The organism is Rhodococcus sp. EPR-147 (assembly GCF_001647185.1).
Classification (GTDB): domain Bacteria; phylum Actinomycetota; class Actinomycetes; order Mycobacteriales; family Mycobacteriaceae; genus Rhodococcoides.
The window spans coordinates 56813-112397 of record NZ_LVCU01000069.1 but is presented as its reverse complement, the minus strand read 5'-3'; the positions used below and the strand labels follow the sequence as shown (position 1 = coordinate 112397).

At 64.1% G+C, this 55585-nt stretch carries 61 protein-coding genes (1 of these 61 only partly in view); 34 read left to right on the top strand and 27 right to left on the bottom strand.

The genetic code is table 11. The annotated features are described in order from the left end of the window. Nucleotides 1–159 precede the first annotated feature (159 nt). Nucleotides 160–1302, bottom strand: a complete 1143-nt coding sequence (locus A2J02_RS03670; protein ID WP_068046915.1) for an acyl-CoA dehydrogenase family protein — start codon at nucleotides 1300–1302, stop codon at nucleotides 160–162. Nucleotides 1303–1397: 95 nt separating this feature from the next. Between A2J02_RS03670 and A2J02_RS03665 the strand changes: the two genes are divergently transcribed. From A2J02_RS03665 to A2J02_RS03640, 6 genes are all read left to right on the top strand, one after another. Continuing rightward, nucleotides 1398–1979, top strand: coding sequence for a TetR/AcrR family transcriptional regulator (locus tag A2J02_RS03665; RefSeq protein ID WP_230074079.1), 582 nt, complete (start codon nucleotides 1398–1400; stop codon nucleotides 1977–1979). A 79-nt stretch (nucleotides 1980–2058) separates the two neighbouring features. Continuing rightward, nucleotides 2059–3078: an LLM class flavin-dependent oxidoreductase gene (locus A2J02_RS03660; protein ID WP_068046912.1), complete on the top strand. Its 1020-nt coding sequence runs from the start codon at nucleotides 2059–2061 to the stop codon at nucleotides 3076–3078. 83 nt (nucleotides 3079–3161) lie between these two features. After that, the gene (locus A2J02_RS03655) at nucleotides 3162–3968 is read left to right on the top strand and encodes a transglutaminase-like domain-containing protein (protein WP_068046908.1); all 807 of its coding nucleotides are present in this window, start codon (nucleotides 3162–3164) and stop codon (nucleotides 3966–3968) included. Between the two features lie 117 nt (nucleotides 3969–4085). Further along, a complete protein-coding gene (locus tag A2J02_RS03650) occupies nucleotides 4086–4256 on the top strand; it encodes a CsbD family protein (protein WP_008718579.1) in 171 nt (56 codons plus the stop codon). A 96-nt stretch (nucleotides 4257–4352) separates the two neighbouring features. Continuing rightward, the gene (locus A2J02_RS03645; protein ID WP_068046905.1) at nucleotides 4353–4613 is read left to right on the top strand and encodes a lipopolysaccharide assembly protein LapA domain-containing protein; all 261 of its coding nucleotides are present in this window, start codon (nucleotides 4353–4355) and stop codon (nucleotides 4611–4613) included. Between the two features lie 28 nt (nucleotides 4614–4641). Beyond that, nucleotides 4642–4869 (top strand): hypothetical protein, encoded by a 228-nt coding sequence (locus A2J02_RS03640; RefSeq protein WP_068046903.1) that lies wholly within the window; start codon nucleotides 4642–4644, stop codon nucleotides 4867–4869. Between the two features lie 50 nt (nucleotides 4870–4919). On the opposite strand, the gene A2J02_RS03635 is transcribed toward A2J02_RS03640, so the two are convergent. Both A2J02_RS03635 and thiD read right to left on the bottom strand, forming a co-directional pair. Next, complete coding sequence (locus tag A2J02_RS03635) at nucleotides 4920–5225, bottom strand: hypothetical protein (protein ID WP_068046900.1); 306 nt, start codon at nucleotides 5223–5225, stop codon at nucleotides 4920–4922. A 103-nt stretch (nucleotides 5226–5328) separates the two neighbouring features. Next, entirely contained in the window at nucleotides 5329–6120 is a 792-nt protein-coding gene (thiD, locus tag A2J02_RS03630; protein WP_068046897.1) for a bifunctional hydroxymethylpyrimidine kinase/phosphomethylpyrimidine kinase, read from the bottom strand. Nucleotides 6121–6330: 210 nt separating this feature from the next. On the opposite strand from thiD, the gene A2J02_RS03625 reads away from it, so the two are divergent. The 8 genes from A2J02_RS03625 (at nucleotide 6331) to A2J02_RS03590 (ending at nucleotide 12891) form a co-directional block, all read left to right on the top strand. After that, nucleotides 6331–6768, top strand: coding sequence for an SRPBCC family protein (locus A2J02_RS03625; RefSeq protein WP_068046895.1), 438 nt, complete (start codon nucleotides 6331–6333; stop codon nucleotides 6766–6768). Continuing rightward, nucleotides 6765–8099 carry an APC family permease gene (locus A2J02_RS03620; RefSeq protein WP_231893888.1) on the top strand — a complete coding sequence of 445 codons (1335 nt, stop codon included), beginning with the start codon at nucleotides 6765–6767 and terminating at the stop codon, nucleotides 8097–8099. Before A2J02_RS03625 ends, A2J02_RS03620 begins: the two co-directional genes overlap by 4 nt. Further along, the gene (locus tag A2J02_RS03615; RefSeq protein WP_068046892.1) at nucleotides 8081–9673 is read left to right on the top strand and encodes a phytoene desaturase family protein; all 1593 of its coding nucleotides are present in this window, start codon (nucleotides 8081–8083) and stop codon (nucleotides 9671–9673) included. Before A2J02_RS03620 ends, A2J02_RS03615 begins: the two co-directional genes overlap by 19 nt. A 156-nt stretch (nucleotides 9674–9829) precedes the next feature. Further along, on the top strand, nucleotides 9830–10186 hold the full coding sequence (locus A2J02_RS03610) for an STAS domain-containing protein (RefSeq protein ID WP_094639773.1): 357 nt from the start codon (nucleotides 9830–9832) through the stop codon (nucleotides 10184–10186). 31 nt (nucleotides 10187–10217) lie between these two features. Then, entirely contained in the window at nucleotides 10218–10607 is a 390-nt protein-coding gene (locus A2J02_RS03605) for an STAS domain-containing protein (protein WP_068046886.1), read from the top strand. A 28-nt stretch (nucleotides 10608–10635) separates the two neighbouring features. Beyond that, nucleotides 10636–11079 carry an ATP-binding protein gene (locus A2J02_RS03600; RefSeq protein ID WP_068046883.1) on the top strand — a complete coding sequence of 148 codons (444 nt, stop codon included), beginning with the start codon at nucleotides 10636–10638 and terminating at the stop codon, nucleotides 11077–11079. A 15-nt stretch (nucleotides 11080–11094) separates the two neighbouring features. Continuing rightward, the gene (locus A2J02_RS03595) at nucleotides 11095–12354 is read left to right on the top strand and encodes a PP2C family protein-serine/threonine phosphatase (protein ID WP_082898875.1); all 1260 of its coding nucleotides are present in this window, start codon (nucleotides 11095–11097) and stop codon (nucleotides 12352–12354) included. A gap of 135 nt (nucleotides 12355–12489) precedes the next feature. Then, nucleotides 12490–12891 carry a LuxR C-terminal-related transcriptional regulator gene (locus A2J02_RS03590; protein ID WP_068046879.1) on the top strand — a complete coding sequence of 134 codons (402 nt, stop codon included), beginning with the start codon at nucleotides 12490–12492 and terminating at the stop codon, nucleotides 12889–12891. Between the two features lie 26 nt (nucleotides 12892–12917). Here the strand turns inward: A2J02_RS03590 and A2J02_RS03585 are convergent, their stop codons facing one another. Together A2J02_RS03585 and A2J02_RS03580 are read right to left on the bottom strand one after the other, a co-directional pair. Next, on the bottom strand, nucleotides 12918–13853 hold the full coding sequence (locus A2J02_RS03585) for an MBL fold metallo-hydrolase (protein WP_068046876.1): 936 nt from the start codon (nucleotides 13851–13853) through the stop codon (nucleotides 12918–12920). Between the two features lie 2 nt (nucleotides 13854–13855). Beyond that, a complete protein-coding gene (locus A2J02_RS03580) occupies nucleotides 13856–15520 on the bottom strand; it encodes an FAD-binding dehydrogenase (protein ID WP_068046873.1) in 1665 nt (554 codons plus the stop codon). Nucleotides 15521–15618: 98 nt separating this feature from the next. Between A2J02_RS03580 and A2J02_RS03575 the strand changes: the two genes are divergently transcribed. Continuing rightward, entirely contained in the window at nucleotides 15619–16821 is a 1203-nt protein-coding gene (locus A2J02_RS03575) for a helix-turn-helix domain-containing protein (RefSeq protein WP_068046870.1), read from the top strand. Nucleotides 16822–16919: 98 nt separating this feature from the next. Here the strand turns inward: A2J02_RS03575 and A2J02_RS03570 are convergent, their stop codons facing one another. After that, entirely contained in the window at nucleotides 16920–17819 is a 900-nt protein-coding gene (locus A2J02_RS03570; RefSeq protein WP_082898876.1) for a 3-hydroxyacyl-CoA dehydrogenase, read from the bottom strand. A 159-nt stretch (nucleotides 17820–17978) separates the two neighbouring features. Between A2J02_RS03570 and A2J02_RS03565 the strand changes: the two genes are divergently transcribed. After that, on the top strand, nucleotides 17979–18344 hold the full coding sequence (locus A2J02_RS03565) for a DUF1330 domain-containing protein (RefSeq protein WP_068046864.1): 366 nt from the start codon (nucleotides 17979–17981) through the stop codon (nucleotides 18342–18344). Nucleotides 18345–18386: 42 nt separating this feature from the next. On the opposite strand, the gene A2J02_RS03560 is transcribed toward A2J02_RS03565, so the two are convergent. Then, nucleotides 18387–19211, bottom strand: a complete 825-nt coding sequence (locus A2J02_RS03560; RefSeq protein WP_068046862.1) for a dienelactone hydrolase family protein — start codon at nucleotides 19209–19211, stop codon at nucleotides 18387–18389. Nucleotides 19212–19322: 111 nt separating this feature from the next. Then, nucleotides 19323–19700, bottom strand: a complete 378-nt coding sequence (locus A2J02_RS03555; RefSeq protein WP_094639766.1) for a hypothetical protein — start codon at nucleotides 19698–19700, stop codon at nucleotides 19323–19325. Nucleotides 19701–19769: 69 nt separating this feature from the next. On the opposite strand from A2J02_RS03555, the gene A2J02_RS03550 reads away from it, so the two are divergent. Then, complete coding sequence (locus A2J02_RS03550) at nucleotides 19770–20336, top strand: TetR/AcrR family transcriptional regulator (protein WP_068046856.1); 567 nt, start codon at nucleotides 19770–19772, stop codon at nucleotides 20334–20336. Here the strand turns inward: A2J02_RS03550 and A2J02_RS03545 are convergent. The 3 genes from A2J02_RS03545 to A2J02_RS03535 are packed head-to-tail and all read right to left on the bottom strand — an operon-like array spanning nucleotide 20331 to nucleotide 24106. After that, a complete protein-coding gene (locus A2J02_RS03545; RefSeq protein WP_068046853.1) occupies nucleotides 20331–21125 on the bottom strand; it encodes a MerR family transcriptional regulator in 795 nt (264 codons plus the stop codon). The two genes, A2J02_RS03550 and A2J02_RS03545, sit on opposite strands and share 6 nt — an antisense overlap. A gap of 54 nt (nucleotides 21126–21179) precedes the next feature. Then, nucleotides 21180–22472, bottom strand: a complete 1293-nt coding sequence (locus A2J02_RS03540) for an MFS transporter (RefSeq protein ID WP_068046850.1) — start codon at nucleotides 22470–22472, stop codon at nucleotides 21180–21182. Then, on the bottom strand, nucleotides 22469–24106 hold the full coding sequence (locus A2J02_RS03535; protein WP_068046847.1) for a class I adenylate-forming enzyme family protein: 1638 nt from the start codon (nucleotides 24104–24106) through the stop codon (nucleotides 22469–22471). The genes A2J02_RS03540 and A2J02_RS03535 overlap by 4 nt, the downstream gene beginning before the upstream one ends. Before the next feature lie 153 nt (nucleotides 24107–24259). On the opposite strand from A2J02_RS03535, the gene A2J02_RS03530 reads away from it, so the two are divergent. The 3 genes from A2J02_RS03530 (at nucleotide 24260) to A2J02_RS03520 (ending at nucleotide 27202) form a co-directional block, all read left to right on the top strand. Continuing rightward, entirely contained in the window at nucleotides 24260–24877 is a 618-nt protein-coding gene (locus A2J02_RS03530; RefSeq protein ID WP_068046844.1) for a TetR/AcrR family transcriptional regulator, read from the top strand. Nucleotides 24878–24968: 91 nt separating this feature from the next. Next, a complete protein-coding gene (locus A2J02_RS03525) occupies nucleotides 24969–26180 on the top strand; it encodes an acyl-CoA dehydrogenase family protein (protein WP_068046842.1) in 1212 nt (403 codons plus the stop codon). Next, nucleotides 26177–27202, top strand: a complete 1026-nt coding sequence (locus A2J02_RS03520) for a phosphotransferase family protein (protein WP_068046839.1) — start codon at nucleotides 26177–26179, stop codon at nucleotides 27200–27202. Before A2J02_RS03525 ends, A2J02_RS03520 begins: the two co-directional genes overlap by 4 nt. 14 nt (nucleotides 27203–27216) lie before the next feature. On the opposite strand, the gene A2J02_RS03515 is transcribed toward A2J02_RS03520, so the two are convergent. Continuing rightward, nucleotides 27217–28149: an arabinofuranosidase gene (locus A2J02_RS03515; RefSeq protein ID WP_068046945.1), complete on the bottom strand. Its 933-nt coding sequence runs from the start codon at nucleotides 28147–28149 to the stop codon at nucleotides 27217–27219. Nucleotides 28150–28262: 113 nt separating this feature from the next. Next, nucleotides 28263–29870 (bottom strand): sensor domain-containing protein, encoded by a 1608-nt coding sequence (locus A2J02_RS03510; RefSeq protein WP_068046836.1) that lies wholly within the window; start codon nucleotides 29868–29870, stop codon nucleotides 28263–28265. A gap of 191 nt (nucleotides 29871–30061) precedes the next feature. Here A2J02_RS03510 and A2J02_RS03505 point away from each other — a divergent pair, with 191 nt between their 5' ends. After that, nucleotides 30062–31219: a beta-ketoacyl synthase N-terminal-like domain-containing protein gene (locus A2J02_RS03505; RefSeq protein WP_068046833.1), complete on the top strand. Its 1158-nt coding sequence runs from the start codon at nucleotides 30062–30064 to the stop codon at nucleotides 31217–31219. A gap of 60 nt (nucleotides 31220–31279) precedes the next feature. Here the strand turns inward: A2J02_RS03505 and A2J02_RS03500 are convergent, their stop codons facing one another. Then, nucleotides 31280–31483: a zinc-ribbon domain-containing protein gene (locus A2J02_RS03500; protein ID WP_068046830.1), complete on the bottom strand. Its 204-nt coding sequence runs from the start codon at nucleotides 31481–31483 to the stop codon at nucleotides 31280–31282. Between the two features lie 26 nt (nucleotides 31484–31509). After that, nucleotides 31510–32727, bottom strand: a complete 1218-nt coding sequence (gene fdhA / locus A2J02_RS03495; protein ID WP_068046827.1) for a formaldehyde dehydrogenase, glutathione-independent — start codon at nucleotides 32725–32727, stop codon at nucleotides 31510–31512. A 255-nt stretch (nucleotides 32728–32982) separates the two neighbouring features. Between fdhA and araB the strand changes: the two genes are divergently transcribed. From araB to araA, 3 genes are read left to right on the top strand one after another with little or no spacing between them, the layout of a single operon-like run. Next, nucleotides 32983–34656 (top strand): ribulokinase, encoded by a 1674-nt coding sequence (araB, locus tag A2J02_RS03490; protein WP_068046824.1) that lies wholly within the window; start codon nucleotides 32983–32985, stop codon nucleotides 34654–34656. Continuing rightward, complete coding sequence (locus tag A2J02_RS03485; protein WP_068046821.1) at nucleotides 34653–35330, top strand: L-ribulose-5-phosphate 4-epimerase; 678 nt, start codon at nucleotides 34653–34655, stop codon at nucleotides 35328–35330. Before araB ends, A2J02_RS03485 begins: the two co-directional genes overlap by 4 nt. Nucleotides 35331–35367: 37 nt before the next feature. Next, nucleotides 35368–36852 carry an L-arabinose isomerase gene (gene araA, locus A2J02_RS03480; RefSeq protein WP_068046816.1) on the top strand — a complete coding sequence of 495 codons (1485 nt, stop codon included), beginning with the start codon at nucleotides 35368–35370 and terminating at the stop codon, nucleotides 36850–36852. 22 nt (nucleotides 36853–36874) lie between these two features. Here the strand turns inward: araA and A2J02_RS03475 are convergent, their stop codons facing one another. From A2J02_RS03475 to A2J02_RS03460, 4 genes are all read right to left on the bottom strand, one after another. After that, complete coding sequence (locus tag A2J02_RS03475) at nucleotides 36875–37813, bottom strand: TAXI family TRAP transporter solute-binding subunit (RefSeq protein ID WP_068046813.1); 939 nt, start codon at nucleotides 37811–37813, stop codon at nucleotides 36875–36877. A gap of 25 nt (nucleotides 37814–37838) precedes the next feature. Continuing rightward, nucleotides 37839–39203 (bottom strand): MFS transporter, encoded by a 1365-nt coding sequence (locus A2J02_RS03470; RefSeq protein ID WP_068046942.1) that lies wholly within the window; start codon nucleotides 39201–39203, stop codon nucleotides 37839–37841. A gap of 124 nt (nucleotides 39204–39327) precedes the next feature. Continuing rightward, a complete protein-coding gene (locus A2J02_RS03465) occupies nucleotides 39328–40728 on the bottom strand; it encodes a sensor histidine kinase (protein ID WP_231893896.1) in 1401 nt (466 codons plus the stop codon). 1 nt (nucleotide 40729) lies between these two features. After that, nucleotides 40730–41389, bottom strand: coding sequence for a response regulator transcription factor (locus A2J02_RS03460; protein ID WP_068046810.1), 660 nt, complete (start codon nucleotides 41387–41389; stop codon nucleotides 40730–40732). A gap of 284 nt (nucleotides 41390–41673) precedes the next feature. On the opposite strand from A2J02_RS03460, the gene A2J02_RS28040 reads away from it, so the two are divergent. After that, a complete protein-coding gene (locus tag A2J02_RS28040; RefSeq protein WP_176460575.1) occupies nucleotides 41674–41829 on the top strand; it encodes a hypothetical protein in 156 nt (51 codons plus the stop codon). A gap of 27 nt (nucleotides 41830–41856) precedes the next feature. Further along, a complete protein-coding gene (locus A2J02_RS03455) occupies nucleotides 41857–42600 on the top strand; it encodes a hypothetical protein (protein ID WP_068046808.1) in 744 nt (247 codons plus the stop codon). A 55-nt stretch (nucleotides 42601–42655) separates the two neighbouring features. Here A2J02_RS03455 and A2J02_RS03450 read toward each other — a convergent pair whose 3' ends face one another. Continuing rightward, on the bottom strand, nucleotides 42656–43870 hold the full coding sequence (locus tag A2J02_RS03450) for a hypothetical protein (protein WP_068046805.1): 1215 nt from the start codon (nucleotides 43868–43870) through the stop codon (nucleotides 42656–42658). 256 nt (nucleotides 43871–44126) lie between these two features. Between A2J02_RS03450 and A2J02_RS03445 the strand changes: the two genes are divergently transcribed. Next, nucleotides 44127–44651: a hypothetical protein gene (locus tag A2J02_RS03445; RefSeq protein WP_156516062.1), complete on the top strand. Its 525-nt coding sequence runs from the start codon at nucleotides 44127–44129 to the stop codon at nucleotides 44649–44651. Nucleotides 44652–44850: 199 nt separating this feature from the next. Here the strand turns inward: A2J02_RS03445 and A2J02_RS03440 are convergent, their stop codons facing one another. Then, nucleotides 44851–45258 (bottom strand): DoxX family protein, encoded by a 408-nt coding sequence (locus A2J02_RS03440; RefSeq protein WP_082898889.1) that lies wholly within the window; start codon nucleotides 45256–45258, stop codon nucleotides 44851–44853. Between the two features lie 91 nt (nucleotides 45259–45349). On the opposite strand from A2J02_RS03440, the gene A2J02_RS03435 reads away from it, so the two are divergent. The 6 genes from A2J02_RS03435 (at nucleotide 45350) to A2J02_RS03410 (ending at nucleotide 49893) form a co-directional block, all read left to right on the top strand. After that, entirely contained in the window at nucleotides 45350–46636 is a 1287-nt protein-coding gene (locus A2J02_RS03435; protein ID WP_068046797.1) for a competence/damage-inducible protein A, read from the top strand. Further along, a complete protein-coding gene (locus A2J02_RS03430) occupies nucleotides 46633–47193 on the top strand; it encodes a TetR/AcrR family transcriptional regulator (protein ID WP_068046794.1) in 561 nt (186 codons plus the stop codon). Before A2J02_RS03435 ends, A2J02_RS03430 begins: the two co-directional genes overlap by 4 nt. A gap of 147 nt (nucleotides 47194–47340) precedes the next feature. Further along, on the top strand, nucleotides 47341–47778 hold the full coding sequence (locus A2J02_RS03425; protein ID WP_068046791.1) for a hypothetical protein: 438 nt from the start codon (nucleotides 47341–47343) through the stop codon (nucleotides 47776–47778). Nucleotides 47779–47804: 26 nt separating this feature from the next. Further along, complete coding sequence (locus A2J02_RS03420; RefSeq protein WP_068046788.1) at nucleotides 47805–48476, top strand: DUF4232 domain-containing protein; 672 nt, start codon at nucleotides 47805–47807, stop codon at nucleotides 48474–48476. A gap of 63 nt (nucleotides 48477–48539) precedes the next feature. Next, complete coding sequence (locus A2J02_RS03415) at nucleotides 48540–49139, top strand: sulfite oxidase-like oxidoreductase (RefSeq protein ID WP_068046784.1); 600 nt, start codon at nucleotides 48540–48542, stop codon at nucleotides 49137–49139. Nucleotide 49140: 1 nt separating this feature from the next. Beyond that, nucleotides 49141–49893 carry a ferredoxin reductase gene (locus tag A2J02_RS03410; protein WP_068046781.1) on the top strand — a complete coding sequence of 251 codons (753 nt, stop codon included), beginning with the start codon at nucleotides 49141–49143 and terminating at the stop codon, nucleotides 49891–49893. Between the two features lie 11 nt (nucleotides 49894–49904). Here the strand turns inward: A2J02_RS03410 and A2J02_RS03405 are convergent, their stop codons facing one another. After that, nucleotides 49905–51239: an alpha/beta hydrolase gene (locus tag A2J02_RS03405; RefSeq protein ID WP_068046778.1), complete on the bottom strand. Its 1335-nt coding sequence runs from the start codon at nucleotides 51237–51239 to the stop codon at nucleotides 49905–49907. 58 nt (nucleotides 51240–51297) lie between these two features. Further along, the gene (locus tag A2J02_RS03400) at nucleotides 51298–51786 is read right to left on the bottom strand and encodes a nucleoside deaminase (RefSeq protein WP_068046775.1); all 489 of its coding nucleotides are present in this window, start codon (nucleotides 51784–51786) and stop codon (nucleotides 51298–51300) included. Between the two features lie 107 nt (nucleotides 51787–51893). On the opposite strand from A2J02_RS03400, the gene A2J02_RS03395 reads away from it, so the two are divergent. Next, the gene (locus A2J02_RS03395) at nucleotides 51894–52469 is read left to right on the top strand and encodes a GNAT family N-acetyltransferase (protein ID WP_068046772.1); all 576 of its coding nucleotides are present in this window, start codon (nucleotides 51894–51896) and stop codon (nucleotides 52467–52469) included. Between the two features lie 73 nt (nucleotides 52470–52542). Here the strand turns inward: A2J02_RS03395 and A2J02_RS03390 are convergent, their stop codons facing one another. The 4 genes from A2J02_RS03390 to A2J02_RS03375 form a co-directional block, all read right to left on the bottom strand. After that, nucleotides 52543–53466, bottom strand: a complete 924-nt coding sequence (locus A2J02_RS03390; RefSeq protein WP_068046771.1) for a vWA domain-containing protein — start codon at nucleotides 53464–53466, stop codon at nucleotides 52543–52545. A 69-nt stretch (nucleotides 53467–53535) separates the two neighbouring features. After that, entirely contained in the window at nucleotides 53536–54471 is a 936-nt protein-coding gene (locus A2J02_RS03385) for an AAA family ATPase (protein ID WP_068046766.1), read from the bottom strand. Then, entirely contained in the window at nucleotides 54468–55301 is an 834-nt protein-coding gene (locus tag A2J02_RS03380) for a mycofactocin-coupled SDR family oxidoreductase (RefSeq protein ID WP_068046763.1), read from the bottom strand. The genes A2J02_RS03385 and A2J02_RS03380 overlap by 4 nt, the downstream gene beginning before the upstream one ends. A 9-nt stretch (nucleotides 55302–55310) precedes the next feature. After that, nucleotides 55311–55585: the 3' end of a mycofactocin-coupled SDR family oxidoreductase gene (locus A2J02_RS03375; RefSeq protein WP_068046760.1), read on the bottom strand. 547 nt of this gene lie beyond the right edge of the window; only the last 275 of its 822 coding nucleotides appear in the window; its start codon lies off the right edge, out of view — the gene reads right to left on this strand; it ends in the stop codon at nucleotides 55311–55313.

Genomic DNA, 55585 nt, shown 5'->3' with positions numbered 1-55585 from the left:
CTTGTCCACCGCTGCCTCACCGGACGGAATCTCCGCAACCGCGAGACGTTTACGAAGATCGGCCAATTTACCCGCAGTGGTATGGATATCGGGTTCGGTCGTGGTCATGAAGGTGTCCCCTACGGTTGCTTGTTCGGGCGTGTCGAGTGGGTTCTGATGTCAGCTGGTTGCGAGCGATCGGGCGATCACCAGACGCTGAATCTGGTTGGTGCCCTCGAAGATCTGGGTGATCTTGGCGTCGCGCATGTATCGCTCGACGCGGAAGTCGCGGGTGTAGCCGTAGCCGCCGAAGACCTGCACCGCGTCGGTGGTCACCTTCATGGCCGCATCGGTGGCGATCAGCTTTGCCACGGAAGCGTTGCGCGAGTAAGGAAGTCCGGCGTCACGCCGACGGGCGGCGTCGAGGTAGGTGGCGCGAGCGGAGTCCACTGCGGCCGCCATGTCCGCCAATACGAAACCGAGGCCCTGGTGGTCGATGATCTTCTTGCCGAACGCCGTACGCTCCTGGGCGTACTTCACCGCGTCGTCGAGTGCCGCCTGGGCGATTCCCACTGCTACAGCGGCGATTCCGAGCCGTCCGGCGTCGAGCGCGCTGAAGGCGATCTGCAGCCCCTGCCCCTCCGCACCGATTCGCCACTCGGTGGGGACGTGCACGTTGTCGTAGTGCGCCGAGGTCGTCGGGACGGCGTGCAGCCCCATCTTCTCCTCGGGCCTACCGAAGCTCAGGCCGTCGGTTCCGTCCGGAACGAGGAAGCACGAGATTCCCTTGGATCCTTCACCTGTTCGGGCGAACAGGTTGTAGAAGTCCGCCACTCCACCGTGCGTGATCCACGCCTTCGAACCGTTCACCGTGTAGCCGCCCTCGGTCGGGGTGGCCTTGCAACTGAGTGCGGCAGCGTCCGAACCGGCCTGCGCCTCGGACAACGAGTAGGCACCGATCTGAGCCCCGCCGAGCATGTCGGGAAGCTTGTCGGCTTTCTGTCGGTCGGTACCGAAGGCCATCACGGGATAGCAGGCCAGACCGTGCACGCTCACTGCAACGGCCACTGCCGCCCAGCGCGACGCCAGTTCTTCGAGGACCTGGAGGTAGACCTCGTACGGTTGGCCACCACCGCCCCATTCCTCCGCGTACGGCAGGCTCAGCAGTCCTGCCTCCCCCAGGGTGGCGAACACATGGTCCGGGTACGCCTCACGCCGCTCGTGATCGTCGACGATCGGGTCGAGCACCTTGTCTGCCACGTCGCGGGTCAGCGCGATGAGGTCGCGCGCTTCGGCAGTGGGCAACAGACGATCGACGGGCACGTGAAAAACCTCCGGGAAGTTCGGATCAGTACTGCCGGATGATCCGCAGTACTGATGCACAGTACTGCACAAGGCGATGCAGTACCATCCCTGATGTGAACGCACCCGTGACCTCGCATGCCACGGCACGCCGTTCCGAGCTCTTCGACCAGCTCGTGAGCCTGTTTCTGGCAGAGGGCTTCGCCCACCTGACGCTCGACACCATCGCTGCCCGCCTCCGATGCTCCAAGTCCACGCTGTACACACTGGCGTCGAGCAAGGATCAACTCGTCGGCGGCGCCACAGTGCACTACTTCAAGTCCATGACCACCCAGGTCGAGAACGCGGTCGCCGAGGTGGACGGCACCCGCAATCGCATCACCACATATCTCACCGCCGTCGGCGCAGCCCTGGAATCGGCGTCCGAGCAGTTCATGACCGATTTGGCATCTCTCGAATCCGCTCGTTCGGTGTACGAGCGCAATACCGCGATCGCCGCTCGACGTGTTCAGGAGTTGATCAGCGAGGGCGTGGCCAGCGGTGAAGTACGAGACGTGCACGCCGCATTCGTCGGCGATGTCGCCTCCTCGGTCATGGTGCGCATCCAGACGCGTGAGGTGTTTCGCCTGACGGGGTTGAGCGACGGCGACGCCTATCTCGAATTGGCGAAGCTCTTGACCGCCGGAATCGGTGCCTAGCCGGAGCCGGGAATGAATCCACCTCGACACACGCTGCAGTACAGTGAACTTAGTTGATCCTTCAACGAAAGAGCGCGTGATGAAGAAGATCGGATTCTTGTCCTTCGGACATTGGTCGGCATCCCCACAGTCGCAGACGAGGTCCGCGTCGGACGTGCTGCTGCAGTCCATCGACCTCGCGGTCGCAGCCGAAGAACTCGGTGCCGACGGCGCGTACTACCGCGTCCATCACTTCGCCAACCAACTAGCGTCGCCGTTCCCTCTGCTCGCTGCCGTCGGTGCCAAGACGAGCACCATCGAGATCGGCACCGGCGTCATCGACATGCGCTACGAGAACCCGTTCTACATGGCCGAGGACTCGGGCTCTGCCGACCTCATCTCCGGCGGACGGCTGCAACTCGGCATCAGTCGAGGATCGCCCGAGCAGGTCATCGAGGGTTACCGCTACTTCGGCTACGCACCCACCGATGGCTCGGATCATGCCGATATGGCGCGTGAGCACACCCGCGTCTACCTCGATCTTCTCGAGGGCAGGGGCTTCGCGGAGCCGAATCCACGGCCGATGTTCCCCAACCCACCCGGCCTGCTGCGCCTCGAACCGCACTCTCCCGGTTTGCGTCAGCGCATCTGGTGGGGTGCCGGAACTCGCGAGACCGCCGAGTGGACCGCGCGCCAGGGTATGAACCTGATGAGCTCGACACTGCTGAGCGAAGACACCGGCGTGCCGTTCCATCAACTGCAGGCCGAGCAGATCGAACGTTTCCACAAGACGTGGAGCGATGCCGGCCACGATTTCGCGCCGCGAACGTCCGTGAGCCGCAGCATCTTTCCGATCGTCAGCGATCTCGATCGGGCCTACTTCGGCCGAGAGGGCACCGGCGACGACCAAGTCGGCTACCTCGACGGCGGCAAAGCACGGTTCGGCAAGACCTACGCGGGCGAGCCCGACCGGCTGATCGAGGAACTGGCCACCGACGAAGCGATCGCTGCCGCAGACACTCTGCTGCTCACCGTCCCCAACCAACTGGGCGTCGATTACTGCGCTCACGTGCTCGAGACACTGCTGCGCGACGTCGCTCCCGCCCTTGGGTGGCGTTGATCACCTGCTGAGCAGCGGCGTTTGGCTTCGGTGAACGTGGGTACTGGCAGCAGGTTCACCCACCCCACCTGCCAGGAGTTCCCATGCTCAAACGCGACGTATCCGCGCGCCTCGATGTAGACATCACCGCAGCCACCACGCTCGAATTCCAGATCGCAGTCGCACCGCACCCAGGTACGACGGTCACCGAGTCACTGTCCTTCGTCCTCGACGGTAACCCCATCGAGGCCAAGGAAGTGAGCGGACCGCACGGCAACCGGATCCACGTCATGCCTGCCGACGTCGGCAATCTGCAGGTCTCGTACGACGCCACCATTCTGGGCAACACCACCCCGGCTCCGGTCACCGACTACGACATGTCGCTCTACCTCCGGCCGAGCCGATACGCCGAAGCAGACAAGTTCTACGGGTTCGCCGCGACCGAATTCGGCGACTACGCGGACTCCGAGGAACTGCTGGCGAAGATCTCCGCATGGGTGGGCGCACGTCTGCATTACGTTCCGGGAAGCAGCGATCCGATCGACGGAGCCGTCGACACACTGCTCGCCGGACAGGGTGTCTGCCGGGACTACTCGCACCTCGTGGTCGCCATGCTGCGTGCGGTCAACGTTCCGGCTCGGCTGGTGGCGGTGTACGCACCCGGCTGCGATCCGATGGACTTCCATGCCGTCGCCGAGGCGTTCGTGGGCGGCCAGTGGCGTGTTGTCGATGCCACCTGCCTCGCCCCGCGCTCGACGCTGGTACGAATCTCGGTCGGCCGCGATGCTGCCGACACCGCATTCCTGGACAACCACAAGGGTGCGATCACCCTGAACAGTTCGGTCGTGACCGCCGTGGTCGACGGCGAGCTGCCTCAGGACGACATCACCGAGCTGGTCTCCCTCACCTGATGTTCCGAGCGAACACCGCAGTGATATGAGCTACATCACAGCGGCGTTTGTTTTCGGAGGCGGAAACCGACTAAGTATCCGTTACCAACAATCACAGCCACCTGAGAGGGCAACACCATGAGCTTCATCGACAAGGCCAAGAACGCTGCCGAAGACGCCATCGGCAAGGCCAAGGAGGTTGTGGGCGACGCCACCGACAACAAGGACCTCGAGGCCGAGGGCAAGAAGGACCAGGGTTCGGCAGGCGTGAAGAAGGTCGGCGAGAACATCAAGGACACCTTCAAGTAACCACCCTCCATCACATCGAGTGCCGCCGATCTCGATGATCGGCGGCACTTGCTTTTCACTCCCACTTTTCCTCACACCAGAGAACGGATTCCCCTCATGACCACATCGACAGACACGACCAAGGCCCCCAAGCGACGCGGCGGATTCGCCTCGAAGTTCGCCCTCCTGATCACGCTCGTCCTGGTCGCAGCGCTGGTGATCTTCGTGCTCCAGAACACCGTGCACACCACGATCAACTTCCTGGGTTGGAACTTCGACCTCGGCCAGGGTGTCTCTCTGCTCGGTGCAGCCGTCGTCGGTGCCGTCATCACGCTGACCGCGACCGCAGCGCTCAAGGTTCGACGCGCAGTCCGCTGACCGACTTCGACTCCAGAAGGAATGTCCGATGCTTCCCCTGCTTGCCCGTAAGTACCTGTACCGCTACTTGATCGTCGCGATCGGGCTACCCATCCTCGCCCGACTGTTGGTCTTCGCCGGTCAGAGCCTCGAAAAGCGAACAGGGAAAGACAATTTCGTGTCCAGGGGCCTGAAATCGGCCGGCAGGTTCGCGCAGAGGCGAGCCGACAAGTCGCAGGGCAAGAAGGCCAGGAACTCCGAGCACGCCCTCCGTTAGGCCGGTCGACGGGTGCGTCGACCAGCTGCGCCGGCCGGCATGGCAAACGATCAGTGTCCTGCCGGGTCGGTGAGGGATTTGCCTTCCTTGGCCTTGACGCGCTTGCGCTCGAGGAGGACCAGGGTGATCCCGAGGACGAGTAGAACCGGCGCGGCAACGGCCCCGATCCACACCCACCCGGTGAATCCGTAACCCGCCGCGGTGAGGGTGAGACCGAGACTCACCAACGCCACTCCGATACAGATGTACCCGGGCCAGTTGCGCGTGTCGACGATTGCCTCACCCGCGTGCCCGCGCGTCGTCCGGTCGTCGTCGGTTGCCCCGGCGTCGGCTTCGCTCGTGTTCTCGTCTGCCATGTGGATCCTCTCCGGATACGAACCGTTCGTCCCGTTCGAGACGAGCCGTCCGCGTCGGCTGCCCGCTTGTGACCGGCGGTAAACCTGAGATCGGATCGGATGGTCAGTCGTGCCAACTCACTGCCGCGAACGGGGCGCGGCTCGCGAGTCGTCCGACGATGCCGACGTGCGCGAAATCCTTGGCCGTCGCGACGGCGTCGAGCACGTCTGCGCCTTTCGCGAGCTCCGCGGTGATGGCTGCGGCGAACACGCAGCCGGCACCCGACACGCGCTCTTCGCCCACCTTGGGGGCGCGCAGCACGGTCAGTTCGGACCCGTCGTAGACGACGTCGACGGCCTCGTCGCCGGGCAGACCTGTGCCACCCTTGACCACCACGAAACGAGGCCCGAGGTCGGCGATTCTCTTGGCGGCTTCACCCAGATCGTCGACGGTGTCGATGGCGTCCATTCCGGACAAGGTCTGCGCCTCGAACAGATTGGGGGTGATCACGGTGGCCAACGGAAGGATCTCGCGCCGCAGGGCATTGTCGGTGTCGAGTGCGGCACCCGGCTCCTGGCCCTTGCAGATCAGGACCGGATCAACGACCACGTGCCGCCACGGCTGCAGGCGCAGCGACGCCGCTACCGTGTCCACGGTGACGGGGGTGCCGAGCATGCCGATCTTGACGACATCGAGATCGTGTGCGGCAGTGGCCACTTCGATCTGATCGGCGATGACCGTGCTGTCGATGGGCACGAATCGGTGCCCCCAGCCCGCCTTCGGATCGAACGAGACGATGCACGTGATCGTGCCGACTCCGTAGACCCCGAGCCGCTCGAATGTCTTGAGATCTGCTTGCAGACCGGCTCCGCCGGTGGCTTCCGAACCAGCGATGACATAGGCGATTGTCGACATGGCCTCAGTATGACAATCGCAGATCGGCACCGACGCGAGTGGTCGCCACGGGATTGGGTCCGGAGGTTTCGGGGCATACGTCGAAGTCGGTGCGTCTCATTGAGCAACCGACGACACCGCGCAGTACATCGACTTCGAGCCCAGGAGTAGCGGAGCACGATCGGAGATCGTGCAATCACGCACAATGACGAGAGTTTCGGAGGCCGAATCGTGCCCACCAGCAGAAATACGTCAGCCACCTGCGAGGACGTCTGGGACGTCCTGGCGAACGGATGGAGCTATGCGACCTGGGTCGTCGGCGCGTCCCGCATCCGCGCTGTCGACGGCAACTGGCCCGCAGTCGGCAGCTCCATTCATCACTCGGTGGGTGCGTGGCCTGCGGTACTCAGTGACGTCACGCGGTCGGTGGGACTCCATGCCGGTCGAGAACTTGTGCTCGAAGCCCGTGCACTGCCGTTCGGAAAGGCCTCGATAACAGTGCGACTGCATCCTCTCGCCTCGGGCTGCCGCATCGAAATCATCGAGCACGCAATCACGGCTCCCTTCGATCAGGTTCCCGACCGGGTCCAACATCTTCTGGCGCATCCACGCAACGCCGAGGCGCTGCGCAGGCTTGCACTCTTGGCCGAGCGGTCCACTGCACCGTGAGCAATACCCCACTGCGACAAGCAGTTTCGGGAAAGATGCTGTTCGTTTTCATTCTCGGCGATGTGCTCGGTGCCGGAATCTATGCTCTCGTCGGTGAGATCGCAGGTGAGGTCGGCGGAGCGATCTGGCTCCCCATGCTCGTCGCGCTGCTGATGGCGCTGCTGACCGCGGCGTCGTACGCGGAGTTGGTCACCAAATATCCGAGAGCGGGCGGCGCAGCGGTCTTCGCGCAACAGGCGTACGGCAAACCGATGGTGTCGTTCCTCGTCGGATTCTCCATGCTCGCCGCGGGTGTCACCAGTGCGGCCGGGCTGGCACTCGCCTTTTCGGGCGACTATCTGGGCGTGTTCCTGGACGTGCCTGCCGTACCCGCTGCAGTGGTCTTCCTGCTGTTGATCGGGTTGCTCAACGCGCGCGGCATCACCGAGTCACTCCGCGCCAATCTCGTGATGACGGTGGTCGAGGTGTCCGGGCTGGTCGTCGTCATCGCCCTTGCCGGACTGGTGTTGAGCCGCGGCGACGGTGTGCCCTCTCGCGTCCTCGAATTCACCGACGAGACGACACCGACCTTGGCGGTTCTCGGCGCGGCTCTGCTGGCCTTCTATTCGTTCGTGGGTTTCGAGACGTCCGCGAACATCGCCGAGGAGGTCGAGGACGTGCGCCGGGTCTACCCACGAGCTCTCCTCGGTGCCGTCACCGTGGCCGGTGTGGTGTACGTGCTCGTCGGGCTTGCGGTCTCGACAGTCGTGCCTGCCGACACACTGTCGCAGTCCACCGGTCCACTGCTCGAGGTCGTCGCTGCCGCCGATTCAGGCATTCCGCCGTGGGTCTTCGGTCTGATCGCACTCGTCGCTGTCGCCAACGGCGCGTTGCTGACGATGATCATGGCATCGCGGCTGACGTTCGGGATGGCGCGCGACGGTCTGCTCCCCGGAGTGCTCGCCGAGGTTCTGCCGGGTCGCAAGACACCGTGGACTGCCATCGTCGCCACCACAGCTGTCGCGATGGTCCTGGCCACCACCGGTTCTGTTGCGGCACTGGCCGAAACCGTGGTGCTCCTGCTGCTGTTCGTCTTCGTCAGCACCAACGTCGCCGTGCTCGTACTGCGCCGAGATCGGGCAGAGACCGACCATTTCCGAACGCCCACAGCACTTCCCGTCCTGGCGCTGATCACCTGTGCCGTACTGCTGACCCAGCAGTCGGGAGCAACGTGGCTCCGCGCCGGACTGCTTCTTGCGGTAGGCGTAGCGCTGTACTTCGTCGGTACCGTGCTGACCGGCAGGACCAAGACCGAGCAGAGGAGTACCTCCCGATGGCCACGACCGAAGTAGACGCGATCGTGATCGGCAGTGGCCACAACGGCTTGGTCGCGGCGGCAGCGATGGCAGACGCCGGCTGGGACGTCGTGGTCCTCGAGGCCGCCGAACATCCCGGCGGCGCTGTGCGCAGCGCCGAGCTCGTTCCCGGTTTCACCAGCGACCTCTTCAGCGCGTTCTACCCGCTGGCGCTCGCCTCGCCTGCCATGAAGGCACTCGAGTTGGAAAGCCACGGGCTGCAGTGGTCGCACTCCCCCGCGGTGTACGGCCATGCGCGGTCGCCGCACGACACCGACGCTCCGGTCGTCCACCACGATGTCGAGACCACCGCCGCGCGGCTGTCGGAACACGACGCGCGGGACGGCCACACCTGGTTGCGACTCTTCGAGCAGTGGGAGCGCATTCGCGAGCCCTTCATGAACTCGCTGTTCGGACCGTTTCCACCCGTCGTCCCCGCGGCCCGCCTCGTCCACGCCTTGGGCGTACCCGAGACGCTGCGCTTCGCACGATTCGCCGCCCTTCCCGCCCGCGTGATGGCTCACGAACTCTTCCACAGCGAGGCCGCTCGCTGCCTCCTGCTGGGCAACGCCATGCACGGTGACGTCCCGACCGACGCCCCCGTGAGCGGGATGATGGGCTGGCTGCTCACGATGCTGGCCCAGGACGTCGGGTTTCCTACCCCCGTCGGCGGATCCTCTGCGCTGACGTCCGCGTTGATTCGGCGTGGCGCCGCATCGGGTGCGGCGCTCGAGTGCGGTCAGGCGGTCGAGCACATCGAGGTGCGCGGCGGTCGAGCTCGGGCGGTGCACACCGCCGCCGGAGACACGTTTCGGGCGCGCCGAGCGATCGTGGCCGACGTGTCCGCACCGGCGCTCTACGGTTCACTGCTTCCGTACGACGCCGTGCCGCGCCGTGTGCACGACGACCTGCGCACCTTCGAGTGGGACACCCCTGTGGTCAAGGTCAACTACGCGCTCGATCGTAGAATCCCTTGGAATTCACCGTCTCTGGCCGATGCCGGCACCGTTCATCTCGGTGCGGACGACAACGGTCTCGTGCATTGGGCAGCCGATCTCACGACCGGAGTCCTTCCCGCGAGTCCGTTCATGCTGTTCGGTCAGATGACCACTGCCGATCGGAGCAGATCACCGGAGGGCACCGAAAGCGCTTGGGCCTACACGCATCTGCCGAGAGGCGTCGTCGACGACGCGGCCGCCGACACCGTGGCTGATCGGGTGGACGAAGTCCTCGACGCCCACGCACCGGGGTTCCTCGATTCGGTCGTCGGGCGGGTCGTACAGCGACCGAGCGATCTGTACGGTGCCGACGCGAATCTGCACGGCGGTGCGGTGAACGGCGGAACCGCACAGCTGCAGCAGCAGTTGATATTTCGACCGACACCGGGTCTGGGTCGATCGGAGACGCCGGTGGAGGGTCTGTTCCTGGGCTCGGCATCGGCGCACCCCGGTGGCGGAGTGCACGGAGCAGCCGGGCTCAATGCCGCCCGGGCAGCGCTCGGCCAGCGAGGTGTCACCGGCTGGGTGAAGAAGAAAGTCACCGGTTCACTCATCGACATGTTGACCCGGTGAACGCCGTTATCGAAGAGAGATCTTTCGTTACCGGTTCGAGACCTTCGCAGGAGTCTTCCGAAATCGGACGCTGACATTGTTGAACCCACAACAACTCAGCGTTTCGTGACCGGAGGGGCACCCGCCGGGAACAATCGCTTCGGGGAAGAGGTAAGCATGTTGACAAGCACCGCAACCATGGAACGCTCCATTCGCGATGACGAGGGCGTATTCCGACTCGAAACTGTCATGGGCTCGAACGGCCACAACACTCTGCGCGCCTTCGGCGAACTGGACATGTCGACTCGAGCCGAATTCGTCCACAGTCTCGACCGGTTGGCCTACGCGTCCGATCAGGTCTCGGTCGATCTGTCGGAGGTGTCGTTCATGTACTCCGGCGTGGCCAACGCGATCATCGACGCCACCTACGTTCATCCCGGCAAGATCGACGTACTCGCACCCGCACGGTCGGTGCGCATGGTCCTGGAGGTACTGGGTGCAGGCGGCCTGTTCGCCGACACGTTTCGATCGTGAATCGGACCGGATAACAGGTAACGTCGAGAACATGCCAGACGAGCCGACCGGAGCAGCCTTCGAGATCGCGGCGGCAGCACACGACGCGACGACCGTCCTCACCGTTCGAGGCGAACTCGATCTCGACACCATCCCGGAACTGTCGGCCGTCGCATTCCCCGCGGCCGACACCGCACGAGGTGGTCTCGTGGTGGACCTCACGGACGTCAGCTTCCTCTCTTCCAGCGCAATCACAGTGCTGGTACGAGTGTGCGATCGACTACCCGATGCCTCGCGCATGGCGCTGGTAGCGGTCGACGGAGTCGTGGTTCGGCCGGTCCAGCTCAGTGGAATCGATCGGGTGATGGCGACCTTCACGACCGTGCCCGACGCGGTTGCCCACGTTCGGTCGGCTGCGCTCGATGCAGAGGTCGACCGATGACCGGCCGACACCGAGTCGGGCTTCCGCGATGACCGAAAGCAGTCTCGCTCCCAGTCGTTGGACCCACACCGCGTCGGCCGAACCGGCCGTGGCGACAGCCCTCCGGCGTCGGTTGCACCAGTGGGTCGTCGAACTCGGAGTGAGGAACGATCTGGTGGACGACATCGTCCTCGGGGTCTACGAAGCACTCGCAAACGTGGTCGAACACGCGTACCACTCGGCGCCCGAGGCCGGAACGATGACGGTCACCGCCGCCTACGAACACCGGACACTGACGGTGACGATCTCCGATACCGGGACGTGGCGTCCACCGAATCCGACGACCAATCGCAGTCACGGTCTACAACTCGCAGCCGCGGTGGCCGACGATCTCCTGGTCGCCCACCGACCCGGTTTCGGCACAATGGTCACCGCTGTATGGACCGACCCGATGACAACCGACCGATCGAGATCCGCCACCCGCTCGTCATGACCGAAGGGAGTCCCCATGTCCGCCACGGCTGCTGATCTACTCGACACTGCACCGTGCGGCGTGTTCTCGGTCGACGTCGCCACCTCGCAAATCCTCTACGCCAACGCGGCCGCCGCGCGGATCACCGCGCGCAGCCGCGAGACGCTCGTCGGAATGTCGGTCACCGACCTGTTCACGGTCGAGTTCGAGCCGATCCTGGCGGCTCTGATGGATGTCGTGTCGACGTCGGAATCGGACTCGCCGGTCGGAGCGGACGCGAAATTGACCGTCGCATCCGATCGACGCGCCGCAATAGCCGTGTCGATCCTGGCCAACAGTCTGCGCACGCCCGAGGGGGCCGTGACGGTGACGATGACGCTGCACAACGAAACCGAACGCCATGTGCGCGAGAAGGATCTGGTCGACGCCCGCCACAACGCGGAGGCCGCCCAGGACGATGCCGAGGCCGCTCTGGACAGATCGCAGGACGCACTGGGGGCCTCGGAAGAAGCACGCAAGCAGGCCGAGGCGGAGAAAACCCAGGTACAGATTCTGGCGTCGACGCTGCAACGCACCCTGCTGCCGCCGATCCTGTCGGCTCCGACGGGCATGAACGTGGCAGCGCACTATCACCCCGCATCCATCGACGAGGTCGGCGGCGACTTCTACGACGTGTTTCCGCTCGACAAACAGACGTGGGGTTTCTTCCTCGGTGACGTGAGCGGTAAGGGCGCGGGCGCCGCCGCCGTGACCTCACTGACCCGTTACACCCTCCGCGCCGCCGCAGTGTTCGACCGCAACCCGATCGCGGTGCTCGACAACCTCAATACCGTTCTGCACCACGAGTTCCACGGAGACGACCCACGTTTCTGCACGGTGGTTTTCGGCACCATCACTCCGGGACCGGACGGCGCAGTGGTGGACCTCGCCAGCGGCGGACATCCGCCGGCACTGCGTATCACGCACGACGCCGTCGTCGACTTCGTCGACACCACAGGTGGCCAGTTGGTCGGAGCGTTGGCCGAGCCGCACTTCGCATCGGCATCGGTGACCCTGCGCCCCGGCGACGTCATGGCGTTCTACACCGACGGATTGACCGAAGCGATCGTCGGACCCGGGCGGACGCGCTTCGACGACGACGGTGGCCTCGAATCCTTCGCTGCGAGAAAGGGTGCGACCACTGCACCGAAGATCGTCGACGATCTCACGTCACTGTTGGCGTCCTTCGGGGACGGCCTGCAGGACGACGTCGCACTGCTCGCCTTCGAGGTACCCCGGCCCGAGGCCGACTCGTAGCAGTTTTACAAGCAAGTAAAGCTTTGTCGACAGCACTCTCCAATACGGTCTTCCACCTCGAACCGCTTGGTGTTGTTTCATGTTTTTCCGCGTGGTCGGATACTCGAAACACCCAAGTCGGACAGTGGGGGATGCATGCGAGAGACGAGTACAGGTCCGTCGACCACGACGAATCAGGCAGCGACCGGTACTGCGATCCACCCGGCGCAGCGATTCGCGCCGCGCCGCACTGCATCGGCCGTACGAGCCAGGACCGCTGCGAACTCGGGCACCGATACGCCTCGGCCACTGCAGGAAGCGCCGAGGTTTGCTGATTCCGGGCTCACCGCGCGTGAAATCGCAGTCCTCGGTGCATGGTTGCGCTGCGACTCCAAACAGGAAGTGTGCGCGGTTCTGCACATCGCGCTCGGCACGGTCAACACCCACCTGTCTCGAATTCGGGCGAAGTATGCCACCGTCGGTCGGGCGGCACCCACCAAGGCCTCACTCGTGGCCCGGGCGCTGCAGGACGGTCTGATCACCCTCGAGGATCTCTGACCGATCTGCACTGAGACGGTCCCGAATCACACTCGGCCTCGGTCGGACCATGGGTCCGCGCGTCGCCACAGGGTCGGCAGTTCGAGGACGATCCCGTCTCGTCGCGCGCAGGCGTCCAGCACATCGATGGAGGCAGACATGTTGTCGAAGGCGTACGCGAGCGCCTGCAGTGGTTCGTCCAGAGACCGAAAGAAGTTGTCCCAGTGCGTCAGTACCACGCGTCGGGCACCGACCGCTGCGACCGTCTCCTGCCAGTACTGCTCGACGAACGCGCGCGGTCGGCGGCCGAGTTGTCCTATCGAGAGGTAGACCACCTCGGCATGGCGACCGTCGAGCATGCCGGACCGGAAACCGGCGCTGCTGTGCACGAGTGCGGTGCGGCCACTCGGAACGTGTTCGACGTGCATCGACCATGCCTCCCCGCACCGGTACTCACGCACCCGAGCCGGTTGGGTCAGTGGCCGGTCTATCGTTCCGTGCGCTCGATCCGGATACGAGTGAACCGATTCGACGAACGTGACGGCAAAGCTGCCGTGCGACGTTGTCCCACCGTTCTCGACGACGACGATCCGGTCGTTCGGGAGATCCGAACCCTGCCCGATGAAACCGGTCGAGGAACCGCCGACCAGAACGGCACCGGTGCGCAGCGCTACCGCCGCCGAGTCGAGTGCGTGATCGTAGTGCGAGTGTGCGCACAGCACAGCGTCGAGCATGGTGATCCCTGCTCTGCGCAGGGCCGCGTCGATGCGCCGCATGTCCGACCGCAGCGGTAGGGCGAGGGTTTTCGGAAGCGACGGTCGCGAGAAGAAGCCGTCGGTGAGGATCGCCGATTCGCCGTCGTCGAAGAGCACCGTGCTCACACCGAGGAACGACACCGTCACCGGCGACCGCGGACTCGCCGACGCAGTGGTGGCGATCTCCGTCGGACCCGGCAGCGCGGGACGACCGATTCTCCGGGCCACTCTCACGCTTGCGCAGCGAGCGCTCGTCCGGCCTGCCGACCGCCGAAGATGCACCCACCCAGAAACGTTCCCTCCAACGAGCGGTACCCGTGCACACCGCCGCCACCGAAACCGGCGATCTCACCTGCCGCCCACAAGCCGTCTATCGCCTGTCCGTCGCCGTCGAGGACACGGCCCTGCAGGTCGGTTTGAATGCCGCCCAATGTTTTTCGCGTGATGATGTTCAACCGCACGGCGATCAACGGACCCGATTTGGGATCGAGAATCTTGTGCGGTGAGGCGGTACGCGCGATGCGCTCTCCGCGCGATCGACGCGAATTGTGGATCGCGGAGATCTGCAGGTCCTTGGTGAACGGGTTGTCGACCTCGCGGTCGCGGGCCTCGATCTGCCGCTTCAGATCGGCGAGGTCGATCAGATCTTCGCCGGAGACCCTGTTCATTCCCTGGACGAGTTCGGCGAGTGTGTCGGCGACGACGAAATCCTCTCCGTTCTTCTTGAACGCCTCCACCGGTTCACTGGCACCGGGCAACACCCGGCCGAGAACGAGCTTGAGGTTCTTTCCGGTGATGTCCGGGTTCTGCTCCGATCCCGAGAGTGCGAACTCCTTCTCGATGATCTTCTGCGTCAGGACGAACCAGGAGTACTCGAATCCACTGTCCTGGATGGCTTTCAACGTTCCGAGGGTATCGAATCCCGGAAAGTTCGGAACCGGGAACCGTTGCCCACGCGCGTCGAACCACATGGACGACGGGCCGGGAATGATTCTGATTCCGTGGTTCTTCCAGATCGGATTCCAGTTCTTGATGCCCTCGGTGTAATGCCACATGCGGTCTTTGTTGACCAGACGGCCACCGACTTTCTCGGTGATGCCGAGCATGCGGCCGTCGACGTGTTCGGGGACTCCCGAGATCAGGGACTGCGGAGCTGTTCCCAACCGCGCCGGCCAGTTCTCCCGCACCAGGTCGTGGTTGGCTCCGATGCCGCCCGCCGTGACGAGCACGGCTCCGGCACGCAACTCGAACTCGCCGACCTCGACGCGGCTACTGCCCGAACCTCGCTCCGCGGCACTGGGTTCGAGAAGTGCGCCGCGGACTCCCTCGACTGTGCCGGCACTGACGATGAACTCGTCGACGCGGTGACGAAAACCGAAGCGCACCAACCCTTTGTCGGCGGCCTCACGTACGCGTTGCTCGAACGGCGCAACGACCCCTGGACCGGTACCCCAGGTCAGGTGGAACCGCGGAACCGAATTCCCGTGTCCCTCGGCGAGGTAGCCACCACGTTCGGCCCACCCGACGATGGGTACCCAGCGCACACCCTGCGCGTGCAGCCAGGACCGTTTTTCCCCCGCCGCGAAATCGAGGTACGCGCGCGCCCACTGGTGCCCCCAGTAATCCTCGCCCGCGGGATCGTCGATGCCGCGGTCGAAGGTCGCGGTTCCGAGCCAGTCCTGCCACGCAAGCTCTGCGGAATCCTTGATGCCCATGCGTCGCTGCTCCGGGGTGTCCACCATGAACAGACCGCCCAACGACCAGAACGCTTGACCGCCCAAGTTCTGCTCGGGCTCCTGGTCGAGGAGCAGCACCCGCTTTCCGGCGTCGGCCAGTTCGGCGGTCGCCACCAGTCCGGCCAAGCCTGCACCCACCACGATCACGTCTGCGTCCATTGCCCCACTGTGCTGTCGTCGGTGCCGGATCTCAAGGAAACTGCCTCAAATGACTATAGGATTTGTCAGATACTGACAAAGAGTGGGGAGGTAGGTCGATGTACCCAGCGCGGGCCGCCGTAGTCGCGAAGATCGAATCTGAGCTGGGCCCCGTCGTCGCATCCGCAGTACACGCGATTCGCGACGCGATCCCGGTCTACCGATCACTGCAGGGTGCGCAGTTGGCCGATGTCGAGGCCATCGCATATTGGTCGCTGAGGCGGTTGATGGCCCTGTGGGCGCATGGCGATCGGACGATCGACGACCGTGACCACAGTAGATTCCGCGCGATAGGTGCCGCGCGCGCAGCGGACGGGCGCCCGCTGGCCGATGTGCTGCGTGCGTATCGAGTCGCGTCGAGCGTGTTCGTTCGGCACGTGACAACCGAGTATCTCGATGTACTCGAACCACCGGACATTGCCGAACTCGGCCTCGGCGTACTCGACGCCATCGACGCAATCTCCGAGGAAATCATCGGCGCGTACGTCATTGCGCGCGAACAGCTCACATCCAACCGTGCGCAGGCGCATGCCGCGCTGCTCGACGACCTGCTTGCTGCCAGACACAACTCACCCGGGACGGTGTCGGATCGTTCGCGCGAACTCGACCTGAAGCTGCCCACGCACCCGAATCTGCTTGTGGTGCAATCGACAGATCCGGGCCGACCCTTGTCCGACGACACCGTCGAATCGCTGGTCCTCGCAGTAGGACTCGTTCCGCCGGACCGCACCGCGCCGTCGGGTCAGCGGAGCCACTTGTGCACTCGGCGCGAGCAACGTGCGATCGTGTTGTTGCCACCATCGATCCACCGCGCCGAGGCGGACCTCGCGTGTCGAGATCTGATGCTGCGCGGATGCCTCGTGGAGAGATCCACCATTGCCGGTATCAGCAGTTCGTGGCGACTCGCATCGGAAGCGCTGGACACCGCACCGGATCACGCGTTCGACGACCGGGCACTGCTCGATCAGGGTGACGGTCAGCTGCTGGCACTGCTGACCGCGCGCCCCACCGCGGACACGAGCGAGGTGGTACGTGGCGTGCTCGGTCCGCTGACCGAGGCGGCGAACGAACATATTCTGCAAGGCCTTTCGGCCTTCATCGCCACCGGTACGGCAACGGCTGCCGCCACCCGACTACAGGTACACCCGCAGACTCTGCGCTACCGACTGCGCCGAGCCCAGGAACTGACCGGCCGAGATCCCCGATCTGCGTGGCATCGACTCGCGTTGGACACTGCGATTCAACTCCGGCAACTCGGTTGATCCGGCCTTCGGCAATGCCGGGCACATCGAGAACCCGGACACCCATGCATGGATCCAAACGAGGACTCGTCACCTTCTTGGGACGGTGATCGAGCGATTCAGTTGATGTTCCACGACTCGACAGCATCGAGTCGCCGGCCGTCGGAGTCGTACGTGTAGAAGCCTTCACCGTCCCCGAGACCGGTCTTTCCCGCGTCGATACCCTTTTGCAGTATGTCGGCAAATTTGACCTGATCCTCGCCACCGTGTGCGCGCGCGATGTGTGCAGCGACGTTGAAGCCGACAGTGTCGTATATCTGGAACGGACCGGCGGGTGCCCCGGTGGCTATGCGCCACACGTTGTCGATGTCCGCCGGATTGGCAACCCCGCCGACGTAAAGGTTGGCTCCTGCTTGCAGCAGCGGGATCAGAAGGCTGTTCAGCACGTATCCCGGAATTTCCTTACGGACCGGAACGGGAACGAGACCGATCTCCGACGCAAAGCTCAGTACGATATCGAAGTAGACAGGATCTGTTGCAGCAGTTGCCATCACCTCACCGGTGTTGTACCGCCACACGAGATTGGCGAAGTGCAATGCAAGAAACTTTTCCGGCCGCCCGGTGGCCTCGGCGAAACTGCTGGGCAGTAGTGACGACGAGTTGGTCACGAAGATAGTTTTCGGCGGAGCGGACGCGCCGATATCCGACCAGACCTTCTTCTTCAGGTCGAGATCCTCCGGAACTGCTTCGATCACCAGGTCGGCGTCCGAAACGGCCTCGGCGACGCTGGTGGTGGTCGTGATGGATTCGATGGCCTCGTCGAATCGCTCCTCGTCGAAAGTCTTCAGGTCACGCTTGTAATATCCGCGCATCCATTCCCAGCGGTCCGGCAGCTTGGCAAGTAATTCGTCGGAAATGTCGTATCCCACAACGGTTTTTCCGTGGTAAGCAGCCTGCATCATGATCTGCGAACCGAGCACTCCGGTTCCGAGTACGGTCACGTTATCGACATCGGTCATGGACGACACACTTCCCTTTATGTAGTCACTGGTTTCCCGCTCTCCAAGTTCTACCGCTGAGCGCGAAGCCATCGTCTCGTGGGGTCCAACAGCGGACCGACTCGACCGACGACGGCGCTTTACACTCCACAGGATCGACGGTTCACGCATACTCGAACGATGGCTGTCGATCCCCGCGGAAGAGACCTGAAGCGCTACCTCGAAGAAGACCCCGGTGGGCCGGTGGTGATGCTCAACCTGCTTCGGTTCGCCGAAGGTGGCCGCGATTCCTACGCGGAATATGCGAAAGCACTGGACGAGACGTTTCTCCCGCGCTACGGCGCGACGGTGCTGTACGCGGGCGACGGTTCGACCGCACTTGCCGCCGAGGACGGACAGGCCTGGGATGCAGTGCTCCTGGTCCAGTACCCGTCACGTAAGGCGTTCAGCGAGATGGTGGCCGATCCCGAGTATCAGACGGTGACGGCGTTACGGACCGCCGCGTTGACAGAGGCGGTCCTGCAGGCCACCATTCCGTGGTCGTGAATTCGCCCCTAGGCTTCGCATCCGCGTTCGCAAAGAGGGACTTCACGGCGTTGCGAGCAACTTACTGCGGAACAGGTCGAGTACCTGGTCCAAAGCCTGCCGTGTCGGCTGCCCTGGTTCGTCGATGAGTCCCTCCGTGACAACGGAATGCGGCGGTCCGAAGGCTTCCGGGTTGAACGAGGAGTCGGGTAGTTCCACCGAGACGAATGCGTCGCCGAGCTGCTCTCGCAGCCATTGGAATCGCACAGGCGGGCACATCTTGTCGCCCTCGAAGCGCATCCCCAGGACCGTGAGTTCCCCTGCTGCACAACGACTTTTGACCTTGTCGAGATCGCCCGGGGTGATATCGATGGATCGAGCGCGAGACTTCGATGCCGCGAACGGGAGCGACGGCTGCGAGAGCACCGGTGCGATCAGTCGATCGTCCGCCGCCATGGCGAGAGCGAATCCGCCGGTGAAGCACATTCCGATGGCACCGACGCCCGGTCCGCCGCAGCGCTCGTGCTCCTGCGCCGCCAGAGCCCGCAACCACACCACGATGCGCGACGATTTACCGGTAGCGAGGATGGTGAATTCGCGACTGACGCACGCCGGCACCATGGCGCGGGACATGGTGGCAACGGTGCCGAGCGCTCCCAGCGGCGCGGTCAGCGGATCCTTGCCGTCGACTCCGAACAGGTGCGGAACGACGGCCGTACAACCGATTTCGGCGACGGTTCTCGCGAAGTCCGCCACCCTGGGAGTGATGCCCGGCATCTCCGACATCACGATCACAGCAGGTCCGGTTCCGATGCGATAGACGGGCGCTGTCCGCCCGTCCGCGGTGAACTCGGTCCGCTCGAAGTCGGCCAGAGTGTCATCGGTCATTGGAGTGCGTCCTTCTGCCAGAGGGTTCACCGCGCCGAGCCGACGCTTGCGATCAAAGCTAGATCATCGTGGGTCGACACGACGTCGATAGAACACGTGTCGCTTAAGCACTCACCACGAGTTCGTGTCGGCCAGAACGGTCACACCCAGCGCGACGAAAAGCGTGGCACCGGCCGCAACTCCGAACAGACTCGCGGCGGGCGCTCCCGCGCGTCGGCCGAGCACGCTCGCCGCGACATCGAGGGCATCGATCCCGACCCCGGCCGCCACCGCCGCCTTTCGAACGTCCGAGGACGGGTGATGCAAGGCCATTCCGAGTGCCAGATCGCGTACTCCGAAGAGGCGAGTCGCCACCCCGGCGCTTCCGGGTTCACGCATGGGTCCGAGACCGAAGGCGCGCCACGAGTGCGCAGGACTGACCCACGACACCAAACCGGCAGTCGATCGCAGAACCGACAGTGCGAGCAACGGGGTCGACTGTGAACGCATAGCGTCTCCTTCAGATTTTGTAGTGGTTACTACAGAAACGCTACCTGTAGTGCCCACTACAATCAAGGCGTGGCCACCAAACATTCGCGCGAAGAGATGCTGTCCGGCGCGTTGGACGCTGCCCTGGAAGGCGGCCTGAGCCGCTTGACTTTCGGCCGACTCGCGTCGCGTCTGCAGATCAGCGATCGCATGGTCGTCTACTACTTCCCCACGAAGGACGACCTTCTGACGTCCGTTCTGTCGGTGGTGGGAGACCGATTGCAGCACGTGCTGTCCGCGGCGTTCCCGACGCCGATGAACGACCACCGCTCCCTCGTCGCGGCGGCGTGGCCGGTCGTGGCAAAACCTGAATACGATCCGTTGTTCGGTCTGTATTTCGAGGCGATAGGACAAGCCACTGCAGGACTGGAGCCCTACCGGTCGGTGGCCTCACTCTTGGTGGAGGGCTGGATCGAGTGGCTCAGCGGCTTTGTCGTCGGTAGTCCGGACCATCGACGGATGGAGGCCACAGCTGCAGTGGCACTGCTCGACGGCCTACTGCTCATGCGTCTGTTGGGAGGCAGCGATCTCGCCGCCACCGCATCGACGTCACTGCTGAACACCGGTGGATCCCAGAGGGAACGACCGAGTTCATGACGACGCCGGTTCTTCGATCGGCGTCTGGAACGACCACAGATGTCCCTCGGGATCGCGCACGCTGTATTCACGGACGCCGTAGGGCATGTCGGTGGGCAGGTAGTCGATCGATGCCCCGGTTGCCGCCACGCGAGCGTGGTGGGCATCGACGTCGTCGACGAGGATCGCAAGCGATGCGGTGACCGATCCGGTTGTCAGCGGCGACACCATCCGATGTTCGGAGGCCTCGCGGTGAAGCCACACCACACCGTCACCCGCATGCACTTCCCCGTGCACTGCTCTGTCGCCGTCGTATTCGATGGGCCCGGGAGCCAGTCCGAACACGTCGACGAGGTAGGAATGCGCTGCTGCGATGTCGCGATACACCAGCAACGTGGTGCGTCTGGTGACTGCCGGCTCCTCGGCCGACAGGCCCGAGAGTAGGTCCAACAGCGCGTCGTCGCCGAGGAGAGCACCATGCAGTAGCCGGTCCTCGACCGCCCGAACCCGCTCTCGCACACGAGCGAGCTCGGCCATCTGCCGGTCCAGGTCGGCCAGATGCTGCCGACTCAGGTGCAGGAGATCCGCTGCGTCCGGCTCCACATCGCCCAGCGGGGTGCCCAGTTCTCGGAGCAGTCGAATCCGGTACAGCCGGTCGAGGTCACCCCCGTCGTAGCGACGCCTGCCCCCTCCGTCTCGGACGGGAGCGAGCAGACCGAGTTCTTCGTAGTAGCGCAACGTACGCTCGGTGACGCCGGTTCTACGGGCCACATCACCGATGCCCCATGTGCTGGAATCGCTGCTGTTCATGCAGGCAACGGTAGAACCTCACGCCACGTCAGGAGCAAACTCGGCCGGTTCGGATCACACGTCTTCGAGTCGAATTCCCTTGGTTTCCTTCATGAAGAAGCAGGCGACACCGGTCAGAGCGGCCAGGAACATGATGTACACACCGAACACCCAGCCCAAGTCGAGGCCGAGGAAGAGCTGGTTGAGATACGGCGCAGTTCCGCCGAACACCGCTACCGAGAACGAATAGGCGAATCCGATTGCCTGCGTGCGGAGTCGGGTGGGAAAGCTTTCCGAGAGAGTCGAGGAAAGGATGGATGCCGGGACGGCGATGACGAGCAACGCCACCGTCGACGGGAGCAGCAGTGACCACCATTGCGTCGAGATCATCATCGTCAGCGGGATCTGCAGCACGAACATCAGCACGGCGAACGCGGCCAGCATCGGCCGTCGACCGATCGAATCCGAGAGACGACCGAAGAACGGCAGGGACACCAGCGCTATCAACTGAGCGACGACGAGCATCCAGTACGCGGTGTCCGGGTTCATCCCCCGCTGCGTGATGGCGAACGTCGAGACGTAGGAGGTCCAGGTGTAGTGCGCCGCAGTGATTCCCGACGTCATTCCGATCATCAACACGATCGCCTTGACGACGGTCTTGCGTGCGATCGGTGCCTGTTCCACCTTGTTCTGCTCCGAATCGAAGACCTCGCTCTCGTCCATGTTCTTGCGCAGGTAGAGCGCGAACAACGCCAGGAGTGCTCCCAGCAGGAACGGGATACGCCAACCCCACTGGCCGACAGCCGATTCCGACAGCGTCGAGGTGATGACGCCACCGACCGTGTACGCCAGAGCCGACCCGCCGAAGATCGCGACGAACGCGACGCTTCCCCACATGCCCCGACGGTTCGGCGGTGCGATCTCGCCGACGTAGGAGTACGCCGTCGCCGACTCACCGCCGTGCGCGAATCCCTGCATGACGCGTGCGAGCAACAGCAGTACCGAGGCCCAGGCACCGATCGCACCGTAGGTGGGCATGATGCCGATCAGCAGGCTGCCGGTCGCCATCATGAGCATCGTGGTGACGAGAACGAACTTGCGGCCCTTCTTGTCCGCGATCCGGCCGAACACGATGCCGCCGAGGGGCCGCATCAGGAATCCGACGGCGAACACTGCCAACGTCGACAGCAGTGCCGAGACCGGATCTGCCTGACTGAACATCGCCGCCGCGATGAACGGTGCGAACACCGCGTAGGCGCTCCACTCGTACCATTCGAGAACGTTGCCGACGGTGCTGGCGAAAAGCGATTTCTTCCGCGAGGAGATATCGGGTGCCGAGCGGGTATCGCGTGATGATCCGACGGTCATGGAGTGTCGCTTTCGGTCGAATGGTTCTGCACTGGAACAGGTTTGAGTGCTGCACGCCGAATCTTCCCGGTCTGGGTCTTGGGAAGTTCGTCGATGATGTGAATGGCCTTCGGGCGTTTGTAGGCCGCCAGTCGGTCGCGTGCGAAATCCACCAGCGCATCCGGCGTCACCGTCTTGCCGTTGCGCAGGGATACGTAGGCCACCACCGATTCGCCCTGGTAGTCGTCGGGCCTGCCCACCACAGCGGCCTCGAACACCGCGGGATGTTCGTAGAGGGTGTCCTCGACCTCTCGGGGCCAGACCTTGTACCCCGACACGTTGATCTGATCCTTGAGCCGGTCGACGAGATACACCCATCCGCCTTCGTCGATGATCGCCACGTCTCCAGTACGAAGACGACCTCCGGGCATCGTCGACGCGGTCGCATCGGGATTGCGCCAGTAGCCCGAGACCACCTGCGGACCCGAGATCTCCAGTTCCCCCGCGATTCCCGCGGCCGTCGGCTCCCCGGAGGAGTCCAACGTACGCAACGTCACTCGCGGCAACGGCAGCCCGACGGACAGCGACCCACTTGCGGAGTCCACCGGCGCTCGGGTGCCGGGCGGCACCGCGATGACGCCCGCTGTCGTTTCGGTCATGCCGTACGCGTTGTGGATGTAGCACCCGAATGCGGACTCGAAAGCGGTGACCGTTGCGGGCGGAATGGGTGCGCCGCCGGAGTACAAGGCCTTCACCGACTCGAAGTGGGCACGCGTCGCACCTGCAGTCTCGGAGATCGCGTTGAACACCGTGATCGACCCGATGGTGTACGTGACGCGGTGCTCGACGAAGGCGTCGAGAGTGACTGACGCATGGAAACGGTGAGCGAAGACGAGCACACAGTCGCGTATCAGAGCAACCGCCGCGTCGAGCATCGCGCCGGTGATGTGAAACAACGGCGCGACGGCGAACACGACGTCCCCGTCGGCGAGACCGGCCCGTTCCCCGAAATCCAGGGCCGTCGCGAATGCGTTCGCATGCGAGATCTGCGCACCCTTCGGCGGTCCCGTGGTTCCGGACGTGTAGGCCAGGAGTGCGAGATCGTCCGGGTGCGGGGCGAATTCGGGAACGGACCGGCCACGGTACAGATCGATCAGGCCCATGAGATCGTCGTCGGGGCGGGGGGTCACGCGAGACGTCGAAGTGAAGACGCGCGGGTCGTTGCGGGTCTGCAGGTCCAGTCCACTGGTGCTCACGAGCAGCCGAACCGTACTACCACGCAGTGTCGAACCGAGGGCTTCGAGATCGTGTTCGTCGCAGACGAGCGCGATCGGTTCTGCGTCGTCGATCAGCGTCCGCAGTTCGCGATTGCGGTACATCGGGTTGAGGATCAACGCGACCGCCCCGATCTTCCACAGCGCGAGAAAGGTCAGGGGGTACTGCGGAATGTTCTGCAGATAGATGCCGACACGGTCGCCGCGCGTCACTCCGCGGTCGATCATGGCGGCCGCAAGGGCGTCGGATGCCTCGTCCGCCTCGCGGGCGGTGAGCACGGAGTCGAAGTACGCCAGCGCCGGCCGGTCCGGGGCGTCGGACACTCTCCTGCGCCATCCGTCGAGGACGGTCGCAGGCCCGATCGCTCTGTCGAGGGTCATGGACGGCCCTTTCGGTTGACCGGAATCTCGGCCCAGGAGGACCGACCGAACACTCGCTCGGCGATAGTGTTCACAGTGTTACGGATCACAACTTCGGTGTCAACCCGGTGCGTAGCGGCCGGTGACAACCCGGTCGACCTCTACGGTAAGCGCATGACCGCGACCCACATCTGGCGCACGTACGAGGGATCGAACCTCTCCCCAGCATTGGCGTCGGCGTTGAACACGTTCGTCGAGCAGGGGTACCACGGCACATCGGTGCGGCAGATCGCTGCAGGTGCCGGCCTGTCCGTTCCCGGCCTGTACCACCACTTTCCATCGAAGCAGGCGCTGCTGGTCGGCATCATGGACGCGTCGATGGACGAACTGCTGGATCGGACTCGATCGGCCGAGAACGAAGCAGGTCCGTTGCCGAGCGATCGGTTCGACGCGGTCGTGGAGTCCCTGCTGCTGTTCCACATTCACCGACGCGACGCCGCCTTCGTGTGTTCGACGGAGATCCGCAGCCTCGAATCCGCGAATCGCGCCGCGTACATCGCGAAGCGGGACGAGGAACAACGACTGCTCGACGCCATCGTCGTCGACGGCGTCGAGTCCGGCGTCTTCGACACTCCGCACCCGGCGGATGCCAGCCGAGCCGTCACGACGATGTGCGTCGGTGTCGCAACGTGGTATCGACCCGACGGGCCGCTGTCTCCGAGCGAGCTGGTGGCGGTGTATCTCGACATTGCCCGTCGTACGGTCGGAGCCGCGACCGGCGGGCGGGAGTAGCTGCCCCGGAATCCTTGACCCGATCGAGTGATTGTGCCAACCTTCCAGTGACCGAGCGAGTGTTCGGTCGGCACCGGAATGGGAGCGCATCGTGGCCATCGATCTGACATTCGACCCCGACATCGAGAAGTTGATCGAGAGGACGCGCACGTTCACTCGCGAACACGTGCTTCCCATCGAGGACCGATTTCTGGGGAACGTCGCCGATGCCGGCGGCGACCGACTTCGCGTCGAAATGCAGGCAGCCGCCAAGGATGCCGGCGTGTTCGCCCCACATGCCCCCGTCGAATACGGCGGCCACGGTCTGTCCATGAGCGACCGCGCTCCGGTGTTCGAGGAAGCCGGTTACTCACTGTTCGGACCGATCGCTCTCAACCTCGGCGCACCCGACGAGGGCAACGTGCACATGCTCGCCCACATCGCATCGACGACGCAGAAGGAGCAGTTTCTCGCTCCCCTGGCGCGCGGTGACATGCGCTCGGCGTTCGCCATGACCGAACCTGCCCCGGGTGCCGGGTCCGATCCCTCGGCCCTGACCACTGCGGCCGAGCGGGTCGACGGTGGCTGGAAGATCAACGGACACAAGTGGTTCATCACCGGTGCCGATGGTGCAGGTTTCTTCATCATCATGGCCCGTACCTCCGGTAAGCCAGGAGATCGCGGCGGCGCGACGATGTTCCTGGCCCCTGCGGACACCGCGGGGATCACAGTCGGCCGTCACATCGGCACCCTGGACAAAGCCATGATCGGCGGGCACTGCGAGGTGTTCTTCGAGAACGTGTTCGTGCCCGACGACAACGTTCTCGGGGCCGTCGACGAGGGATTCGCCTACGCCCAGGTGCGTTTGGGGCCCGCCCGCATGACTCACGTGATGCGGTGGCTCGGAGCTTCCAGGCGGGCCCACGACATCGCCGTGGCGCAGGTCGCTCAGCGCGAAGGGTTCGGCGGCAAGCTCGGCGATCTGGGCATGGTGCAGAAGATGGTCGCGGACAACGAGATCGACATCGCGGCCACCCGCGCACTGCTGATCAAGGCCTGCTTCGAGCTGGATCGGGGTGGGCACGCGAGCAACGAGACCTCCATTGCCAAGACGTTCGCCGCCGAGGCGATCTTCCGCATCGTCGACCGCAGCATTCAGATGTGCGGGGGCCTCGGCGTTTCGGACGATTTTCCGCTGGCGAGGCTCTCCCGCGAGGTGCGTCCGTTCCGTGTGTACGACGGCCCGTCCGAGGTACACCGCTGGGCCATCGCCAAGCGGACGATCGGTGCAGCCAAGCGCGCAGCACGGGAGGCACAGTCGTGAGCGAACTTCCGGGCATGAATCGCGATGCGCTCGAGCAGTTCCTGCGCGGGAACGGCATCGAGGTCGACGGTGAACTGTCGGTCGAGATGATCAGCGGGGGTCGCTCCAATCTCACCTACAAGGCATTCGACGATTCCTCGACATGGGTTGTTCGCCGCCCTCCCACGAGTGGGCTCACCCCCTCGGCGCACGACATGGCCCGCGAGTGGGCCGTCACGGAAGCCCTTGCATCCACCGACGTTCCGGTCGCCGGGACCATTGCGTTCGATCGGGAGGGTTCGGTGCTCGGTGCACCCATGACCGTCGTCGACTTCGTACCCGGCCGAGTCGTTCGTAGCCGCGAGGATCTTCGCGATCTGACGGACGCTCAGGTCACCGAGAACGCCGCCGAGTTGGTCCGAGTGCTCGCCAGGCTGCATGCGGTCGATCCCGACGCCGTGGGCCTCGGCAGCTTCGGCCGTCCCGACGGGTTCGTCTCTCGACAGGTCGCGACGTGGGCTCGGCAGTGGGAACGAGTCAAGACTCGTGATCTACCCGATGTCGAACGATTGCATCGCGCGCTGGAAGCAGCGGTACCGGCGGGATCTGCGTCGTCCATCGTGCACGGCGATTATCGCGTCGACAACACCATTCTCGACGCACATGACGTCGGTTCCGTTGCCGCGGTGGTGGACTGGGAGATGTCCACGCTCGGCGATCCGCTGACCGACGTGGCTCTGATGTGCATCTACCGCCAACCGGTCTTCGATGCGGTCCTCGGCGCGGACGCTGCCTGGACGAGCGATCGGTACCCATCCGCGGCAGATCTCGCGCAACACTACGCAGTGGAATCCGGTCGGGAGCTTCATGATTGGGGCTTCTACCTCGCCCTCGCCAATTTCAAACTCGGAGTGATCGGCGAGGGAATCACCTACCGTGCGCTGTCGGGCTCCGACACCGGGGCCGGTGCAGGCAAGGCCGCCGAGGCCACCGGGGAGTTCATCGCGGCCGGGCTGCGAGCACTCGCAGGAACCACCGACTGACGCGAAAACCGCTGTCAGGCAGGTTCTCTCATCACACCGATGTGGCGGACGGTGCCGGACACGCCCGGAAGCTCCTGGGGTTCGGACCAGGTGTTCAGCCCGTCCGTACTGTCGGAGTAGAAGTACTTTCGGTTGGTGTAGTCGTCGTAGTACAAACGCCAGGTGCCGTCGGGCAACTCGATGACTGCCGGGCCTTCTTTCAGTGGTCCGAAATCGCGGGTGGGAACGACGGTGTACGGCCCGATCAACGACGGTGCCGTCCAGTGCTCGATGACCTTGTGGGTCTCGTTCTTGGTGAACGCGTGGTAGGTCGGCCCTACCTTGACCACCGTGGTGTCGATGTGGTCCGCTCCGATGCCCACGAACGGAACCGGGAAGCTCCACATCCTCAGGCCTGGATCCATGGCCGTCATCAGATACGGCACGAACCCGCCGCCGGTCGACAGCGAGACGATGATGCTGACGCGGTCCCCCTCGACGAACCACTCGGGTGCCCATGCCTTCGTGGTGAACGGAGACAACGACGGTCCGTCCGAGAAGCCGGCCGATCCGCTGAATCCGGAAGGGCTGGCAGATCCGGTACCGGCCCCGGTGCCCGGTAGGAAAGCGCAGCAGAACGGGATCGGGAAGTTCTGCAGGAACGTCCAGTTCACGCGGTCACTGCTGCGCGCGAAGCCGATGTTCGCACCGCCGCCGGTCGTGTACGTCACGTAGTACATCCCGTCGGTGTGCCGGAAGATGCTCGCGTCGCGCACCACTCCGGACGGAGGTCGGTACGCCGATGTCTGCAGTGCTGTGAAATCGGTGCCGTCGCTGGACTGGTAGACATCCATGTCTCGATCGCTGTCGTTGCTGAACGCCACCATCGTGTATCGCCACGAGGAGGGTGCAGCGGCACCTGTTCCTGCGGCGGAGAACAGCAGTCCGGCGACAGTCAGGATCACCATCGGGACGACGAACAAGAACCTGCGTGCGGTGGATGTCACCGAGGAAGTATGTCCGACCCGTACGCATCATGCGTCACTTTGGTAACAGCTCCAACAGATCGTTACCGATGTTGTTATGAATGCGAAATGTACTGAGTCGTGGGCTTGGCCTGGTACATCTCGTGATCGGCATCGTCGAGTATGTCCAGTGCACTTCGAGTGTCGTCGCGGTCGACGGTGACGACACCGATGCTCGCCGTCACCGTCAACACCCGCCCCGCGGCGGTGATGGGAGTGGCCAGTTCGGCGCGAACGTCGTCGGCCTCGGTGCCGATGCACCGCGAAACGACCGCCACGAACTCGTCACCCCCGATGCGACCCACGAAGGCATCGGCCGGGAGAGCGCGTGTCAGTCGGTCTGCCACCACCCCCAGAACGGCGTCGCCGACAGTATGACCGTGTAGATCGTTGATGGTCTTGAAGTTGTCGAGGTCGATGAACAGTACGGCCATGGAGTCCTCGCGATCGGGCATCGCCAGTTGCTCGTCCAGGCGAGCCAGAATCAAGGGCCTGTTCGGCAGGCCGGTCAGGTCGTCGTGCGTCGCCGCATGCTCGAGCTTCATGCTCATCCGGTAGGTGTCGGTGATGTCGACGAACGTCGCCACCACGGAGGGGTTCGGATCGACCGGGGTGAGCATCGTCGCCGTCAAGGACAACCAGAAGTTCCGACCGTCTCGGCGACGTTCGACCCCGATCACCGCCTGGCAGGGCTCACCGGTTTTCCTGGTGACGGCGACCGGATGCTCGAACGGGTGAATCGGCTCTTCGTCGGTGCCGTACACCCGAAACGGAAGAACGGATGCCTGTCCTGCGGTCGCCAACCCGACCTGGATGTCGAGAATGGTCTTCGCAGCCAGGTTTGCCGATTCGATACGGCCGGTGTGATCGAGAACGACGACACCGGCCTCCAGCGATTCCACAACCGCGGTGAAATGATCCTCGACTCTGCGTACTGCGCTCTGGTCGGCGCAGACCAACACATAGCCGTCGGGCATCTGAGCAGCCGACACGATCACCGCAAGCGCCGTCCCGTCGGCATGTCGATGCGAATCGGTCAGTCGGCCGCCGACAGCGAGAATCGCGGCCGGATCGCAGGGCACCCCGACGGCCGCCGAAACGTCACGTCCGAGCACGTCCGCTGCCGGTCGACCGTAGACCGACTCCGCAGCGGGATTCCAGCTCGACACCAGACCGTCGGCGGACACACCGATGATGGCATCGCTGACGTGCTCGACCAGAGCGGCCTGCTTCTTCAGCGCCTTCTGCGCAGCCTTGTGTTCGGTGAGATCGCGAAGAATGACCTGAAACGCCGGCTCACCGTTCCACACCGTGCGCACCGATACCGCTTCCATCGCCAGTGTCGTCCCGTCGAGGGCCAGCACCGTCGCTTCCGACGCGGCGCTGGCGGTGCCGTGTGTGTCGAGCGCGGCGATCCGCGCGAGCATGGGGCCCACCGATTCGGCGGCGATGAACTTCGTGATCGGATGCCCGATGACGTCCGTTGCTGCCTCGGCACGCAGAAATCGCATTCCGGCGGGGTTGAGGTAGACGAGGATGCCTCGCCGATGGACCCCGATGGCGTCCGGCGAATGCTCGACGAGAACCCGGTAGCGATCGGCGAGTCCGGGCGACGCGGGACTCGATCGAGGGTCGCCGACGCCATCACGCTCCCCTGGAGCCATGCTCGGTCCTCGCGATCGTAGACGGACGGTCAACACCCGATTGAACCACTTACGAACGTACCGTTGGCGACTCATGTCCGTTTTCGACTTTATGTCCGGTTTCTCGGCTGGACCTGACGCCTGTTTGCGGGGCTAAATCGAGGAGCGAGCCGAATCCGGTTCGCGTAACTCGACAAGAAACGGATTTCGACGTGAGCTCTCTCGGCATCGACATCACCGGTATCGGCGCACTGTCCGGCTACGGCCGGGGCGCAGCCGCCCTGTGGGACGGCCTGTCCACGGGCAAGGCGGCAGCCACGCTGCACCACGACCACACCCGACCGGGGCAAAACCCGGTGTGGCTGGCGAAAGTCCCCGACGGCGGGGACCAGAGCGATGGCACCAGCCGATTCGGGCGGGCACTTCGCGGGGCAGCGCGGGAGGCCATCGACGACGCGATGGCGCGGGGCTGGCAACCCGGTCGGCGAGTGGGTCTCATCCACGCCGTCGTCCTGGGTGAAGTGGACGAGTGGCGTAATTTCTATCTGCACGACGGCGGCCAACGCCGTGTTCGTGACTATCTCACGCTGATGCCGTCCACCCCGGTGTCCCTGTTGATGCAGGAATACGGCTTTCACGGTCCGGCCATGAATGTCTCGGCGATGTGTGCGTCGGGCAATGCAGGTCTGCTGACCGCCAAGATGTGGCTCGATACCGGGTTCGTCGACGACGTGGTGTTCGTGGCCACCGACCTGTCCTTGACTCCGGAGAACATCGACCACTTCGTCGCGCTCGGCGTCGGTGTCGTGGACGTGGAGCCACAGGAAGGCTGCCGCCCCTTCCAGGAAGGCAGCCGCGGGTTCGGAATGGGTGAGGCTGCAACGGCATTCGTACTGTCGACGCGCAGCTCGGCCTCGTACGCGCGGGTGCTGGGCGGTTCGATGACACACGACGCGTTTCATGCCACCTCGATCGACCCTGCGCTCACTCAGGTGCGGGCCTGCTTCGAGCAGGCGTTGGTCGACGCCGACGTCACTGCCCGGCAGGTGCGGTATCTCAACGCTCATGGTCCCGGCACCGCACAGTGCGATGCGGCCGAAACTGCGATGTTGGAGACGGTGCTTCGATCCCACGCACAGGTGTACTCGGTGAAGCCGCTCACGGGCCACTGCCAGGGGGCGGCCTCGGCAATCGAAACCGTATCGGCAGTCATGGGATTCGAGCGCGGACTCGTTCCGGCGGCCCCGCAGGTCTCTGATGCTCATCCCCTGCTGCTCGACGGATTCACCACCGCCGAGGCAGGATTGACCGTGAAATCGTCATTGGGAATGGGCGGTCACAACTCGGTGGTGGTGTTGGCTCCGGCGTGAGCTGCACTCGTCGGTCCGGCAGCCCGCGTGGTCGCGGGCTGCCGGCTCGGCGTGCGGACTTCAGACCTGAGCTGCGTTACCGCAGATTCCGCATTCCTCGAATTCGACGCGCTTCCAGCGTGCGACCGGAACGAAGAACAGCGTGAATTGCTGATACTGCTTCATCCGCGCCCACTGGGTGGTGTTGTGGCACCGCGGACAGTTTCGGGTTGCCCCTGGGCCGATGTGTTTGCGCTTGCTGCCGAAACCGAAGAGAAGAAACATGACACCAGCCTAGGGTTCGGACGGCGTCAGCTCGCGATCATGCCGTGTGGATCGATGACGAACTTCTGTGCGACTCCGCTGTCGAATTCGCGGTAGCCGCGTGGTGCGTCGTCGAGCGAGATGACGGTGGCATTCACTGCCTTGGCGATCGAGACACGTTCCTTCAGAATCGCATTCATCAATTCACGGTGGTAGCTCATCACCGGGCACTGACCGGTGGCGAACGACAGCGATTTCGCCCAACCGGTGCCGAGACTCAACGACAACGCGCCGCGCTGGGCCGCCTCGTCCACGCCACCGGGGTCTCCGGTGACGTACAGCCCGGGGATGCCGATTCCACCGCCGGCCGTGGTGATGTCCATCAACGAGTTGAGAACCGTCGCAGGCGCTTCACGAGACGAATCGCCGCCGTGGCCACGGGCTTCGAATCCCACCGCATCGACGGCCGCGTCGACCTCGGGGACTCCGAGGATCTGCTCGATCTGGTCCTGCGGAGCTCCCTTGCCCACGTCCACGGTCTCGCAACCGAACGTTCGCGCTTGGGCGAGCCTGTCGGCGTTCATGTCGCCGACGATCACCACCGATGCTCCCAGTAGTTGTGCGCCGACAGCGGCGGCGAGGCCGACCGGGCCCGCACCCGCGATGTACACCGTCGCACCGGGTTTCACCCCTGCGGTCACCGCCCCGTGGAACCCGGTGGGAAAGATGTCCGACAGCATGGTCAGGTCCAGAATCTTCTCCAGAGCCTGGTCACGATCGGGAAACTTGAGCAGATTGAAATCTGCGTACGGTGCCATGACGTATTCGGCTTGGCCGCCGACCCAACCGCCCATGTCCACGTAGCCGAATGCCGAGCCCGGTCGATCGGGGTTGACGTTCAGACAGATTCCGGTCTTGCGCTCCTTGCAGTTTCGACACCGGCCGCAGGCGATGTTGAACGGTACGGAGCAGATGTCACCGACCTTCAGAAACTCGACGTCTCTACCGACCTCGACGATCTCACCGGTGATCTCGTGACCGAGCACCAGCCCCTCGGGTGCAGTGGTTCGCCCGCGAACCATGTGCTGATCACTGCCGCAGATGTTGGTCGAGACAACCTTGAGGATCACTCCGTGCTCGCACTTGCGGCCGATGTTCGCCGGGTTCACTCCAGGGCCGTCGGTCAACTCCAGGCCCGGAAAAGCAATGTCCTGGACCTCCACTTTGCCCGGTCCTGCGTACGTCACTGCGCGGTTGTCTGCCATGAGTTCTCCTCTTCGTCGAGTGAGTTGTGTGCTCATCGAGCCGAGATCATCGACCCGATCGCACCTGTGGCCTGCCTCACACCAGTATGCACAGTTGCGAATAGGTGCGTTGACGAGAAACTCGAATCGGCGCGAGTGAACACTCTCGCCTCGCACTCGATGAACCGATGCATCCCACGCACTTGACTCGACCGATGTTAGCGCTCACACTGTGTTGCACACGTCACATCGAGTGGCACCGCGAAGGAGTTCTGCATGCCGGTTGACCAGTACACGGTAGGTGTCGATTTCGGCACCCTGTCCGGACGCGCCGTCGTCGTTCGCGTGTCCGACGGTGCCGAAATTGCCTCGGCAGTCCACGATTACCGACACGCGGTGCTCGAGGAGACGCTGCCCGGAGGCACGGTTCGGTTGCCCGACGCGTGGGCACTGCAGGTGCCCGACGACTATCGCGACGTCCTGCGCCGCGCGGTGCCTGCCGCTCTGGCGGCCGCGGGCATCGAACCCGACCAGGTCGTCGGCATCGGTACCGACTTCACCGCGTGCACCATGGTGCCCACCTACGCCGACGGCACTCCGCTGTGTGAGGACCCGCGCTTCGCCGATCGGCCGCACTCGTACGTGAAATTGTGGAAACACCATGCAGCACAGGGGCAGGCGGACCGCATCAACGAACTGGCAGAACAGCGCGGCGAGAGTTGGCTCCCCCGCTACGGCGGACTGATCTCCTCGGAATGGGAGTTCGCCAAGGCGCTGCAGATCCACGAGGAAGACACCGGGATCTACGACGCGATGGACCGATGGGTCGAAGCGGCCGATTGGATCGTCTGGCAGCTCTGCGGACACTACGTGCGCAATGCGTGCACGGCCGGATACAAGGGCATCTATCAGGACGGGCACTACCCGTCCGCAGACTTCCTCGCCGAGCTGGCACCGGGCTTCGGTTCCTTCGTCGCCGACAAACTCGATCAGCCGTTGGGCGAGTTGGGTTCTCGCGCAGGTACGTTGACCGCCGAAGCCGCGCACTGGACCGGGCTGCCCGAGGGCATCGCCGTCGCGGTCGGCAACGTCGACGCGCACGTGACCGCCCCCGCGGCCGGAGCGGTGGAACCGGGCCGGATGGTCGCCATCATGGGGACCTCGACCTGCCACGTGATGAGCTCGACCGTCCTGAAGGAAGTTCCCGGCATGTGCGGGGTGGTGGACGGTGGAATCGTCGCCGGATCCTTCGGCTACGAGGCCGGACAGAGCGGCGTCGGCGACATCTTCGGATGGTTCACACGGACCTCGGTTCCCGCGTCGTACAGCGAGGCGGCTGAAGCGGCAGGTGAGTCGGTACACGAACACCTGACTCGCCTCGCGCAGACGCAGGACGTGGGTGAGCACGGGCTCGTCGCGCTCGACTGGCACAGCGGAAACCGATCGGTCCTGGTCGATCACGAACTGTCCGGTCTGGTCATCGGAACCACGCTGGCGACGCGACCCGAGGACACCTACCGCGCACTGCTCGAAGCAACGGCGTTCGGAACCCGCGTCATCGTCGAGACGTTCCGCGACAGCGGCGTTCCGGTCGAGGAGTTCGTGGTGGCAGGAGGGTTGGCACGCAACCCGCTCCTGATGCAGATATACGCCGATGTGCTACGAATGCCGTTGTCGGTCATCGCTTCTGCACAGGGACCGGCGCTGGGATCGGCCATCCATGCTGCGGTTGCGGCCGGGTGCTACCCCGATGTACCCGTCGCGGCGAAATCGATGGGCAAGATACGTCGCGGCGCATTCGTGCCCGACGAATCACGCTCGGCGGCCTACGATTCCCTGTTCGAGATCTATCTGGAGTTACACGATCGATTCGGCCGAGACGTGCCGACCATGCGCCGACTGCGGGCGCTTCGACGTGACGCACTGACTCGAAAGGTGGACGCGTCATGACGGTCGTCGACGATGTGCGCGAGGTCATCGAGGAAGTGCGCCGTGACGTGTGTACGTTGCACTCCGAGTTGGTGCGCTACGGACTGGTGGTCTGGACGGCAGGCAACGTCTCGGCGAGGGTCCCCGGCCGGGACCTCATGGTCATCAAGCCCAGCGGAGTCTCCTACGACGACCTCACGCCCGACAACATGGTGGTGTGCGATCTGCACGGCAGGGTGGTCGAGGGTGACCATGCACCCTCCTCGGACACCGAGGCGCAGGCCTATGTCTACCGGCATCTCGACCACATCGGCGGTGTGGTGCACACACATTCGCCGTACGCGGTGGCGTGGGCGGCCCGAGGAGAACCCATCCCTGTGGTCACCACCATGTGCGCGGACGAGTTCGGCGGAGACATTCCCGTCGGCCCCTTCGCCGTCATAGGCGACGACTCGATCGGACGCGGCATCGTCGATACCCTCGCCGACAGTCGATCTCCGGCGATCCTCATGCAGAACCACGGTGTCTTCGCGGTCGGCCCATCCGCCCGATCTGCGGTGAAAGCCGCGGTCATGTGCGAGGACGTCGCGAGGTCGGTGCACCTGGCATATCAACTGGGACAACCGCTTCCCATTCCGAGCTCGAAGGTCGACGCACTGTACGACCGCTATCAGAACGTCTACGGCCAGCGCTGACCGGCGCGTCCGATCTTCTCTCCACGGAGGTACCCCCATGTCCGAAATATGGTTTCTCACCGGCAGCCAAAGCCTCTACGGCCCCGAGACCCTCGAGCAGGTAGCAGTTCAGTCTCGCGAGATCGCAGACAAACTCGATGCGGCACTGCCCGTCTCGGTGATCTGGAAGCCGGTGCTGCTCGACGCGTCGTCGATCCTGCGCCGTATGCGCGAGGCGAACGCCGCCGACGAATGTGTGGGCGTCGTGACCTGGATGCACACCTTCTCCCCCGCCAAGATGTGGATTGCCGGCCTCGACGCGTTGGACGTCCCGCTGCTGCACCTACACACGCAGGCCGGAATGTCGTTGCCGTGGTCGACGATCGACATGGAGTTCATGAACCTCAACCAGGCCGCCCACGGGGACCGCGAGTTCGGACACGTCGAATCTCGAGTAGGTGTTCTGCGCACGATCGTGGCAGGCCACGTCGACAACCCCGCGGTGATCGAGCGTGCGGAACAGTGGGTACGAGCAGCTCTCGGCCGCGCAGAGTTGAGGTCACTGTGCCTGGCACGTTTCGGCGACAACATGCGCGACGTCGCAGTGACGGAGGGCGACAAGGTCGAAGCCCAACTGCGATTCGGAGTCTCCGTCAACACGTACGGCGTCAACGATCTGGTCGAGGTCGTGGACGGCGTGAGCGATTCGGCCGTGTCCGACCTGATCGACGAATACCGGTCGTCGTACGACATCGCACCGAGTCTCGACAAGGGCGGTGACCGCCACGAATCGCTCCGCTACGGCGCCCGGGTCGAGGCCGGGCTGCGGAAGTTCCTCACCGACGGTGGATTCACGGCCTTCACCACGAACTTCGAGGATTTCGGTGGGCTTCGCCAGTTGCCGGGACTCGCGGTGCAGCGCCTGATGGCCGACGGGTACGGGTTCGGCGGTGAGGGCGACTGGAAGACCTCGATGTTGTTGCGCGCTATGAAGGTGATGGCCGAGGGGCTCGACGGTGGAACGTCGTTCATGGAGGACTACACCTACAACCTCGTCCCGGGGGCCGAGAAGATCCTGGGCGCGCACATGCTCGAAGTGTGCCCGTCGATCACGACCTCGCGGCCTACGCTCGAGATCCACCCGCTCTCCATCGGCGGCCGCGAAGACCCGGTGCGCCTGCGCTTCACCGCCGATCCCGGCCACGGCGTTGTCGTCGGACTCTCGGATGTCGGTGAACGATTCCGATTGACGGCCAACGTGATCGACGTCGTCGAGCCCGACGAGGCGCTACCGAATCTGCCGGTGGCCTGCGCTGTGTGGGAACCGCAGCCCTCACTGTCGGTATCGGCCGAGTCGTGGCTGACTGCAGGGGCACCCCACCACACGGTTCTCAGTACCGCGATCGGACTGCCCGTGCTGGAGGCATTCTCGGACATGATCGGCGTCGAGCTGCTCACCATCGACTCCGCAACCACCACACGTCAATTCCAACAGACACTGCGATGGAACGCGGCATACCACCGACTCGCGGCGAAGCTGTGAGGTCGTTGCTCCGACCGCCGGCTCATCCGTGACGTCTTCGGTATTCCTGTTCGGCTCCGGGGTGGAGGGGAATGCTTCCGGTCATCACCAATGACCGCGCGTCGAGAAATTGACTACCGATCGCCTGACCGGGCACCAGCGCGGACGACTGATCGAGAAGCACACTCACCAGTGCAGCGACCACGCGGTCCGGCACATCCGGATGTGCCAGCAGAAGATTTGGAATACCGACGGTGGTGACCTCCGGATGCTCGCCGTACACGTTCGGCGGCACCGGCACCGCCTCGTACGCGGTACCGAATTCGCGTCGGAGATCAGTGACGACGGTTCCCAGATCCAGTAGACGAATCGCGGCTCGAGGCTGGGCAAATGCCGGAGTCGGCAACCCGCCCGCCCACATCACGGCGTCGATTTCGTTGGCCGTCAGTGCATCTGCCGCCGAGCTCATCGACAACTGAACCTGATCGACAGCGCCGCCGTCCGCCACACCCGCTGCGCGGAGGACTCGCTGCGACACTTCGGTGGCACCGGATCCCGGGGCACCGATGCTCACCTTTCTCCCTCGCAGACCGTCCATGGACTCGATATCGGAGTCCGCTCGCACAGCCACTTGGAAGTAGTTCTCGTAGACGCACCCCACCGCCGCCAGCTCCCCGCTCGGATGACCGTAGGCGGCGTCCATGAGCGTCAGGGCCAGCTCGGCCTGCCGTGAACCCAACGCCTCGAGGTTGTCGACGGATCCGGCCGTCGTGAGTGGAACGACCTCGGCAACATCGGTTTTCGCGGCAGCGTCGGACAGCAATCCGGCGAACTCCCAGAAGAAGCCGCCGACCTCGCCTGCCGCGAGGCGTAGCTGCAGCGGCGGGTCCGACGCGCATGCACCCACGACGGCAGTGCTCAGGGCCAACAGACCGGCCTGCAGCGCCGTTCTACGCGAGAACGACGCTGCAGGCTCGGCCATGCCAGTCACTGTAAGGCGTAGCCGGTCACTGGAACGCTCGACCCTGCTCTCGGTCGAGCACGGTCTCGGACTTGTTGCGCAGTACGAAGATGTACACCAGCAGCGAGATGGCGATCACGACCGTCACGTACAGAATGAACCAGCCCACGTGCCCACCGTTCTTCGCGGCTTGATAGATCAGTGGTGCCGTGCCGCCGAAGGCCGAGTTGGCGAGTGCGTACCCCAAACCGACGCCGAGTGCGCGGACGTGCGAGGGGAACAGCTCCGCTTTGACGATCGCATTGATCGAGGTGTACCCGGTGAGGATGACGTAGCCGACGCACACCAGTGCTAGTGACTGGACCACCGACGTCGCCGTCGGAAGATACGTGATGAGTACGTAGGTGTACAGCACGCCACCGATGCCGAAGAAGACGAGCAGCGGCTTGCGACCCACCTTGTCGCTGATCAGTCCGCCGATGGGCTGCAGCAGCATGAGGAAGACCAGACCGGCGAGGTTGATCCAGGTACCGGTCATCCCCCGGTCCTCGTATGCGGTCTTGACCATCGAGGGTGCATTGACGCTGTAGGTGTAGAACGCGATGGTGCCACCGGCCGTGACCATGAAGCAGATCAGCAACGCCCGCCAGTGGTTGGCGACCAATTCCTTCAGGGAGCCGGAGGCTTTGTCCGCACCGCTGCGCACTGCGTCCAGTTGATCCTCGGTCAAGGATTCGTCCATGCTGCGACGCAGCCAGAAGACCACCACTGCGGCCACTCCGCCGATGAAGAAGGCTATACGCCAACCGAAGTCCTCGATCTGCTCGCGCTCGAGGAACACCTGCATCAGCAGCAGAGTCACCTGTGCGAGTACATGCCCACCGACGAGGGTGACGTACTGGAACGACGAGAAGAATCCCCGACGCTCACGGGTGGCGGCCTCGGACATGTACGTCGCCGACGCACCGTACTCACCGCCGGTGGCGAAGCCCTGAACGAGACGGCACAGGATCAGGATCACGGCGGCCCATACGCCGATGCTCTCCCGTCCCGGAGTGAGCGCGATGACCAGCGAGCACGCCGCCATCATCGAGACGCTGAACGTCAGCGCAGCCCTGCGCCCGTTGCGGTCCGCGTAGCGGCCGAAGAACCACGACCCGACCGGTCGCATCAAGAACGTGACCGCAAAGATCCCGTACACATAGATGGTGGAATTCTTGTCGGCGGAGTCGAAGAACTGATTCTCGAAATACGTCGCGAAGACGGTGTAGACGTACACGTCGTACCACTCGACCAGGTTGCCGGACGAACCCCGCAACGTGTTGAAGAGGGCACGGCGGGTGGCAGCGCGCGAGGAGACGGGTGGACTCGGGAGCGTCGAACCGGTGATCGAAGTGGCCTCGTTGGCCATGGTTTGGTCCTTCCACATTCAGCGGGCAAGTGGGCTGCCGGGAAACGATCGGCAACCGAAGCCTCCCTACTGTGACGGCAAGCACAGCCTGGAACCAAGCCGTTTCGGATTTCCTAACACTCCCTTAGGAAACGGCCCTCGGAAGCCGCAGCTCGATCCGAAGCCCCACTGGTCGACCCGCCATGACTCGAAGCGATCCACCGGCTCGCTCGGTCAGGGCGTGGACGATCGACAGACCGAGACCGGTACCGTCTCCGTGCGCACCCGACGCTCGATAGAACCGGTCGACGACCTTGGCGAGCTCGTCTGCGGGCACACCGGGTCCGTTGTCGGACAACCACATCGTGACGTCCGCGTCTCCGGTTCGGTAGCCGACCTCGATGCCGGCACCGGCGCCGGCGTACTTGGTTGCGTTGCTCAGCAGAGCGTCGAGAATTCGAGTCAGGTCGTCCTCGGACATCGCAACGCGACACTGCGTGTCGGCTTTCGGCTCCGAGACGTGCACGGTCATGTCGGCCACGGCTATCGAGGTCGACCAGAATCCGACTCGATCTGCGACAACCGCACCGAGGTCACACCCTGGGAATCGAGTGGTCGTCGGGGTTTCGGCAGCTGCGAGAACGAGCAGGTCTTCCACGACGGAGCTCAGACGATCGACTTCGAGCGTGGTCCTCAGGTGCGCATCGGTTGCCGAATCCGGAACGCGCATTCCCAGAACGTCCATACGAATTCGCAACGCTGCCAGTGGGTTCCGGAGAGCATGGGCGGTATCGGCCACCAATCGGCGTTGCGCAGCGGTGGCGGCCTCGACGTCGTCGGCCATGGCCTCGAAGGCACTGGAGAGCTCACGCACCTCCGGTGGCCCGACGTAGGGTACCGGCTCGAGGCGTTGCGATCCTTCGATCGACGCCTGATCGTGGAACTTGTCGCCGAACGTGTGGACACGCGAGGACAGTGCGGTGAGCGGTCGAACGACCCAGCGCGACAACGCAACAGCGATCACCGCGACCGTCGCGAGAATCAGCATGGCACCGAGGGCGATGACCACCCAGGTGATCGCGACGTCCCTGCGTGCGGAATCGGTGGACGCCTCGAGAACCACTGCTCCGTCCACTTGGGTGCCCCCACCGACCGGTGCAGCAATCAACACCGAGGAATCCGACCACGGCGTCAGACTCGACGGTAGGTCACCGCGCTGATTGCGCAACGCGCCTGCCACTGCCTGCCGGACGTCATCGCGCTGCAGGTCGAGGCCGGACACCGCGCGTGCCTCTCCGGTGCGGTCGACGACCGCAACGCCCTCGTCGTACAGACTGTTGTAGCGCTGCACCGATTCTCGGATACGGGCCACGCCGGATTCGTCTTCTCGCGAGCTGAGTTCGGCAAAGAACGATGCTGCCGCGGCCCTGTTCTCACCGAACCGTTGGGCCCGTTCGCGACCGACCAGGAGCGCGAGAGGAACCGACAGCGCAAGCACCACGACGGTGGAGTAGATCATCAACACCAACAGGACACGCCGTCGCACGTCAGATGTCCCAGCGGTAGCCGAAGCCGCGGATGGTGACGATGGCACCCGGGCGATCGAGCTTGGAACGCAACGCCGTCATATGGACGTCGAGAGTTCGTGAGATCGCGACATAGGCGTCGCCCCAGATGGCGTCCATCAACTGTTCCCGGCTCACCGCTTCGCCGCGACGCGTCACGAGATGCGCCAACAGGTCGAACTCCTTGGTGGTCAGTGCAACAGCGCGTCCACCGACTTCCACGGCACGCCCGGAGAGATCGACGACGACGTCCCCGAGCGTCAGCCTGTCCGCCGCGGGTCCCGACGCCGAACTCCGACGATGTGCGGCCACCTCGAGTCGGGCGTGTAGTTCACCCAATCGCGCCGGCTTGACGACGTAGTCGTCTGCGCCACCGCGCAGAGCACGTACCACCGAGCGCTCGTCGTCCCGCGCCGTCAGCACCACCACCGGAACCGAACTCAGCGTCCTGAGCTTCCGGAGAACTTCCAGTCCATCCATGTCGGGCAGTCCGAGATCGAGCAGCACGACGTCCATGTCGTGGTAGCCGAGCAGGGCGTCGGCGCCGCGGCGCATACGGACAGGCGTGTGCCCCACCTCGGTCAACGCGTCCACCAACGCGTCGCCGAGTCCGTCGTCGTCTTCCACCACAGCTATTCGCATCGAACTCAAGATAGGCCACCATCGGGGGTGAACGCGGGCATGAGTGTTCACGGTCGGGTGTCATGCGCGGAATGCCGCCGATGGGCGACGGTAGTGAACGCTCAGGTGCAGCCCGCGTGAGCACCGAAACCCGTCAGGCAGGGATGCTCGCGCGAAGGCCGGGTGCCCCCAAGCTGGGGCGTGTCGTCCTTCTGGTTTCTCCGGGGTGTAGTTCTGCGCACAGCGGGGCACACCCATGACGTACATCCATCGGCGACCTGTCGCCCCGACTCCGTGGAGATTTCATGACGATGCCGACCGACGCAAGCGATGCAGTCCCCTCGCAGGGCAGCAACGACGGCCCCCGAGAGCACACCCCCGAGACGGACGCGGTCGAGGGTGCCCACGTGGATGAGGACAACGTGCCACACCCTCCTGAGAACGGAAACGTGCAGAACTGAATCGCGGCTCGACGGCATGATCGGTGCATGATCACGAACCCGTCCGTCGAACAGTTCCGTCGGTTGGCGCAATCGTCACCGTGGCTGTGGGAGTCCGTCGAGTTCGAACTCCTACCTACTCGCCACACACTCTCGGTGCACGCATGGATCCGTCGTCCTGGCAACATGCGCGTGGAGGACGCCAACGGCAAGCTCGTCGAAAGAGTCGGCGCTGGAATCCCATTCGCGGGCATGGGGGTGCAGTACTCGAACGGCGCACCTCGCCAGTTGGAGGGGCGGTGGCCGTCGGACACGACACCGACATTCGATTCCGACGGCCTCGTCTCAGCGCTACCGTCCATCGCCGACTCATGGCTCGTGGACTATGACGACCCGTTCTACGAGAACTACCAGTGGATCGCGATGCTCAACCCCATCGAAGTCACCCGCTCCGGGCATGATCATTCATCCACCGAGACAGTCACGGAATTATGCGAGGTGAGGGCCGTCGAGCATCACGGCCGACCGGCGTGGCAGGCGACTGTAGTCACGACGGACCGATACGACGCCCGCTGCGAATGCTGTGCACTGTTGAGCGGGCACTACGACTCCGAGACACGCCACTGGGTCCCGGGACCACCGGTCACCGTCCGACTGGACGTCCAGACCGGCATCTGTGTCTACGTCGGCCCGCCTGTCGACCAACCGACCGCAGAACCGGACCTCGACCTGACGATCATCGCCGTAGACGCTCGGATGAGCGACAGCCTGTTCGTGCATGCTGGCCGTTGACGAGATCTGAACTGACCGTGTCCGCGATAGCGAGTCACCCTTCGATCGCCGGGAGTTACAGGTCCAGTCCTGGAGCCGACGCGAGCTCGACGAGTGAATCGGCGTCGATTTCGTTTCCAAAACTGAACTGCACGAGCGTGTTCGACGGCCTGAGCACGCTGAGCCACTCGCGCGGCTGCCCTTCTCGCGGTGCTTCGTCGGATCGGCGCGTCACAACGGTGCCGTCGGGCAGAGTCGATCGGTTCACATCAGAGCTGTCTTGCGCCTCGACGCTTCCCCTCGCAGTGGTGTCACCGATCGATATTTCGACACTCAGTTCCGCGGAACCGGTCGGTGTCGATACGTTCACGATGGTGCACGCACTTCCGTTTCCGGACGACCCGAGCACCAGATCTCCGATGGGGCGATCGGATTGCGCATCTGGGAAGACTATTGCCCACTGCTCGGCCAATGACGCGCCGATGCTTTCGACCCTGTCCTTGGACAGAGGAAGCAACGGATTCTCGCGGTACGAACCACATTCACGAGGCGGTGGCGGTGTTCCGTCGGGAACCTCTGCGGTGACGCGCAATTGAGGGTTCGCGACAATACCGCGAAGCTCGTCCACCTCCAGCGGGAGCATCGCGTCGCTCCCTTCGTTCGAGGTTCTCGCGTGTACGAGAGTGTCCGCGAAATACGCTACCGCAGTAAGGCGATGCGTCGCCCCTCCGTTGAAGTCGGACACCGCATCCAATGTGTCGACAACAGTGCCGTCGGGCATGCGAGTTCGTTCGTCGACCCGCTCTTCGACGCATGGCGGTAGCTCACCGTCCCACTCTTCGACCGATACTCGAAGGGGCGCGCGCGCCTCACCGCGACCGACGACGCCTGAGGCCGTACTGTCACCGCTGATGTCCTCGACCGTGACACCCTCCGCGATCTCCACGCCTTCGGGATAGATATCGATCGGTTGGAATATCAAAGAATTGGAGGGCGCCGCGAACTCCAATTGCACATCGGTGGGCAGAGATTCGACCAGCGCAGTCGACATTGCCGACGCCTTCGTTGCCGTCAGCCACGGATGGTCGGGGTTGTCGTACCGACCCCCGTAAAAACCGATCGAGAAAGAAAAGCCCTCCTCGGCAGGAAGAACGACGTCGCAGCCGGGTATGGCCTCGACGGAGGGCTGCTGATCTTCGAGGACTCCGGCAACCACGGTCCCGACGGTCACAATCGCTACGACCACCACGACGTCCGCCCACACCCCACCGCGTCGCAGATCGGTTCGCATTTGCAGAGCCTAGCTTTCGACTCGGAACGTCTCGGTCATCCGAGGCACCAGCACCGAATCCCTTGCCTTGCGCACCTGCGAGCGTTGGTGCAGGGTGGCTTGCGTGAGCAATGAATCCGGCTCGACCCCAGCACCAGTCCGCTTTCAGGGCGTACCGGTCAACGAGATTCCGGCCCTGGTGCCCTTGAGACTTGTACTCGCGCACACCGACACCATCGCGGTATGGCTCACCGGAGCACACATTTACAGTCGCTGCGTGACGTTGTCGGTCGAAGCCGCGGTCCCGACCACGGATCGATTCCTCGGTATGTACGGCTTCGGAAAGCCCGAATCCGGCCATACCCCGCCCATGCTGATCGGCTTCGAGGATGCTCAGGGCAATGTCTCCACCAATCTTCCCGGCCGACCCAGAGGCCTGCAGGCGAACGGTGGCAACGGAAGCGGCATACACGGGCGGATCGGACTCGTGCTCACGGCTGTGCCTGCACCAGGCCCGATGAGCGTCTACTTCGCGTGGCCGTATTTCGGAATAGACGAAACGCAGTACATCATCGATGGCAGCGAATTCGCCGCTGCAGCGGCAGATGTGACGACTTTGTGGGACGATCCCGATCCCGAAACCGCAACGCAGATCGACATGAACAGACGCGAAATTCCCGAGATCGACATTCCCGACGGTAGTTGGTTCGCCGCTGCTGCCGAACGGCAGAAACCACCGCCGCGCGACCCCAACGCACCGAGGCGAATCAACTTCGCGCATGTCGACAATCGGCCGCTCTGAAGCAGAGCCATCGACCGAAGCGTTGGAAGATGGCACTGACCATCTATCGCAATCCGCATGGCCAGCGTGGCCCGAGTTACATTCGCGGACAGAGAAATCGCGGCAAACGCGCGCGGATTCGTCAGCCGCGAAGAATTCAGGGAGAACTTCGGCTATCCGAACAGTCGAGTAGCGGCTCGAGTTGATCGAACGTCGCCCTCTACGGTCGGCGCAACGGAATGATGCTGCGCACCCGCTCGTCCCGTAGGTACAGCGCTCCCCACGCCGCGATACCCACGTAGATCGCGAAGAACACGGTGCTCAGCAGCGGCTTCTCGACACGCCAGTTGGTCAGCACCGCACCGCCGAGATAGCCGGTCAGCACGATGGCACCCAAGATCGACGTCGCGGGAATCGTGTACAGAATCAAGATGACGACCATGACGGTGCCGGTGATCGGAGCCATGTCGTCGCGCAGGCCGAGGTCGACCGATGCGTCCTTCACCACCTGCAGATTCAGAATGTGACTGATCGCGTCGAACAGGAGGAAAACGATCACGAGGATCTGTAGAATGAGGCCGATCCGCGGGGCGGTCTTCCTCGGCGCGCTGGTGTGGGTGGTGGTCATGGATGTCTCCTCGGTAGCGGTCGATGTCACTTATTGGACCCGAGCCAACCGCAAAAGTCACCGCCCGCGCCCCGGTCAGTAAGGTCTAAGGATGACTGTGCGAGCAGGTGTGGTGGTCACGGGAACCGAGGTTCTGGCCGGTCGGGTCACCGACCGGAACGGCCCGTGGGTGGCTCGACGACTTCTGGAGATGGGCGTCGATGTAGCCCACATCACCGTCTGCGGTGATCGGCCGGACGATCTGACTGCGCAGGTGCGGTTTCTGGCCGATCAACGTGTCGACCTGATCGTTACGACCGGTGGTTTGGGTCCGACCGCCGACGACCTCACCGTTCCGACCGTCGCCGCACTGTACGGCCGCGAATTGACGCTGGACGCCGAGCTAGAAGATCGCATCCACGCAATCGTGCAACGGTGGCGAAGCAGAATGAGTTCCGCAGCCGACTCCGAGCCGCTACGGGCCGGAATCCGAAAGCAGGCGATGGTTCCCCAAGGTGCGCAGTCCATTTCACCGACCGGAACCGCACCCGGGGTCGCGATACCGGCCGACGACTCCAGATCACTGCCCGCCGTCCTCATTCTGCCCGGCCCACCTCGCGAGCTGCAGGCGATGTGGCCGGAGGCTCTCGACAGCGCACCCGTCGCCGAGGTCCTCGCCCGCCGCACGCAGATGCGCCAGGACACCATTCGCGGCTACCGACTGTCCGAGGCCGACCTCGCCGAAACGCTGCGAACAGCACAGCGCGAGATCACGGGATTCGACGATCTCGAGATCACCACCTGCCTGAGTCTCGGCGAGCTCGAAATGGTGACCCGTTACGCCGAGTCGGCGAGACCGGCTTACATGCAACTCGAACGTCTTGTCGGGAAAATCCATGGTGCACGGGTCTTTTCGACCGACGGGTCCACCGTCGACGACATCGTCGCGCACCGTCTGTCCGGGCATCGCATCGCCACGGCAGAATCGTGCACCGGAGGGATGATCGCCGCACGCCTGACCGACCGCGCAGGATCGTCGGCGTACGTCATCGGCGCGGTGGTGTCCTACGCCAACGAGGCGAAAACGGGCCTGCTCGACGTCCCCGCCGAGGTCATCGACCAACACGGAGCGGTCAGCGAGCCGGTCGCGGCGCTGATGGCCGAAGGCGCACTGAATCGACTGAACGTCGACATCGCGGTATCGACGAGTGGCGTCGCGGGCCCGGGTGGTGGCACCGAGGCCAAACCGGTCGGGACCGTCTGCTTCGCTATAGCCGTCACGGGCCGACCTCCCGTCACCCACACCCTTCATCTCCCCGGAGACCGGGCAAGTGTCCGTGCACTGTCGACCACCGCGGCAATGCATATGCTCGCCGACGCATTGAAGCCCGACCGATGACCGAAGGCTCCGACAGGGTCACTCCTCGCCGACGATCGCCCAAGGGAGCCGCGCGCAGATCGGCGATCCTCGAAGCCGCCCTGAACGCTTATGCAACCAGCGACAGACTCGGTCCACGCCTACGCGACATCGCCGAAGCGGCCGGAGTAACCGAAGCAGGCGTGCTCCACCATTTCGGCTCGAAGGACGAATTGTTCGTCGCGATACTCCGCCGCCGCGACGAGGACGCCGCGGCGCTGCACGATCTCAGCACAGCAGAGGGGCAGAACGCCTATCTGGCCGAGACGACCATGACTCCGGGGCTGACGAAGCTCTTTGTCGACATGTCCGCTGCAGCAGCCGATCCCGCCCATCCCGCGCACACCTTCATGGCCGAGCATCGCGCCGCTGTGGTGGGCGTGATCGCTCGACTCGCTCCCGATGCCGACATCGCCGCCGTGGAAGCCGTCGCCGCACTCGCCGAAGGCCTGCAACTGCAGTGGATCTCCGATCCCAGCATCGACGTCGCGGGTCTCATGCTGCGGTTCACTGCCGTCTTGCTCGAACTGGATCTTTAGCGCCTCCGCTCTTGTGAACTCGGCTTACGTTCACTAAACCTTGCATGATTCAGTTTTGATGTTATCGTTAGACGAAGTAAGGGTTTGCGTACTCGGTACGCCCAACACACCTCGATCGACCGGGGTACAACTCATCCAGGAGTACATATGGTGCACAAGACCGTTCGACGAGTTTCGACCATTCTCGCGCTGACAGCTGCAGCGGTAACCTCGGTTGCCGTCGGTACCGCATCGGCCGATACAGTTTCCTCACCGTTGACACTCGAGACCTACAGCCTGCCTCAGTCGGGGTTCTGCGCAGCCAAGATCGACGTATCGATTCGACCCGGCGCGGAATCGAACTCATACGTGATCGTCGGACCGGACGTTCAGTACCTCGGCATCGGCCCGTGCAACCTCACCGCCACACTCAGCTGGAAGGAACTGGCCACCGGTAGAACGGGTTCGGACGACATCCCGGTCACCAGCGGACTGGTGAACTACGGGCTGAAAACCTTCTCCGGACACGGTGCCGTCGAATACACGCTGACCACCAACGGGCCCCACACCACCGACCGAGCCACGGGCACAGTCCAGATTCCCTGAGCAGTGCGGACGAGCAGGAGACAACAGTGAACAGAATCGGAACGTTTTCGGCGTTCGGAATAGTCGGTCTGATCGCACTGACTGGATGTACCACGGCGGAAACGGCACCAGCCGACACCGCAACCACCGCGTCGACATCGGCTGCGCCACAGCCTGTTCCAGGAGAAGTCTCCGGTACGGACCCGGCGGGTGGCGCTGACTCCGACGGAGCGCAATCGGATGGGACCGCAACCGGCGGCGGTGACGGTGCAGGCGGCGCCGCCGTCCCGGCGTGCACCGCTGCAGACATCACCCCCGCCCTCGGAGACATCACGCCGAGCGATGTCCAGACAACGGTTCCGTTGCGCTACACCAACTCCGGATCCGTACCGTGCAACGTCACAGGATTTCCCGGAGCAACGCTGCAAGGACCCGACGTCGACGGGTTGGGACCGGACTACGACCTGGCGCGTAGCGAGATCACGCCGTCGACCACCATCACCCTCGAACCCGGGGCGGCCGCAGTTGCCGAACTGACTCTCGGCACGGTGAACAAGAACGACGAGAGAGCGTGGATCCCGTCTGCATTTCTCACCACCGCGCCCGGTGACACGACAGTGATGACACTTCCCTTCCCCGCATCGGTCGGTGTACAGCGTCAAGACGGTGCGACGCGTCCCGCCAGCTACATCGGTGCCTTCAGCGGGCCTGTCTACTGACATCGACATCGTCGCCTCCTCCGACTTGTCAGACTCCCGACCGCGGGAGGACAATTTGCCACCATGGCATTGATCTCGAAGGGCTTCGTGGGTCGGCGACGCGGCGACGACGGGCGTACTCCCCCCGGTCAGTATCTGACCAAGGATTTTCCCGTCCTCGCGATCGGGCCTGCGCCCGTGGTCGCGACCGACAAATGGTCGTTCTCGGTCACCACCGAACGCGGCGAGACTCGCAGCTGGACCTGGGACGAATTCGCGGCTCTCCCGCACGAGACTCCGACCGTCGACATCCACTGCGTCACCAAGTGGTCCAAGCTCGACACCACCTGGAAGGGCGTGAGCCTGGACGTTCTACTGGACGGTCTCGATACCGATGCCGGCTACGTCGTGGTGCACGGCTTCGACGGCTACACGACCAATCTTCCCCTCGAAGATCTCAGGGATGGGAAGGCCTGGCTGGTCACCGAGTTCGACGGCGCTCCCCTGACTCGCGAACACGGTGGTCCCGCACGGCTTCTCGTTCCACATCTGTACTTCTGGAAATCGGCGAAGTGGATCTCGAGCATCGAGCTCACCGCGGAGAACGAGCAAGGCTTCTGGGAACGCGGTGGGTACCACGACTACGGAGATCCGTGGCGCGAGCAGCGATACCAGGGCGACTGACGTGACATCGGCAGTCGGGGCGAAACCCTGGCTCGTTGCCACGGCGGCGACCGTGCGGCGTGAGACACCCACCGCGTCCACCCTCGTTCTCGACGTCGACGGATGGCCCGGCCATCTCGCCGGACAGCATGTGGACGTCAAGCTCACCGCCGAGGACGGCTACAGCGCACAGCGAAGCTACTCCTTGGCGTCGGCACCCGACGGCACGTCGCGCATCGAGATCACTGTGCAGAACGTCGCCGACGGTGAGGTGTCTCCTTACCTGGTCGAGGCCGTCGAGGTCGGCGATCGCATCGAAATCCGCGGGCCGGTGGGTCGATGGTTCGTCTGGCGGCCGTCCCGGCCCTCCGAGACGCCGTCTCCGCCGATCCTGTTGGTGGGCGGCGGTTCCGGCATCGTCCCGCTCCGCGCGATGGTTCGTGCGCAGGCGTCCGCGGACGGCGGTCGGGTGCCGTTCCGGGTGTTGTACTCCGTGCGCGAACCCACGGAGGTCTACTTCGCGGACGAATGGGCTCGTCCACCGGCCGGTGTGGACGTCACCATGATCCACACGCGGCGTGCTCCTGCCGGCAACGCACGGCCCCTCGGCCGCATCACGGTCGAGGACCTCGACGCACACGGATGGCCGGCGGAGTTCGAGCCGCGTTGCTACATCTGTGGCCCCACGAGTTTCGTGGACACAGTGGCCGACATGCTGGTGCAGCGGGGCCACTCGGCAGCGAACATCCGAACGGAGCGTTTCGGACCGAGCTGAGGAGCAGCGGATCAGACGATGTCGCCGAGGAACTCGATCTTGAGTCGGGTGTAGTCGTCGGTCCATTCCGAATCCACCGACATGAACGAATGGTCCAGTCTCGCCTCGTTCTTGCTGTACAGGTTCAGGCGGTTGGCGACGCCCACTCGATCCAGCGCAGCGCTCAGTTCGGCTGCCTGGTCGGGGAAGGTACCGGTGTTGCCGTCGGAGATGAAACTCGGAGGAAAGTCGGCCGTGACATTGTCGATGACGTTCGCCTGCTCCAGCAACGCTCGGTCGGTGGTGTCGAGGTAGCTTCGGGCGGCGATATCGAAGAAGAATCCGTTCGACGGGCTCGGTGATTGCGGTGCGCCCGCTCTAGCGACATCGAGGGCAGCACTCTCGAATACCAGTGCCTTCAGCGCATTTCGGTCGATGGTGGGCTCGATACCCAGCGCCCGCGCGTAATCGGAATTGGTCTGCACGGCAGCGTAGCTGCCCGCGATGTGCCCACCCGCACTGGTTCCGGCGAGGACGACGCGACTCATGTCGAGTCCGTACCCGTCCGCGTTCGTTTCCAGAAACTGCACGGCCTGGCCCAGTTGGATTGTCTGCGTGGGAAATCGGTAGCTCGGCGCGAACGCGTAGTTCACCGACACCACGTTGTAGCCGGCGTCGAGCATGGGGCCGGCCCACGACGCGCCACCGGAATTGCCGCTGGGCGCACCGTCCGTTTTGTCTCCGACAATCCAGCCACCACCGTGAATCACGATGTATGTGGGCCGGCTGACCGACGGATCGTCGTCGGCGATGTAGATGTCGAGAAACGAATTCGGAAGCGTCGAACCGTATTCGATGTCGTTGGTGAGGCGTGCACCGTCGACCACCGCCGTGGCCGTCCGCGCGTCGGGCTCGAAGGAATTGCTCTGCCCCAACGCATGCAGCGATCGAATCAGTGGTGCCGGACTGGCCGCCGTGCCGACGACCACGACGGAAATCACCAATGCAATCGCTGCAGCGAAGCCCGCCGGAACGGCGGTGGCCACCCCACGAGCGGAGGCCTTCGAACGGCCTGCCCATGCCGACGCGAGCAGATAGAAGCCGAGCGCCATCGACGCAGCCAAGGCCGTGACCCACAGTGCGTGGATATCCGTCACCAGCCATGCCACCTGAGTCACGACGGTGACGGACCCGAGCGAAGTCCCCACGCTTACATGCTTTCCGGCATCGGACGAGACGAGACATGTCGCGACGACTGCCACGGCGATGACCCACAACCCCACCGCGAGCTGCTGACGGATGAGGACGAACTCGAGCCACGCGAGTACGACGCCGGCGATGCCGGTCACCGCGAGCGCAGTCGTCATCGCTCTCGTACGGTGCCCTGCTCCCACTTCGATGTCCGCCTGCACCATCACTGCCCCACTACTGCGCAGAAGTGTGGCGTTGCCTGTGCAGTTCGCGAACGGCCTCGCTGAACTCGGCGACCGGTCCGTCCACCGCGATGCCGGGCACGATCTGCTGGATGGGCGACGGCGTGATCGCGAGGGGTGCAGCACCGAATTCTTCGAGCCACGTGAGCAATTGAGCAGTCGACGTGGCGTAGACGATGCGGCCGAGTCCGACTATGCCGTGGCTCGCAGAGCACATCACACAGTGCTCACCGGAGGTGTAGACCGTAGAGGATCGACGCTGATCGGCGTCCAGGTTGGTCGCAGCCCACCGAGACAGTGCGATCTCGGGATGCTGGGTGGGATCGTCTCGGTCGCCGACCCGGTTCCTGTCCTCGGCCAGCAACTGGCCACCGTCCGACACCAGAATAGAGCCGAACGGATCGTTGCCCGTTCGCGCCGCCTCTGCAGCAAGATCCACAGCACGGGCCAGAAATGCACGGTCGCTCGAAGAGATGCTCACAGTGCACCGGCAGCGACGGTCGAAGTGTTCACGTCTCGACCGTACCGCCTCGAAATCACCGCCTGCCGGACCGGTAATTGGACACCGATCCTCGGTATGGTCAGCGGGTGAGCTTCTCGGTACGGCCTGCCACGTCGTTCGCAGATCTGCGGACGATTCTCGGCCCGAAGAACCCGACGTCCTCGGTCTGTTGGTGTCTGAGTCATCGAATCGATTCCGCGACCAACAGAGCACTCGTCGGCCCGGAACGCGCCGCATACGTCGAGAAGCTGACCCGTCGAAAAGTCGCACCGGGTGTGCTGGCCTACGACGGGGACGAGGTGGTCGGTTGGGCTGCGGTGGCACCACGCTCGGAGCTGCCGTTCGCGCGCTCGAACAAGATTCCGCACGTCGACGACTTACCGGTCTGGACGGCCTGGTGCTTCCGCGTCAAGGCCGGACACCGCAAGCGCGGGATCGCGCACGTGCTCTTGGACGGTGCCGTTCAATTCGCGGCCGATCACGGTGCTCCGGCCATCGAGGGCTATCCGGTGGACAACAAGGGTGCGAAGGTCGATCTGACGATGGCCTACGTCGGCACCCGCGGACTGTTCGATTCGGCAGGCTTCGAGTTCGCCGCCGAGACGACATCGGTATCGGGCGGAATCCCGCGAGTCATCATGCGAAAAGACCTGCGTACGTGACGTCCGACTCCTGACCCGAGAGGTGCCTGATGCCGATGTCGCAGACGAACACGTGAATCACGATTTTCACACGTCAGTCTCCGAACAGTGAACTCAGTGCCGGTGCGACGTCGCGGTAGGTCTTGATGGTCCGTATACGACCGTGCCCTGTTCGCGCGAGATCCCGTCCGAGGTCGACGTCATGTTCACCCGACGTGTCCAGCAGTACGTCCAGGCGCGCGATCCTGGCTGCGGTCGAGCGTGGATCGGGACCGGCGTTGTGGACGCAGTCCGAGAGAAGAAGAACCCGTGGGTCGGGAGCCGACGCCGTACTCAGTAGCCCGGCCGCGGTCTGGAGCGCGAACTGCACGTTGGTCAATCCCCGCGCCGGAATGCGGAGAACGGTGTCGAGAATATTCAATGGGGTCCGCGAGTCGCCGAATCGAGTGAGTACGGCAGCGTCGGACCAGAACGCGACGACCGCGAGGTTGTCTCGGTTCATCTCACCGGCCAGAGCGCCGACGGTCGCGGCCGCAGTCCGCACCCGTTCGCCCTTCATCGACCCGGAGATGTCGACCACCAGGACGATGGATCGCTTGGTGTGCAAGCGTTCTCGGACGACGATGTCATCGTCCTCCGGTATCGGATTGGCCGCAAACACATCGAGCATGCGGTCCAGGTCGATCTCGTCACTGCCGCCTCGATAGCGCAGAGACGTCAACTCCCCGACGCCACGCCGTGCGCGTGTGTCGATGCGTGGCCGCCGAACTGCAAGACGAGCCGCGATCTTTCGGGCGCGGGCCCGAGTCGCGGCGTCGGCAGTCGACTCGCTTTCGGTCGCGTCGGTCAGAGGAATCACTTCGGCCGACTCCTCGGTGAATCCGGGTGCCGACGGATTGTTCTCGCCGGCAGCCTTACCCGGCTTGCTGCGGCCCTGAGCGATCAGTACCGCACCGCTTCCGCCGCCGAGACGAAACAGCGACGGTGACTCCGTCAGCTGTTTCGGTTTGCGGCGCAACGGCTTCAGAGTTCCTGCCGGCTTACGGGTCCCCGGCCGTGTGATCGGAGATTCGGCCTCGACGGCTCTTCAACCAGGTGCCGCCGCAGCGGGACGCAGTACGAAATGGTCCTGCCATATCGTGTGCAAGACCATTTCTGCTGGTGCGTCGGATGTCTCGTCGATGTGAATGCGCCCGGACAGGGCAACGTACATCGCGTCGAGCATCACCTGCTGGTAGTCCTCGGGCAGGCCTCTCGGTGGATCGATGTCGGTGGCGAGCGGAATCGCCACCTCCCGCAGATCTGCCAATTGTTGAGCGACGAGGGTCAGATCGATTGCCCCGCGCACACTACTGCCCTGGGTGATGTCCTCGTGCTCACGCGTCATCCGGGTGACGGCTACGGCGTCGGCGATCAGTCGAGCGGAGTCGGATTCGCTACGGAGACCCACGATGCCGCGTTCCGCTTCGGCATCCTGGTAACCGATGGCCAGACGACACAGACGGTCGTGGACGCTCGTCGACAGGCGCGTCGTACCGACGTTGTCGTAGGGATTCATCGATGCCACGAGGCGGAACGTCGGTAACGCGTGCACAGTGCCGACGCGCGGGACCACGATGCGTCGTTCTGCCATCGCGGTGAGAAGCGTGTTCAGGGTGTCCTCGGGTGCGCGATTGAACTCTTCGATGTAGAGGAAACCGCCGGTGCGCATCGCGTCGATCAGCGGTCCCGCTACGAAGTTGTCCTCGCTGTAGTCCTCGCGAAGAACCCGAGCCGGGTTGTGGTGACCGACAATTCGGGCCGGTGTCAGATCGGCGTTGCCCTCGACGAAGAACAGCGGAATGGACCACTCGGATGTGATCGCGCCGAGCAGCGTGCTCTTGCTGGTGCCGGGCGGGCCCTCGAGGAGCAGGTCCCGCCCGGCCGCGACCGCTGCCAACAGGAGGTCGAGTTCACGGTCTCGACCCACGAGGTGCGCAGCAATCCGCCGGCGCACCTCACCGATCGACGCGGTAGCAGTCATTTGACCGTGTACGCCGCATCGACAGGAAGCGTTGCACCCGTGATGTATCGCGCATCGTCGGAGACCAGGAACGCTATCGCGTTGGAGATGTCGATTGCCTCGATCCACGGCACCGGCAGCGTGTTCGTGGTCTGGAAGATCGGTGCCGACTTCTCTCGCGACGGGTTCGGATCGTCGGGAGCGAACAACCCCCACGTCTTGGGATTCTGAATCATGACGGTGTCCACACCGGTCGGATGAACGGTGTTGACGCGAATACTGTGCTGTCCGAATTCGTTTGCGAGAGTGCGCATGATGCCGACGACGCCGTGCTTGGTCGCGGTGTAGTGCACCGTGTTCGGTGTGCCCTTGAGGCCCGCCGTCGAACTCGTCAGCACGATGGAACCACCGCGACCGCCGGCGATCAGATGCGGCAGAGCAACTTTGCACGTGTTCCAGACGCCCGTGAGGTTGACGTCGATCATGTTCTGCCATGCGTCGTCGGTGATATCGAGGGCAGGCGCAATCTCGAACACTCCCGCATTGCCCAGCACGATGTCGAGGCGTCCGAGTTCGGCGACGCCGTCGTCGACGGCCTTTCTCAGCGCGGCAGAATCACGCACGTCGGCCTTGGTGGCGACGATTCGCCTGTCGAGCGCTTCGACCTGCTTCACCGTTTCGGCGAGGTCCGCTTCGGTCGACGGCGGATACATTTCGATGGTGTCGACCGGTCCGCACAGGTCGACTGCGATGATGTCCGCGCCCTCCTGCGCGAGACGTATGGCGTGACTCCGCCCCTGACTGCGAGCGGCCCCGGTGATGAATGCGACTTTGCCTTCCAGCTTGCCCATGTCCGTCTCCTACTTGGCCAGGAAGCCGGCGTCGACGGGCAAGGTGACGCCGGTGACGTACCGCGCATCGTCGGACACCAGCCACGCGATGGCGTTGCTTATATCGATCGCTTCGAGCATCGGCACCGGAAGCAAATTGCCGAGCATGGCTGTGGCGTCGGGGTTTTCGGTGAGGAACTTCTGCATGACGTCGTTGACGACCATCGGCGTGTTCACCCCGGTCGGGTGCACGGTGTTGACGCGTATGGAGTACTGCGCAAGCCAATTGGTGAACGTGCGCATCA

Excerpts from the sequence above, each read along its gene's own strand:
- A2J02_RS03660 (WP_068046912.1), top strand. The coding sequence starts at position 2,059 with ATGAAGAAGATCGGATTCTTGTCCTTCGGACATTGGTCGGCATCCCCA.
- A2J02_RS03655 (WP_068046908.1), top strand. The coding sequence starts at position 3,162 with ATGCTCAAACGCGACGTATCCGCGCGCCTCGATGTAGACATCACCGCA.
- A2J02_RS03650 (WP_008718579.1), top strand. The coding sequence starts at position 4,086 with ATGAGCTTCATCGACAAGGCCAAGAACGCTGCCGAAGACGCCATCGGC.
- A2J02_RS03645 (WP_068046905.1), top strand. The coding sequence starts at position 4,353 with ATGACCACATCGACAGACACGACCAAGGCCCCCAAGCGACGCGGCGGA.
- A2J02_RS03640 (WP_068046903.1), top strand. The coding sequence starts at position 4,642 with ATGCTTCCCCTGCTTGCCCGTAAGTACCTGTACCGCTACTTGATCGTC.
- A2J02_RS03635 (WP_068046900.1), bottom strand. The coding sequence starts at position 5,225 with ATGGCAGACGAGAACACGAGCGAAGCCGACGCCGGGGCAACCGACGAC.
- thiD (WP_068046897.1), bottom strand. The coding sequence starts at position 6,120 with ATGTCGACAATCGCCTATGTCATCGCTGGTTCGGAAGCCACCGGCGGA.
- A2J02_RS03615 (WP_068046892.1), top strand. The coding sequence starts at position 8,081 with ATGGCCACGACCGAAGTAGACGCGATCGTGATCGGCAGTGGCCACAAC.
- A2J02_RS03610 (WP_094639773.1), top strand. The coding sequence starts at position 9,830 with ATGTTGACAAGCACCGCAACCATGGAACGCTCCATTCGCGATGACGAG.
- A2J02_RS03605 (WP_068046886.1), top strand. The coding sequence starts at position 10,218 with ATGCCAGACGAGCCGACCGGAGCAGCCTTCGAGATCGCGGCGGCAGCA.
- A2J02_RS03600 (WP_068046883.1), top strand. The coding sequence starts at position 10,636 with ATGACCGAAAGCAGTCTCGCTCCCAGTCGTTGGACCCACACCGCGTCG.
- A2J02_RS03595 (WP_082898875.1), top strand. The coding sequence starts at position 11,095 with ATGTCCGCCACGGCTGCTGATCTACTCGACACTGCACCGTGCGGCGTG.
- A2J02_RS03590 (WP_068046879.1), top strand. The coding sequence starts at position 12,490 with ATGCGAGAGACGAGTACAGGTCCGTCGACCACGACGAATCAGGCAGCG.
- A2J02_RS03580 (WP_068046873.1), bottom strand. The coding sequence starts at position 15,520 with ATGGACGCAGACGTGATCGTGGTGGGTGCAGGCTTGGCCGGACTGGTG.
- A2J02_RS03575 (WP_068046870.1), top strand. The coding sequence starts at position 15,619 with ATGTACCCAGCGCGGGCCGCCGTAGTCGCGAAGATCGAATCTGAGCTG.
- A2J02_RS03570 (WP_082898876.1), bottom strand. The coding sequence starts at position 17,819 with ATGACCGATGTCGATAACGTGACCGTACTCGGAACCGGAGTGCTCGGT.
- A2J02_RS03565 (WP_068046864.1), top strand. The coding sequence starts at position 17,979 with ATGGCTGTCGATCCCCGCGGAAGAGACCTGAAGCGCTACCTCGAAGAA.
- A2J02_RS03560 (WP_068046862.1), bottom strand. The coding sequence starts at position 19,211 with ATGACCGATGACACTCTGGCCGACTTCGAGCGGACCGAGTTCACCGCG.
- A2J02_RS03555 (WP_094639766.1), bottom strand. The coding sequence starts at position 19,700 with ATGCGTTCACAGTCGACCCCGTTGCTCGCACTGTCGGTTCTGCGATCG.
- A2J02_RS03545 (WP_068046853.1), bottom strand. The coding sequence starts at position 21,125 with ATGAACAGCAGCGATTCCAGCACATGGGGCATCGGTGATGTGGCCCGT.
- A2J02_RS03540 (WP_068046850.1), bottom strand. The coding sequence starts at position 22,472 with ATGACCGTCGGATCATCACGCGATACCCGCTCGGCACCCGATATCTCC.
- A2J02_RS03535 (WP_068046847.1), bottom strand. The coding sequence starts at position 24,106 with ATGACCCTCGACAGAGCGATCGGGCCTGCGACCGTCCTCGACGGATGG.
- A2J02_RS03530 (WP_068046844.1), top strand. The coding sequence starts at position 24,260 with ATGACCGCGACCCACATCTGGCGCACGTACGAGGGATCGAACCTCTCC.
- A2J02_RS03515 (WP_068046945.1), bottom strand. The coding sequence starts at position 28,149 with ATGGTGATCCTGACTGTCGCCGGACTGCTGTTCTCCGCCGCAGGAACA.
- A2J02_RS03510 (WP_068046836.1), bottom strand. The coding sequence starts at position 29,870 with ATGGCTCCAGGGGAGCGTGATGGCGTCGGCGACCCTCGATCGAGTCCC.
- A2J02_RS03500 (WP_068046830.1), bottom strand. The coding sequence starts at position 31,483 with ATGTTTCTTCTCTTCGGTTTCGGCAGCAAGCGCAAACACATCGGCCCA.
- fdhA (WP_068046827.1), bottom strand. The coding sequence starts at position 32,727 with ATGGCAGACAACCGCGCAGTGACGTACGCAGGACCGGGCAAAGTGGAG.
- araB (WP_068046824.1), top strand. The coding sequence starts at position 32,983 with ATGCCGGTTGACCAGTACACGGTAGGTGTCGATTTCGGCACCCTGTCC.
- A2J02_RS03485 (WP_068046821.1), top strand. The coding sequence starts at position 34,653 with ATGACGGTCGTCGACGATGTGCGCGAGGTCATCGAGGAAGTGCGCCGT.
- araA (WP_068046816.1), top strand. The coding sequence starts at position 35,368 with ATGTCCGAAATATGGTTTCTCACCGGCAGCCAAAGCCTCTACGGCCCC.
- A2J02_RS03475 (WP_068046813.1), bottom strand. The coding sequence starts at position 37,813 with ATGGCCGAGCCTGCAGCGTCGTTCTCGCGTAGAACGGCGCTGCAGGCC.
- A2J02_RS03470 (WP_068046942.1), bottom strand. The coding sequence starts at position 39,203 with ATGGCCAACGAGGCCACTTCGATCACCGGTTCGACGCTCCCGAGTCCA.
- A2J02_RS03460 (WP_068046810.1), bottom strand. The coding sequence starts at position 41,389 with ATGCGAATAGCTGTGGTGGAAGACGACGACGGACTCGGCGACGCGTTG.
- A2J02_RS28040 (WP_176460575.1), top strand. The coding sequence starts at position 41,674 with ATGACGATGCCGACCGACGCAAGCGATGCAGTCCCCTCGCAGGGCAGC.
- A2J02_RS03455 (WP_068046808.1), top strand. The coding sequence starts at position 41,857 with ATGATCACGAACCCGTCCGTCGAACAGTTCCGTCGGTTGGCGCAATCG.
- A2J02_RS03450 (WP_068046805.1), bottom strand. The coding sequence starts at position 43,870 with ATGCGAACCGATCTGCGACGCGGTGGGGTGTGGGCGGACGTCGTGGTG.
- A2J02_RS03440 (WP_082898889.1), bottom strand. The coding sequence starts at position 45,258 with ATGACCACCACCCACACCAGCGCGCCGAGGAAGACCGCCCCGCGGATC.
- A2J02_RS03435 (WP_068046797.1), top strand. The coding sequence starts at position 45,350 with ATGACTGTGCGAGCAGGTGTGGTGGTCACGGGAACCGAGGTTCTGGCC.
- A2J02_RS03430 (WP_068046794.1), top strand. The coding sequence starts at position 46,633 with ATGACCGAAGGCTCCGACAGGGTCACTCCTCGCCGACGATCGCCCAAG.
- A2J02_RS03425 (WP_068046791.1), top strand. The coding sequence starts at position 47,341 with ATGGTGCACAAGACCGTTCGACGAGTTTCGACCATTCTCGCGCTGACA.
- A2J02_RS03415 (WP_068046784.1), top strand. The coding sequence starts at position 48,540 with ATGGCATTGATCTCGAAGGGCTTCGTGGGTCGGCGACGCGGCGACGAC.
- A2J02_RS03405 (WP_068046778.1), bottom strand. The coding sequence starts at position 51,239 with ATGACGACTGCGCTCGCGGTGACCGGCATCGCCGGCGTCGTACTCGCG.
- A2J02_RS03385 (WP_068046766.1), bottom strand. The coding sequence starts at position 54,471 with ATGACTGCTACCGCGTCGATCGGTGAGGTGCGCCGGCGGATTGCTGCG.
- A2J02_RS03380 (WP_068046763.1), bottom strand. The coding sequence starts at position 55,301 with ATGGGCAAGCTGGAAGGCAAAGTCGCATTCATCACCGGGGCCGCTCGC.